Here is a 41,297-nt window from a genome sequence, read left to right on the forward strand (position 1 = left end):
TTATTTCGTGCTGGATACGTGTGGATTTAAAGGAAGGAGCCAGTATACCCGCTGGATGCGAGATATACAGTATGAAACCGGTTTGTTTAGCGAAAATTGCCGGATTTCGCGGCATCACACCTCACCAGGCGCGGCTTTTACCGCATAGAAAGATGTAAAAACTGCCCATCTGCATCAAAAGAGCAGACAAAACTCTCTTTACGGAAGGTATTACCACGCATCTCATAGCTCCCCTGAAACTGCTCGAAGCCGGTAACAGCAATTTTCTGTGCGCCAGTGTTGTAACGCTGCGCCGCCTGGGCTTTACACAATGCTTCCATATCCAGCGTGCGTGTTGGGCTCACTTTACTCTGCTGGGCTTTTTGCGTCGGTGGCGGTGTCGCTGTGCATCCCACCAGAGCGATGGCTATCATCACAGTACAGAAATACTTCATTATCATTTTTATTACCGTCTGGTTTGCTGGTCAGTCTTATTATTAAGGTTTGTGGGTAACAGAAACATTGTGCGAATCTCCTTACGCCATCACAAGATGTAGCGTAGAAAGTCGGATTTTTCCAGTGAGCCACCGCGCTGGAACTCTATTCAAACGGAAGCTGAGGAACTGATGCAGCCTAAAATTAACTGGATTGATAACCTGCGAGGGATCGCCTGTTTAATGGTAGTGATGATCCATACTACAACGTGGTACATCACCAACGCCCACAGCGTCAGCCCGCTAAACTGGGATATTGCGAATGTCCTGAATTCGGCTTCGCGCGTTAGCGTTCCCCTGTTTTTTATGATTTCAGGCTATCTTTTTTTTGGCGAGCGCTGCGCGCAACCGCGGCATTTTTTACGTATCGCCCTGTGCCTTATCTTTTACAGCGTTGTCGCCCTGGCTTACATTTCTCTTTTTACTTCGATCAACGTCGAGCTTTCGCTAAAAAATGCGCTGCAAAAACCCGTGTTTTACCACCTGTGGTTTTTCTTTGCGATTACGGTGATCTACCTGGTATCGCCATTAATCCAGGTAAAAAACGTGAGCGGCAAAATGCTCCTGATGCTGATGGTGATCATTGGTATTATTGCTAACCCAAATACTGTGCCGCAAAAAATCGGCGGCGTTGAATGGTTGCCCATCAATCTGTATATCAGCGGCGACACGTTCTACTACATTCTCTACGGTATCCTGGGCCGCGCCATTGGAATGATGGAGACGCAAAAGCCATCGCTGACGCTTATCTGCACTGCCCTGTTCATCATCGCGGTATTTGTTATTTCTCGCGGCACATTGCATGAATTACGCTGGCGCGGAAATTTTGCCGATACCTGGTATCTGTATTGCGGTCCCATGGTGTTTATTTGCGCTGTCTCACTGTTCACGGTAGTTAAAAATAAGCTGAATGCGCGGACGTTACCTGGACTGGGGCTTATCTCCCGCCACTCGTTGGGTATTTATGGTTTCCACGCGCTGATTATCCATGCGCTACGTACTAATGGTCTGGAGCTAAAACGTTGGCCGCCGTTAGACATCGTGTGGGTTTTTGCCGCGACGGTGACAGGAAGCCTGCTACTTTCCATGCTGTTACAGCGTATTGATAAACGGAAATGGGTTAGCTAAACGAATGATGGCTCCGGCCATCATTCATCATCACTGTAGGAAGCGTAAAGATCGGTTCCATATATACTGACCCCCAGCGCCACCAGACACAGTATTTTCAGCGCGCCCGCCAGCGCCAGGTTAAATACGCCGACCGCGACCATGCCGATGCCAAGTAACAGCAAAGATTTGCAACGAGAAAGCAAGCGGTCATTCCCCGTGTGTTCCTGGCGAATTAAGACTGGAAAACCGCACATGACGATTGCCGCAAAAAAATATCCCTTTTCGCTTAATGTATGACAGCCTGGCCACAGTCCCACCAGGTATACCACTGCACCGACAACTAACATTCCCAGGCCGAACATCCGTTTCCTGCGTGCAACGTGATCGTCCATCTCACTCTCCTTGTGGTTGTGTGAGACACATTAAGCGAAGAAATAGCGATGAAAAAGGCGCCTGCTCAGCAATAATATAAAAATCAGAAAACACACATACTTACTTCGATATAATTCAATAGAATTAATATTTACGGGAAATGCCTTTCAGCCAAAACCGAAAGGCATTCTGACTTATGACATCAACGGCAACAGCTGCTGATAGAGTCGACGGAAGGTTTCACGACGTTGTTGATAAACCGCATGACGCTGCGCATCAGGATAATGCGCCTGCTCCAGCGGCAACTGCGGCAATACATCGGCGAGCGGAGTCTGTTTATTCACCGCAATTTGCGCCAGACGCGCCGCGCCCAGCGCTGGCCCCACATCGCCGCCAGTACGATAATCAAGCTGTAGCCCGCTAATATCAGATAGCATCTGACGCCAGTATTCGCTGCGCGCCCCGCCGCCGATAAGCGTCACGCTGGCGGGTTTGACGCCGCAGGCGTGAACCACATCCATGCCATCCGCCAGAGCATATCCCACGCCTTCCAGTACCGCCCGCGCCAGTTCCGCCGGGCCATGCTGATGGGTTAAACCAAAGAAAACGCCTTTTGCCTGCGGATTATTGTGCGGCGTGCGCTCGCCGGACAGGTACGGCAAAAACCAGATCGAATCGGCATGCTCATCCGCCTGCTGTGCGGCGGCAATCAGCGCCGGGACGTTCTCCTGCCCGGTGAGTTTAGCCGCCCAGTCCAGACAAGAGGCGGCGCTCAACATCACAGACATTAAATGCCAGCGTTCCGGCAGCGCATGGCAAAAACTGTGTACTGCGCTCTCCGGTTTACTCAGAAAGCCATCGCTGACGGCAAAATAGACGCCCGATGTTCCAAGTGAGAGCATCGCCTGTCCGGCATCGATCATTCCTACGCCGACCGCGCCAGCCGCATTGTCGCCGCCGCCCGCCACCACAGGTACTGCTGGCATTCCCCATGCGCTGGCTACCTCTGGCAGCAACGTTCCGGTAATGTCACTACCTTCAAATAACGCTGGCATCTGCTGTCGGGTTAAATGACAGGCGTTGAGCATAACGTCGCTCCAGTCGCGCTTTTTCACGTCCAGCCACATCGTTCCCGCCGCATCCGACATATCGCTGGCAAAGACGCCCGTCATTCGCAGCCGCAGAAAATCTTTCGGCAGCAGAACTTTGTCTATCTGGCGGAAAATATCCGGTTCGTGGCGCTGCACCCAGACTAATTTGGGCGCGGTAAAACCGGGCATCATCAGATTACCAGTTATCGCACGCGACTGCGGCACCTGTTTTTCCAGCCAGGCGCACTCTTCGCTACAGCGTCCGTCATTCCATAAAATCGCTGGTCGCAGAACCTGCTGACGGCTATCAAGCAATGTCGCGCCATGCATTTGTCCGGCGATGCCCAACGCCCGGACGCCACTTAACGACTGTTGCCGACCTAAACCTTTAACCGCACGATCCGTCGCCTGCCACCACTGCTCTGGTTCCTGTTCCGACCATAAGGGATGCGGACGCGATACGGTCAGTTTTTCAGTATGCGTAGCCAGCACATCGCCCTGCTCATTCAACAGGATAGCTTTTACACCCGATGTACCAAGATCGATCCCGATATACATAGTGTGGGTTCCTTTACTGAAAGCGCCCGGCAGCGCTACGCTTACCGGGCTAATCACGACTACAGGCCGGGCTAACGCGGAGTCGCCCGGTAGATAGGGTTATTTATCAAACAGATAACGGTTAACCAGATTTTCTAACAGCTCCTGATGACCGCTTTGATGTACTGGCGCCAGATTGTGCTGCTCCGCATACTGCGCCAGTTCGCCTAAGGAGAGTTGTCCTTTCAGAATCTGCTGCCCCAGCTCGCCATTCCAGCCGGCATAGCGCTTCGCCACGCGTTTATCCAGCTCGCCGTCTTCAACCATACGCGCGGCAATTTTCAGCGACAACGCCATCGTATCCATCGCGCCGATATGACCGTAGAACAGATCGTATTTATCGGTGCTCTGGCGACGAACTTTGGCGTCGAAGTTGAGACCGCCCGTTGTGAATCCGCCCGCTTTCAGGATTTCGTACATCACCAGCGCGTTCTCTTCAACGCTAATCGGGAACTGATCGGTATCCCAGCCCAGTTGCGCATCGCCGCGGTTGGCGTCAACGGAGCCAAAAATACCCAGCGCGATAGCGGTCGCGATTTCATGGTGGAACGAATGGCCCGCCAGCGTCGCGTGGTTCGCCTCAATGTTCACTTTGATCTCTTTTTCCAGGCCGAACTGTTTGAGGAAGCCATAGACCGTTGCAACGTCATAATCATACTGATGTTTTGTCGGTTCCTGTGGTTTGGGTTCAATCAGCAGCGTGCCCTGGAAACCCATTTTATGTTTGTGCTCGACCACCATTTGCATAAAACGGCCAATCTGTTCGCGTTCCTGGCGCAGATCGGTATTCAGCAACGTTTCATAACCTTCGCGCCCGCCCCACAGCACGTAATTTTCGCCGCCCAGTTTATGCGTGGCGTTCATTGCCGTAACCACTTGCGTCGCTGCCCAGCTAAAGACTTCCGGATCCGGGTTAGTGGCGGCGCCTGCGCCATAGCGCGGGTTGGTAAAGCAGTTCGCCGTTCCCCACAGCAGTTTTACGCCGCTCTGTTCCTGTTTCGCCGCCAGCACATCCACCATCTGCGCGAAGTTGTTTTTATATTCTTTCAGCGACGCGCCTTCCGGCGACACATCCACGTCATGGAAGCAATAAAAAGGCACATTCAGTTTGTGGAAAAATTCAAACGCCACGTCCGCTTTGCGTTTCGCCAGCTCCAGCGCTTCGCCCGGTTGCTGCCACGGACGATTAAACGCGCCTACACCAAACATATCCGCGCCGTTCCAGCAGAAGGTATGCCAGTAACAGGCCGCGAAACGCAGGTGATCTTCCATACGTTTACCTAAAACCAGCTCGTCGGGATTGTAATGACGAAATGCCAGCGGGTTAGTCGATTGAGGGCCTTCATAGCGAACACGATCGAGTTGGTCAAAATAAGCCTGCATAGTGAGCTCCATAATCAGATAAGACGGCAAGTAAACGACATAACGTCATACTGGAATTTCCTGATTTATTGCTCAATTACGTTATTTCACACCGCTATTAAGAGAATCCCCAAATGTGCTCTGGCTCTCAAAAAAACGCTGAAAACCACAGAAGAAAAAAGCGATCGCGATCGAATCCTGGCAAATAAACAAAAAACCGTAATATATAGATAAGAAATGACAATTGTCATCCGCCGTTTGCTGTGATGAATTTCGCATAACGTTTCAGGCGCAAAATAATTTGTCATCATTCGCCAGACCGTTATGTCAGCCGTTTTGATAGTATCCATGAGTCCAGGTTCACTTTTGCAGGATATATCCTCATGTTTGATAAACGTCACCGCATCACTCTGTTATTTAACGCGAATAAAGCCTATGACCGTCAGGTAGTGGAGGGGGTGGGTGAATATTTACAAGCCTCGCAATCCGAATGGGATATATTTATTGAGGAAGATTTCCGTGCCCGTATCGATAACATTAAAGAGTGGTTAGGCGACGGCGTTATTGCCGATTACGATGATGACGATATCGCGCAATTATTAGCCGATGTCGACGTACCCATTGTCGGGGTCGGCGGTTCTTACCATCTTGCTGAAAATTATCCCGCCGTTCATTACATCGCCACCGATAATCATGCGCTCGTTGAAAGCGCTTTCCTGCATTTAAAAGAAAAAGGCGTTAACCGCTTCGCGTTTTACGGTTTGCCCGACTCCAGCCGCAAACATTGGGCGGCGGAACGGGAATACGCCTTTCGCCAGCTGGTCGCCGAGGAAAAATACCGCGGCGTAGTCTATCAGGGGCTGGAAACCGCGCCGGAAAACTGGCAGCACGCGCAAAATCGCCTCGCCGACTGGCTTCAGACGCTGCCGCCGCAAACCGGCATCATTGCCGTAACGGATGCCCGCGCCCGTCACGTATTGCAGGCCTGTGAACACCTGCATATTCCGGTGCCGGAAAAACTCTGCGTTATCGGTATTGATAACGAAGAGTTAACCCGTTATCTGTCGCGCGTCGCGCTTTCCTCCGTCGCGCAGGGGGCGCGGCAAATGGGTTATCAGGCGGCGAAACTGCTGCACCGTTTGCTGGCGCGCGAAGAGATGCCGTTACAGCGCATTCTGGTGCCGCCGGTGCGCGTCATTGCGCGCCGCTCGACAGACTATCGCTCCCTGACCGATCCGGCGGTTATCCAGGCGATGCACTTTATTCGTAACCATGCCTGTAAGGGCATTAAAGTCGAGCAGGTGCTGGACGCGGTTGGGATTTCACGTTCAAACCTGGAAAAACGTTTTAAGGAAGAAGTTGGCGAGACGATACATGCGCTGATCCACGCCGAAAAGCTGGAAAAAGCGCGTAGTTTGTTGATTTCTACCACGTTGGCGATAAACGAAATTTCGCAAATGTGCGGCTACCCGTCACTGCAATATTTCTATTCGGTGTTTAAAAAGGAGTACGTCACTACGCCTAAGGAGTATCGCGACCAGCATAGTGAAGCGTTGTTGTAGTTTATCCAGCCTACAGACGCCTTGTAAGCCGGATAGCGTAGCGCCATCCGGCACACAGAATTACATATGCGCGGCGATCAGACGCTGGTTGTCCTGGTACATCGCGAACAAGTAGTTGTTATAGCGCGACCCCTGGGTAGAGTAACCCTTCAGCTTATGAATCATCGCCGTGGCGGTGACTTCCTGATCCGCCTTACGCAGTTGAGCGCGCGACTTGCGGAAAGAAGAATAAGCCGGATGCGTGTTCAGGTTGGTGACATACGCGCTCACCGACTCCTCAACCGACGCGAATTGCGAGTAACCTTTCACCTTACCCGGCGTATTGGTACAACGCCCCTTCGTGCACTTCATGCCGAACAGGTTATTGTTGCTACGCGCCAGTTTAGAGGTTCCCCAGCCGCTTTCCGCCGCCGCCATCGTCGCCACCATGCTGGTTGGGATAATGTCGACGCGCTCCAGCAACGTATTCCACGGAATACGACGCGTGTTGCCGGACCAGCTCACTTTATAGCGCTTCGCGATATCTTTCATACGCGCGCGCTCAGACGGCGACCAGCGGTTCTGGTACTGTTTTGAGATCAGCCAATTACGGTCCGCGGTAATCGCGGCATTTTGGCTGGTGATGTAAGGCATAACGGTCCGGAGAAACGCTTTTTTTCTGGGGGTTCCGGAAGGGTATTTTCGCAAATCAGGAAGTGAACTGCTCTTTGCACTATTGCGAGAATACTCTTGTTTACTGCTAACCTGTTTATAACTTTTCTCGGTTATGTGGGACTTTTGACTCGTTTGCGTTGCGTGCGTCTTTGCCAGCACCTCACCCGAAAATGCGATGGTGAGTAACATAAGAATCATTGCCCCATATCGTCGCATGGGAGTCAATATCATTAGGTCTCCTGGTCGGATTGATACATTCCAACACCTTTTATTTTTCACGAAGTTAAGGTTTGAACCCCAAATTCTAGCAAAAATAGGCTTAAAAAGCACCTCAGGGAATAGTCTTAATCCGAAACTATGTCAACTATTAACGATAACAGACAGCAATAATGCCAATAAAATGTGGTGCTTATCGCAAATAGAGGCGTTTTTTTGCGCCTCGTCGCTCACCCTCGCGCCTCCTCCTGCGCGACTCTCTGCGGGGGAGGAGTTCATTCGCCTAAAAACCAGGCAAGCTGATGAATATTGCCCACAAAGGATAGCGTGATGAAACTTGCCGCCTTCGCTCTGACGCTGATACCCGGTATCGCGATCGCCTCATCATGGACCTCGCCCGGTTTTCCGACGTTCTCGACGCAGGAAACCGGACGCTTTACCAGCCATGCTGCATTAACAAAAGGTACACGCGCGTTAACGCTCCATATTGACCAGCAGTGCTGGCAGCCCTCCGGCGCCATAAAACTCAACCAGATGTTGTCGTTAAAACCCTGCGAAGGCGCGCCGCCGCAATGGCGTTTGTTTAAAGATGGCGACTATACAATAACGGTAGATACCCGCTCCGGTACGCCGACCCTGCTGTTATCGATAAAAACTGAACCTGAACGCACCGCGCAGCTCGCCTACCAGTGTCCCGTCTGGGATGGTTCGCCGCTCACGCTGGATGTTCGCCAGACCTTTCCGGAAGGGACAGTAGTGCGCGATTATTACAGTGGTCAAACCGATACCGTCCAAAACGGACAAATCACTCTGCGACCTGCCGACAGCCACGGGCTTTTATTGCTGGAACGCGCGGAAACCCATGCATCAGCGCCTTTTAACTGGCGCAACGCCACCGTTTATTTTGTGCTTACGGATCGTTTTCGCAATGGCGATCCAACCAACGACCACAGCTATGGTCGCCATAAGGATGGTATGCAAGAGATTGGCACTTTCCACGGCGGCGATTTACGCGGGTTGACGAGTCAACTGGACTATCTACAGCAATTAGGCGTGAACGCCTTGTGGATAAGCTCGCCGTTTGAACAGATCCACGGCTGGGTCGGCGGCGGAACAAAAGGCGATTTTCCTCATTACGCCTATCACGGCTATTACACTCAGGACTGGACGACGCTGGATGCCAATATGGGCAGCGAAGCCGATCTCCGCGCGCTGGTCGACGGCGCGCACCAGCGCGGCATCCGTATTTTATTTGACGTAGTAATGAATCATGCCGGTTACGCCACGCTGGCGGATATGCAGGAGTATCAGTTCGGCGCGCTCTATTTATCCGGCGCGGAACGGCAAAAAATTCTCGGCGATCGCTGGACAAACTGGCGACCCGCCGCCGGACAAAGCTGGCACAGCTTTAACGACTACATCAACTTCAGCGACAGCGCCGCCTGGGAAAAATGGTGGGGGAAAAAGTGGATTCGTACCGATATTGGCGACTACGACAGTCCGGGATTTGACGATTTAACCCTGTCGCTGGCCTTCCTGCCGGATATAAAAACGGAATCTACCACGCCTTCCGGCCTACCCGCGTTCTATGCCAACAAACCTGATACTAAAGCAAAGTTCATTGAGGGCTATACGCCACGGGATTATCTGACTCACTGGTTAAGCCAGTGGGTGCATGATTACGGCATTGACGGGTTCCGGGTCGATACTGCCAAAAATGTTGAGCTTCCTGCCTGGCAACAGCTAAAAACCCAGGCCAGCGCGGCGTTACGTGAATGGAAGCAGGCCAATCCGGACAAAGCGCTGGATGATAGCCCGTTCTGGATGACTGGCGAAGCGTGGGGCCACGGCGTCATGAAAAGTGATTATTATCGCTATGGTTTCGACGCGATGATCAATTTTGATTATCAGGAGCAGGCCGCGAAAGCGGTCGATTGCCTGGCGGAAATGGGGCCAGTCTGGCAGCAGATGGCGGATAAAATGCAGGATTTCAACGTATTAAGTTACCTCTCCTCGCATGATACCCGCCTTTTCCGTGAGGGCGGTGATAAGGCGGCGGAACTGCTGCTGCTTTCGCCAGGCGCGGTGCAGATCTTTTACGGCGATGAATCCGCTCGTCCCTTCGGCCCCACCGGCTCCGACCCGCTGCAAGGCACCCGTTCAGATATGAACTGGCAGGACGTGAGCGGAAAGTCAGCCGCAGCCGTCGCGCACTGGCAGCGTATTAGCCAGTTCCGCGCCAGACATCCCGCCATCGGCGCAGGCCAACAAACCACGCTGACGCTAAAACACGGGTACGGTTTTGTACGCCAGTACGGCGACGATACGGTGATGGTCGTCTGGGCGGGCCGCCGCTAATCGTGGCGCTACCGGTCTCCTCGCGTACCGGTAGCCCCTTCAAAATAAAAAACTAACCTGATAAAAATTTGTAGCATAAAACATCAACACTACCGCCTGACCCCCATTTGCGCCCCGCCATTTGTAGCGTTATGGTTATCCACTTTGACAGACAGTTCGATAGATCACCCGTTATGACATTTTCACTTTTCGGCGATAAATTTACCCGCCATTCAGGCATTACCCGCCTGATGGAGGATCTCAACGACGGCTTACGCACGCCAGGCGCCATCATGCTTGGCGGCGGTAACCCGGCACACATCCCTGCAATGCAGGATTATTTCCAGACGCTACTGACAGAGATGGTAGAAAGCGGCAAAGCCGCTGATGCGCTTTGTAATTATGACGGCCCCCAGGGAAAAACGGCGCTACTGAATGCACTGGCCGTACTGCTACGTGAAACGCTGGGATGGGATATCGAACCACAGAATATTGCGCTGACAAATGGCAGTCAGAGCGCGTTTTTCTACTTATTTAATCTCTTCGCCGGACGTCGCGCCGATGGCAGTACGAAAAAGGTACTATTCCCGCTTGCGCCGGAATACATCGGCTATGCGGATTCCGGTCTGGAAGACGACCTCTTCGTTTCGGCGCGCCCGAATATTGAGCTGCTGCCGGAAGGCCAGTTTAAGTATCACGTCGATTTTGAGCATCTGCACATCGGCGAAGAAACGGGGATGATTTGCGTCTCGCGCCCGACCAACCCAACCGGTAACGTTATCACCGACGAAGAGCTGATGAAGCTGGACAGACTGGCGAATCAGCACAACATCCCACTGGTGATTGATAACGCTTACGGCGTACCGTTTCCGGGCATTATCTTTAGCGAGGCGCGCCCGCTGTGGAACCCCAATATTATCCTATGCATGAGCCTCTCGAAGCTGGGGCTGCCCGGTTCCCGATGCGGGATTATCATCGCCAATGATAAGACGATTTCCGCCATTGCCAACATGAACGGCATTATCAGCCTTGCGCCCGGCGGCATGGGTCCGGCGATGATGTGCGAAATGATTAAGCGTAACGATCTGCTGCGGCTGTCGGAAACGGTTATCAAACCTTTCTACTATCAGCGCGTTCAACAGACGATCGCGATCATTCGTCGCTATTTATCCGAAGAACGCTGCCTGATTCATAAACCGGAAGGCGCAATATTTTTGTGGCTGTGGTTTAAAGATCTGCCGATAACCACCGAGCTACTCTATCAACGCTTGAAAGCGCGCGGCGTGCTGATGGTGCCGGGCCACTATTTCTTTCCCGGACTGGATAAACCCTGGCCGCACACACACCAATGTATGCGGATGAACTACGTGCCTGAACCGGATAAAATCGAGGCGGGCGTAAAAATTCTGGCAGAAGAGATAGAACGCGCCTGGCGTGAAGGCTGACGGCTATTCCGGCCATCATGCAAGCCGGAACGACATTCATAAAGGTTGAGAATAGAGGCGCTGGCGCTGCACGTGTGTTGCGTCAACGCACTGTAACGCACTGGTCGGGCAGGCTTCCACGCACGCCGGCCCCGCTTCCCGATGCCAGCAAAGATCGCATTTAATCGCCTGCGCGCCTGACGCGGACGCCACCACGGTCATCGCACCAAACGGGCAAGCCAGCATACAGCTTTTACAACCAATGCAGCGCGATGGCGTCACGAAGATATGCCCCCGATCACGGCGAATCGCCTGTACCGGGCAGACATTCGCGCACGGCGCGTCCTCACACTGATGGCAGACCGTGGCCGTGGTGAAGCTATCCTCTTTTATCACCCGGATACGCGGCACAAAGTCCGCCGTCGTCACCGCCGCGCTATTCTGCTGTTCCTGGTGCGACACCACGCAGGCGACCTCGCAGGTACGACACCCGATACACGCCGACGCATCCGCCATAATAAACCGGTTCATTGTTCTCCCCCTGCGTTAAAACGCCAGAATGCCAGAGAGCCATTCCCCGCCGCTTTGATCCCACTACGCAAACGGACAAATTTTGTCAGATGCCTGATAAAACCTGGCGAGCTGTCTTATTCGCGAATGGTAAATCCCAGCTCATTAGAGATAGCCTGTGCGGTTTCACGCAACGGTTTGAGCAGATTTTTCTCGCCGATCTGTTTTAGCCGTGACGTCGACAGTGAAATAGAAATGGCGTAAGGCACTCGATGGTGAATATCAAACACAGGCACAGCAATACAGGAAACGCCCAGTTCATTTTCTTCGCGATCCATCGCCATGCTGGTTTCACGAATTTGCGCCAGCTCATCGTACATTACTGGTAAATCGGTAATGGTATTACGAGTCAGCGGCTGGATCTGATCTTTATGGCTTTCCCAGTAAGACGCCACATAATCCGGCTGACCAAACGCCATATAAATTTTCCCCATCGCCGAGCAGTACAGCGGCATATGCTGGCCAATGTAGGCACGCGTGCGCAGCATACCGGTGGTCGGTTCCAGCTTATAAATCAGGATAGCGTGGTCATCTTCACGGCTGGAAAAATTCACCGTCTCGCCGGTGGCCAGGTTGAGCGCCTCAAGGTGCGGTGCCGCAACGTGGATGATATTCAGCGATGACAGGGCTTTTTGGCCGACGGCAATAAACTTTGTCGTCAGACGGTAGCTTCCGGCCGCCGGCGCTGGCGTCACGTATCCGCAGGATTGAAGCCCCTGCAACAACCGATGGACGGTACTCTTGTTCAACCCCGCCAGCTCCGACAGGTGCGCCAGCGGGCAACCGTTCGGGTAGTTACTCAAAATTTCTATCAACATCAGGCCACGAAACAGGCTCTGACTCCCCGCAGGCTTCTCTTTATCGTTGTTCTGGCTCATCAGAAAACTCTCTCCTTTCTTGGGCGATCAGATGGTAGCTCAAAGTGTGTTGCAGTTCACGATATCAGCATAAAAAACATAACCCAATGATTTTAATCGTTTTTAAAAACCTTCTCTGGCGTTGCCATGTCAATTTTTGATCTATATATTTGGAACTAGATTTCGCATTATGAAATTTATCGACAAAAAAACATACTAAAATTTCTAACAATCGACCAGGAGAACAGGGATGAAAGTAACTTTCGAAGAGTTAAAAGGGGCCTTCTACCGCGTCTTGCGGTCGCGGAATATTGCGGAAGATACCGCCGACGCCTGCGCGGAAATGTTCGCTCGCACCACTGAGTCCGGTGTCTATTCCCACGGCGTGAACCGCTTTCCCCGCTTCATCCAGCAACTGGATAACGGCGACATTATTCCTGATGCTAAACCGCAGCGGGTTACCAGCCTCGGCGCCATCGAACAGTGGGATGCTCAGCGCGCTATCGGCAACCTGACGGCGAAAAAGATGATGGACCGGGCCATCGAGCTGGCTTCCGATCATGGTATTGGCCTGGTGGCGTTACGTAATGCTAACCACTGGATGCGCGGCGGCAGCTACGGCTGGCAGGCGGCGGAAAAAGGCTATATCGGCATTTGCTGGACCAACTCCATCGCCGTCATGCCGCCGTGGGGCGCGAAAGAGTGCCGTATCGGTACCAATCCGCTGATCGTCGCCATCCCTTCCACGCCGATCACGATGGTAGATATGTCGATGTCTATGTTCTCCTACGGGATGTTAGAAGTTAACCGTCTGGCGGGCCGCGAACTGCCGGTGGACGGCGGTTTCGACGATAACGGTCAGTTGACCAAAGAACCGGGCGTTATCGAGAAAAATCGCCGCATTTTACCAATGGGTTACTGGAAAGGATCTGGTCTGTCGATTGTGCTGGACATGATTGCCACCCTGCTTTCCAACGGCTCTTCCGTTGCCGAAGTGACCCAGGAAAACAGCGATGAATATGGCGTTTCGCAGATTTTCATCGCCATAGAAGTGGATAAGCTGATCGATGGCGCAACCCGCGATGCCAAACTGCAGCGGATTATGGATTTCATCACCACCGCTGAACGCGCCGACGACAACGTCGCTATCCGGCTGCCAGGCCACGAATTTACCAAACTGCTGGATGACAACCGCCGTCACGGTATCACCGTTGACGACAGCGTCTGGGCTAAAATTCAGGCGCTGTAAGGAGCCACATCATGATTTTTGGACATATCGCGCAGCCTAATCCGTGCCGGCTACCGTCGGCCATAGAGCAGGCGCTCGATTTCCTGCGCAATACGGACTTTCGCACGCTTGAACCCGGCGTAGTGGAAATCGACGGCCAAAATATCTTCGCGCAGATTATCGATATGACCACCCGCGATGCTGCTGAAAATCGTCCGGAGGTTCATCGCCGCTATCTGGATATTCAGTTTCTGGCATGGGGCGAAGAGAAAATTGGGGTTGCCATTGATACCGGTAATAATCAAATCAGCGAGTCATTATTAGAACAGCGCGATATTATTTTTTATCACGACAGTGAACATGAATCATTCATTGAAATGATACCGGGAAGTTATGCCCTGTTTTTCCCGCAGGATGTTCATCGTCCAGGTTGTAATAAAAGTATTGCTACGCCGATACGGAAAATAGTCGTAAAAGTCGCCATAGACGTTTTATAAAATAGAGTTTACTGGAGCACAAAATGAAAAATAATACCGGTTATATTATCGGTGCGTACCCTTGTGCACCCTCATTTCACCAGAAGAGTGAAGAGGAAGAGACGGAATTCTGGCGGCAACTCTCTGATACTCCGGATATCCTGGGGCTGGAGCAGCCTTGTCTTGAACATCTTCACCCGCTCGGCGACGAGTGGTTATTGCGCCATACACCAGGGAACTGGCAAATCGTGGTCACCGCGATAATGGAAACCATGCGCCGCCGTAGCGAAAACGGCGGTTTTGGATTAGCGTCCAGTGACGAGGAACAGCGTAAAGCCTGCGTGGAATACTACCGTCATCTTTATCAGAAGATAAATAAACTCAATGCGAAAACCCCCGGCAAAGTCATAGCCCTTGAGCTTCATGCCGCTCCGCTGGCGGGCAATCCGAACGTAGCGCAGGCAACCGATGCCTTTGCGCGCTCATTAAAAGAGATTGCCAACTGGGACTGGTCCTGCGACCTGGTGCTTGAACACTGCGACGCGATGACCGGCCCCGCACCGCGCAAAGGATTCTTACCGTTAGTAAACGTACTGGAAACTATTGCCGACTATGACATAAGCGTCTGCATTAACTGGGCGCGCTCGGCTATTGAAGGACGGGATACCTCTCTACCGCTGATCCACACGCAGCAGGCCAAACAGGCTGGAAAACTCGGTGCGCTGATGTTCTCCGGCACGACACAAAGCGGAGAATACGGCGAATGGCAGGACCTCCATGCTCCGTTTGCACCTTTCTGTCCACAAAGCCTGATGACGGAGAAACATGTTAAAGAACTCATTACCGCCGCAGCTCCCGATCTGTTGCAGTTTACCGGTATTAAATTGTTGGAAATCAATGCCAGCGCCGATATTAATCACCGCATCAATATATTACGCGATGGTATTAACATGATGAAAAGGCCACACGCCGCTAACCTGAATTAAACATCATCACCTTAATTCTCGGCCTGCAACTCAACGTTGCGCCGACCTAATATAAACCAAACATAAGAAATTAAGTTCCACTATTCAGCATCGAAAGAAATAAGTTTCTATAACCTGATGGAGTCGTTATGAAGCGGGTACTTGAGGGCATACTTGCGGTATTAATTGCCGTACTTTCCTGCATTGTATTTATTAATGTTATTTTACGTTACGGTTTTGAGAGCAGTATTTTGTCGGTAGATGAACTATCACGTTATCTATTTGTATGGCTGACGTTTATTGGCGCCATCGTTGCATTTATGGATAACGCTCACGTTCAGGTTACTTTTGTGGTGGAAAAACTTTCGCCAGCGAATCAACGTCGACTTTCGCTGCTGACGCATTCGCTGATTTTATTGTTATGCCTCGCATTAGGCTGGGGCAGCCTGCAAAAAGCGTTGCAGGACTGGAGCGATCACTCGCCAATCCTCGGTTTACCGATCGGCCTGATGTATATCGCCTGTCTGCCCACAAGCGTTGCCATCGCGTTAATCGAGCTGCGTCGGCTTTATCACTTAATAACGCGTAACGATTCCTTTCAACAACCACAGCAAGGAGCCTAATCATGGCCGTGGTGATATTTCTCTGCTGCCTGCTCGGCGGGATCGCGATAGGTTTACCCATCGCCTGGTCGCTGCTGCTTTGCGGCGCTGCTCTGATGGCATACCTGGATATGTTTGACGTGCAGATTATGGCGCAAACCCTGGTTAACGGCGCGGACAGTTTCTCCCTGCTGGCCATTCCCTTTTTTGTTTTGGCCGGTGAAATCATGAACGCGGGCGGCCTGTCAAAGCGAATTGTCGACCTGCCGATGAAGCTGGTCGGCCATAAGCCCGGCGGCCTGGGCTACGTGGGCGTTATTGCGGCAATGATTATGGCCAGCCTTTCCGGCTCTGCGGTAGCAGATACCGCTGCGGTCGCCGCGCTGCTGGTGCCGATGATGCGCTCCGCAAACTACCCGATCAACCGCTCCGTTGGGTTAATCGCTTCCGGCGGGATCATTGCGCCAATTATTCCGCCCTCGATTCCTTTTATTATCTTCGGCGTTTCCAGCGGCTTGTCGATCAGCAAGCTGTTTATGGCCGGGATCGCACCGGGCATCATGATGGGCGCGGCGCTTATGCTCACCTGGTGGTGGCAGGCCGGGCGATTAAATCTCCCTTCTCAGCCCAAAGCAACACCGCGTGAAATCTGGCAATCATTGGTTTCAGGTATCTGGGCGCTGTTTTTACCGGTGATTATTATCGGCGGCTTCCGTTCCGGACTTTTCACGCCAACGGAGGCAGGGGCGGTTGCCGCGTTTTACGCCCTCTTTGTCGCTGTTGTTATCTATCGGGAATTAACGTTTTCCAGTCTCTACCACGTGCTGGTCAATGCCGCCAAAACGACGTCAGTCGTCATGTTTCTGGTGGCCGCGGCCCAGGTATCCGCCTGGCTGATTACGATCGCGGAATTACCCATGATGGTGTCAGATTTGCTGCAGCCGCTGGTCGACTCTCCGCGACTCTTATTTATCGTCATTATGATCTCAATTATGGTCGTCGGTATGGTGATGGATTTAACGCCAACGGTGTTAATTCTTACCCCTGTATTATTACCATTAGTTAAAGAAGCCAATATTGACCCGATTTATTTCGGCGTCATGTTCATTATTAACTGCTCTATTGGATTAATCACACCGCCCGTTGGCAACGTCCTCAACGTTATTTCCGGGGTAGCAAAATTGAAATTTGATGACGCGGTAAGAGGCGTATTCCCTTACGTTGTCGTACTGATGTCGCTGCTGGTTTTATTTATTTTTATTCCCGAGCTAATTATCACACCGCTTAAATGGATTAATTAAAGGATAATATTATGAAATTACACGTTATTGCTCGTTCATTATTGATAGCTGGTCTGACGGTTTTCAGCGTGTCGTCTCTGGCGGCGCAATCTTTACGTTTTGGTTATGAAACACCGCAATCTGACTCCCAACATATTGCCGCGAAAAAATTTAACGAACTATTAAAAGAAAAAACCAACGGCGAATTAACGCTAAAACTCTTTCCTGACAGCACATTAGGTAACGCCCAGGCAATGATCAGCGGGGTGCGCGGCGGAACTATTGATATGGAAATGTCCGGTTCGAACAATTTCACCGGCCTGGCCCCTGTATTCAACTTACTTGATGTCCCATTCCTGTTTCGCGATACCCCGCATGCGCATAAAACGCTCGACGGCAAAGTCGGCGATGAACTGAAAAAATCACTCGATTCAAAAGGGTTAAAAGTCCTCGCCTACTGGGAAAACGGCTGGCGCGACGTCACCAACTCCCGCGCGCCGGTAAAAACGCCGGGCGATTTGAAAGGCTTAAAAATCCGCACTAACAACAGCCCAATGAATATCGCGGCCTTTAAAATCTTCGGCGCGAACCCTATTCCGATGCCGTTCTCCGAAGTCTATACCGGCCTCGAAACCCGTACGATTGATGCCCAGGAACACCCTATCAACGTCGTGTGGTCAGCGAAATTCTATGAGGTACAGAAATACCTCTCCCTCACTCATCACGCCTATTCGCCTCTGCTGCTGGTGATCAATAAAGCCAAATTCGACGCTTTAAGCCCGCAGTTCCAGGAGGCACTGCTGAGTTCCGCCAAAGAAGCGGGTGACTATCAGCGCAAACTGGTCGCCGAAGATCAGCAAAAAATTATCGATGGCATGAAAGAAGCCGGAGTTGAAGTCCTGACCGATATCGACCGTAAAGCCTTTAGCGATGCGCTGGGCAGCCAGGTGCGCGATATGTTCCTGAAAGACAACCCACAGGGCGCCGACCTCCTGAAAGCCGTGGATGAGGTGCAATAAGTCATGAGCAATTACTGGCTGGGGTTAGATTGTGGTGGGAGTTGGCTAAAAGCCGGATTGTACGATGGCGCAGGCCGGGAAGTAGCGGTGCAACGCCTGCCGCTGCACGCTTTAAGCCCGCAGCCAGGCTGGGTTGAACGCGATATGACCGAACTGTGGCAACAGTGCGCCTCGGTCATCAGCAAACTGCTGGCGCACACGGGGGTGAATGGTTCACAAATCCGCGGTCTGGGTATTTCCGCTCAGGGTAAGGGCCTATTCCTGTTAGATAAAAGCGATCGGCCATTAGGTAAAGCGATACTCTCTTCCGACCGTCGCGCCATGGAAATTGTCCAGCGCTGGCAAAAAGAAGCGGTTCCGCAAAAACTCTACCCGCTGACTCGGCAAACCCTGTGGACCGGGCATCCAGTCTCCCTTTTACGCTGGGTAAAAGAAAATGAGCCGCAGCGCTACGCGCAGATAGGCTGCGTCATGATGACGCATGACTATCTGCGCTGGTGCTTAACCGGCGTGAAGGGCTGTGAAGAGAGCAACATCTCCGAGTCCAACCTCTACAACATGGCGACGGGCCAGTACGACCCGCGCCTGACCGAGTGGCTAGACATCAGTGAAATCGACAGCGCGCTGCCCCCCGTGGTGGGTTCAGCCGAAATATGCGGGGAGATCACCGCTCAGGCAGCCGCCATCACCGGTCTGACCGCGGGTACCCCCGTCGTCGGCGGCCTGTTTGACGTGGTTTCCACCGCCATTTGCGCCGGTATTGAGGATGAATCAACGCTCAATGCGGTGATGGGTACCTGGGCCGTAACCAGCGGCATCGCTCACGGCCTGCGCGACCATGAGGCCCACCCTTACGTCTATGGCCGCTACGTCAATGACGGGCAGTATATCGTTCACGAAGCCAGCCCGACCTCCTCCGGCAACCTTGAATGGTTCACCGCCCAGTGGGACGACCTCTCTTTTGACGAGATAAATCAGGCGGTCGCCAGCCTGCCGAAAGCCGGTAGCGACCTCTTTTTTCTGCCGTTTCTCTACGGCAGCAATGCCGGACTGGAGATGACCTGCGGCTTTTACGGCATGCAGGCGCTGCACACCCGCGCGCACCTGCTGCAGGCGATTTATGAAGGCGTGGTCTTCAGCCATATGACCCACCTCAACCGCATGCGTGAACGTTTTACCGACGTTTGCGCCCTGCGCGTTACCGGCGGCCCGGCCCACTCCGACGTCTGGATGCAGATGCTGGCGGACGTCAGCGGTTTACGCATTGAACTGCCGCAGGTGGAGGAGACCGGCTGCTTCGGCGCGGCGCTGGCTGCCCGCGTCGGCACTGGCGTATATCGCGATTTCCGCGAGGCCCAACGCGACCTGCAGCACCCGGTGCGCACGCTGCTGCCGGACATGACCGCACACGCCCTCTACCAGCGCAAATACCGCCAATACCAGGATTTGATTACCGCACTACAGGGCTATCACGCCCGTATTAAGGAGCACGCATTATGAGCCGACCATTACTGCAACTGGCGCTCGACCACACCAGTCTGGAAGCAGCCCAACGCGATGTCGCCCTGCTACAGGATCATGTCGATATCGTTGAGGCCGGAACCATCCTTTGTTTAACCGAAGGCCTTAGCGCGGTGAAAGCCCTGCGAGCGCAGTGCCCGGAAAAAATCATCGTCGCCGACTGGAAAGTGGCCGATGCCGGTGAAACCCTGGCGCAGCAGGCTTTTGGCGCTGGCGCCAACTGGATGACTATCATCTGCGCCGCACCGCTCGCCACGGTCGAAAAAGGCCACGCCGTCGCGCAATCCTGTGGCGGTGAAATTCAAATGGAGCTGTTCGGCAACTGGACGCTGGACGACGCCCGAGACTGGTATCGCGTCGGGGTTCGCCAGGCGATTTACCACCGCGGACGCGATGCGCAGGCCAGCGGGCAGCAGTGGGGCGAAGCGGACCTGACGCGTATGAAAGCGTTGTCCGACATCGGCCTTGAGCTGTCAATTACCGGCGGTATTACCCCGGCCGATCTGCCGCTGTTCCGCGACATTAACGTCAAGGCGTTTATCGCCGGACGCGCGCTGGCAGGTGCTGCCCATCCGGCGCAGGTCGCCGCCGAATTCCACGCCCAAATTGACGCCATTTGGGGAGAAAAGCATGCGTAATCATCCATTAGGTATTTACGAAAAAGCACTGGCGAAAGATCTCAGTTGGCCAGAGCGGTTGGTGCTGGCAAAAAGCTGCGGTTTTGATTTTGTCGAGATGTCGGTGGACGAAACGGATGAACGCCTTTCTCGCCTGGAGTGGACGCCAGCCCAACGCGCATCGCTGGTGAACGCGATGCTGGAAAGCGGCGTCGCCATCCCGTCGATGTGCCTCTCCGCCCATCGTCGATTCCCTTTTGGCAGCCGCGACGAAGCGGTACGCGAGCGGGCGCGTGAAATCATGACCAAAGCCATTCGCCTGGCGCGCGACCTGGGGATCCGCACCATCCAGCTGGCGGGTTACGACGTCTATTACGAAGAACACGACGAAGGCACCCAGCAACGTTTCGCCGAAGGGCTGGCGTGGGCGGTGGAACAGGCCGCAGCGGCGCAGGTGATGCTGGCGGTGGAGATCATGGATACCGCGTTTATGAACTCCATCAGCAAGTGGAAAAAGTGGGACGAGATGCTTTCGTCACCGTGGTTCACCGTTTATCCAGACGTCGGCAACCTCAGCGCCTGGGGGAACGACGTGACCGCCGAGCTGAAGCTGGGGATTGACCGTATCGCCGCAATTCATCTGAAAGATACGCTGCCGGTGACCGGCGATAGCCCCGGCCAGTTCCGCGACGTGCCGTTTGGCGAAGGATGCGTTGATTTTGTGGGCATTTTTAAAACGCTGCATGAGCTGAATTATCGCGGTTCATTTCTGATTGAGATGTGGACAGAGAAATCCAGTGAGCCGGTGCTGGAAATTATCCAGGCCCGCCGCTGGATTGAATCACGGATGCAGGAAGGAGGTTTCACATGTTAGAGCAACTGAAAGCCGAGGTGCTGGCGGCAAACCTGGCCCTCCCGGCGCACGGGCTGGTCACCTTTACCTGGGGCAACGTCAGCGCGGTCGATGAGACGCGCAAACTGATGGTCATCAAGCCTTCCGGCGTTGAATATGAGGTGATGACCGCCGACGATATGGTGGTGGTAGAGATCGCCAGCGGTAAGGTCGTTGAAGGCAACAAAAAACCGTCGTCCGATACCGCGACCCATCTGGCGCTCTATCGCCGCTATCCGCAGATCGGCGGGATCGTTCATACCCATTCCCGCCATGCGACGATCTGGTCGCAGGCCGGGCTCGATCTGCCCGCCTGGGGCACCACCCACGCCGACTATTTCTATGGCGCGATCCCCTGTACCCGACTGATGACCGTTGAGGAAATTAACGGCGAGTACGAGTATCAGACCGGCGAGGTGATTATTAAAACCTTTGAAGAGCGCGGTCTGGATCCGGCGCAAATCCCGGCGGTATTGGTTCATTCGCACGGCCCGTTTGCCTGGGGTAAAAATGCCGCCGATGCCGTCCACAACGCCGTGGTGCTTGAGGAGTGCGCCTATATGGGGCTGTTCTCGCGCCAGCTGGCCCCGCAGTTGCCGGATATGCAGCCTGAACTGCTCGATAAACACTATCTGCGTAAACACGGCGCGAATGCCTATTACGGGCAGTAATGCCGGCAGCCACAGCCTGTGTCAGATGGCGACTGCGCCTTATCCGACCTACAAGATTTGCAATATCAATACGTTGTGATGAACTCTTGTGGGCCCGATAAGCAAAGCGCCATCGGGCATTCAGTTTGCAACCGTTTTGTCAGAGGGCCAAAGATTATACTCAAGAATTAACGTGTTCCTTACTGTAGCGCCGCTTCCAGGCGGTAGGCGTCAGGCCGGTGTGCTTGCGGAAGATCTGGCGAAAGTAACCAACATCATTAAAACCGCACCGCTCCGCCACCTCTTTTAACGAACGCGCGTCGCTAATCAGCAACTTTTCCGCCTCGCGCACCCGCTGGCGGTGGATGGCCTCCGTTAGCGTAAGGTGAAATACCCGCCGATAAACGCGTCCCAGATAATCCACATTGCAATGCAGTTCTTTCGCCAGAACTGAGCTGGAAAGCGGCAGGTGATAGTGCGTTCGAATCAGCTGCTGTACTTTCCAGGCCAGCGACACGCCAGCGGCCTCGGCGTTTTCATTCTGCCGGGCGTCAACGGTGAGCTGCTGCAAAATCAGCAGCACGATGAACTCCAGCGCCGGGCTGCGCTGGTGCTTTTCCTGCTCGTTCATAAACTGGCGAAAAAGCGCAATCAGCGCCTGCGGATCGGCAACCTGGGTATGCTGCGGCACGGAAAGATGCGTCAGCCAGCGCGGGTCGCTGTCCGGCGCTTTGACCTCAAAATGGAGCCAGTAAAATTTAAGATCGGCGGGAAACTCCTCAACGCCAATATGACGGCGATGCGGCCAAAGCAACAGGCTTTCCCCGGCTTCGACACAGAAAACACATTCTTCTTCCTGAATTTTCAGGCAGCCTTTTTCCACAAATATAATTTCCCACGATTGCAGACGCCTGGCAGGATGACGCCCAATGCCGCGAGAAATAAATAATCCGCCGTTTTGGACTTTAATCGGTAATGTTATGGATAATTCGAGCATTAATATGTCATTTCCCGCTCATTCAGCACCGTATTTCATATTAGCTTTTGATTATTAACTAAAAATAGTCATTTCACTCGATCCATCTCACATTTTTAAATACGGGTCGGAATCGTCATCTTTTTTTACTCTTTTATCGCCTTGTCGCTCACCGCTATCCGGGCAAAATGAATCAGGTCATAACGCGAAAATAAAAATTACTGCCATAAAATACCCCGTCAGCGAGGAATATCTATGACCTCTACAGCCTTAAGGAGCACGAAATGAACGTACTGGAAGTCGATCTGCATAAACTGACGGTCAGCGATCCGTTCCTCGGACAGTATCAACAACTGGTTCGCGATGTGGTTATTCCTTACCAGTGGGATGCGTTAAACGATCGTATTCCAGAGGCTGAACCCAGCCATGCCATTGAAAATTTCCGCATTGCCGCAGGCCAGCAGACGGGCGACTTTTACGGCATGGTCTTTCAGGACAGCGACGTGGCGAAATGGCTGGAAGCGGTTGCCTGGTCACTGTGCCAGAAACCCGATCCCGCGCTTGAGAAAACCGCCGATGAGGTGATTGAACTGGTGGCCGCCGCGCAGTGTGACGATGGCTATCTCAATACGTACTTTACGGCAAAAGCCCCGCAAGAACGCTGGAGCAACCTGGCGGAGTGCCACGAGCTTTATTGCGCCGGGCACCTGATTGAAGCGGGCGTCGCCTTCTTTCAGGCCACCGGCAAGCGTCGGCTGCTAGACGTCGTTTGTCGCCTGGCCGATCATATCGACAGCACTTTCGGCCCTGGCGAAAATCAGCTGCACGGCTATCCGGGCCACCCGGAAATTGAGCTGGCGCTGATGCGTCTGTATGAGGTAACAGAGCAGCCGCGCTATATGATGCTGGCAAGCTACTTTATCGGACAGCGCGGCACCCAACCGCACTTCTACGACGAAGAGTACGAAAAACGCGGCCAAACCTCTTACTGGCATACCTACGGCCCGGCGTGGATGGTCAAAGACAAAGCCTACAGCCAGGCGCATCTGCCAATTTCACAGCAGCAGACGGCCATTGGCCACGCGGTACGTTTTGTCTATCTGATGACTGGCGTGGCGCATCTCGCTCGCCTGAGCAACGATGAAGGCAAACGCCAGGACTGCCTGCGCCTGTGGAAAAATATGGCGCAGCGTCAGCTGTATATCACCGGCGGGATTGGCTCGCAGAGCAGCGGCGAAGCCTTTAGCAGCGATTACGATTTACCGAATGATTCGGTCTATGCGGAAAGCTGCGCTTCAATCGGCCTGATGATGTTCGCCCGCCGGATGCTGGAAATGGAAGCCGATAGCCAGTACGCCGACGTGATGGAGCGCGCGCTGTACAACACCGTCCTCGGCGGTATGGCGCTCGACGGCAAGCATTTCTTCTACGTCAACCCGCTGGAAGTGCATCCAAAATCGTTAAAATTCAACCATATTTACGATCACGTTAAGCCCATTCGCCAGCGCTGGTTTGGCTGCGCCTGCTGCCCGCCGAACATCGCCCGCGTGCTCACCTCCCTTGGTCACTACATCTACACGCCGCGTGCGGATGCGCTGTACATCAATATGTACGTGGGTAACAGCATGGAAATACCGGTTGAAAATGGCGCGCTCAAACTGCGGATTGGCGGGAACTACCCGTGGCATGAGCAGGTGAAGATCGCCATCGACTCTGTGCAGCCGGTACGTCACACGCTGGCGCTACGTCTGCCGGACTGGTGCCCTGAGGCAAAAGTGACGCTCAACGGGCTGGAAGTGGAGCAGGATATTCGCAAAGGTTATCTGCATATCCGTCGAACCTGGCAGGAGGGCGATACGATAACCCTGACGCTGCCGATGCCGGTTCGCCGCGTGTATGGCAATCCGCTGGCGCGTCACGTCGCCGGTAAGGTCGCCATTCAGCGCGGGCCGTTGGTCTATTGCCTTGAGCAGGCCGATAACGGCGAAGAACTGCATAATCTGTGGCTACCGAAAGAGAGTGAATTCCGGGTCTTTGAGGGCAAAGGGCTTTTTGCGCATAAGATGCTGATTCAGGCTGAAGGCGAGAAGCAAAGTGCCCCAGATGCGCAGCATCAGGCGTTGTGGCACTACGATAACGCGCCGTCATCGCGCCAGCCGCAGACGCTAACGTTCATTCCGTGGTTTAGCTGGGCCAACCGTGGCGAGGGCGAAATGCGGATTTGGGTCAACGAGCGGTAATACTGTGCCGGATGGCGGCTGCGCCTTATCCGGCCTACAAGATTTGCAATATCAGTATATTGCGATGAATTTTTGTAGGCCTGATAAGCGAAGCGCCATCAGACATTACCACCAGGCTAATATCAACGCGGTAGGCCCGATAAGCGAAGTGCCATCGGGCATTACCACCAAGCTAATATCAACGCGGTAGGCCCGATAAGCGAAGCGCCATCGGGCATTACCGTCAGGCTGATATCAATGCGGTAGGCCCGATAAGCGCAGCGCCATCGGGCATTACCACCAGGCTGATATCAATGCGGTAGGCCCGATAAGCGAAGCGCCATCGGGCATTACCACCAGGCTGATATCAATGCGGTAGGCCCGATAAGCGCAGCGCCATCGGGCATTACCACCAGGCTGATATCAATGCGGTAGGCCCGATAAGCGAAGCGCCATCGGGCATTACCACCAGGCTGATATCAATGCGGTAGGCCCGATAAGCGCAGCGCCATCGGGCATTACCTCTTGCGTCAGAACAGCCCCAGCGGCTTATCGGAATAGCTCACCAGCAGACACTTGGTTTGCTGGTAGTGTTCCAGCATCATCTTATGCGTTTCGCGCCCGATGCCAGACTGCTTATAGCCGCCAAACGCCGCGTGTGCCGGATAGGCGTGATAGCAGTTGGTCCATACGCGCCCGGCCTGAATGCCGCGCCCCATCTTATAGGCCAGATTGCCGTTGCGGCTCCAGACGCCGGCGCCGAGGCCATACTGCGTATCGTTAGCGATTTCCAGCGCCTCCTCCATGGTTTTAAAGGTGGTTACCGCCAGCACCGGGCCAAAGATCTCCTCCTGAAAGACGCGCATATTATTCTTACCAAACAGAATGGTAGGCTCAAGGTAATAGCCCTCTTTAAGTTCGCCATCCAGCTCCTTGCGTCGCCCACCGGTCAGAATATCGGCCCCCTCTTTTTTACCGATATCGATATAATTGAGGATAGTCTCAAGCTGGCCGTGGGAGACCTGCGCCCCCATCTGTGTACCGCTATCTAGCGGGTTCCCGCTGCGAATGCTCTCTACCCGGCGAATAGCGCGCTCCATAAAGCGCTCATAGATGGACTCCTGGACCAGCGCACGGCTTGGACAGGTACACACCTCGCCCTGGTTAAAGGCAAACAGGGCAAATCCCTCCAGCGCTTTATCAAAGAACGCATCTTCCTCATCCATCACGTCGGCGAAGAAGATATTGGGCGACTTGCCGCCTAACTCCAGCGTCACTGGAATAATATTCTGCGTGGCGTACTGCATGATCTGTTGACCCACTTCCGTCGAACCGGTAAACGCCACCTTCGCGATACGTTTCGAGGTCGCCAGATATTCGCCGATCTCGCCGCCCGCGCCGTTCACGACGTTGACGACGCCCGGCGGTAACAGATCGCCAATGACTTCCATTAACAGCAGAACGGAAAGCGGCGTCAGGCGTGCCGGTTTAAGCACCACGCAGTTACCCGCCGCCAGCGCTGGCGCCATTTTCCAGCTTGCCATCAACAACGGAAAGTTCCACGGGATTATCTGCCCCACGACGCCAAGCGGTTCGTGAAAATGGTAGGCCACGGTTTCGCTATCAACTTCGCTGATCCCGCCCTCCTGCGCACGTATACAGGAGGCGAAATAGCGGAAATGATCGATCGCCAGCGGTACGTCGGCGGCGCTGGTTTCACGAATCGGTTTACCGTTATCCCAGGTTTCCGCTGTCGCCAACAGTTCGAGGTTTTGTTCCATCCGATCGGCGATCTTAAACAAGATAGCGGCACGGTCTTGTACTGACGTATGCGCCCACTTATCTTTCGCCTTATGCGCGGCGTCGAGCGCTAAATCGATATCTTTTTTACCGGAGGAAGCGACTTCACATAGCGGCTGGCCGGTCACTGGCGTCAGGTTTTGATAATATTCGCCGTCGGCGGGCGCAACCCAGTCACCGCCAATAAAATTGTCATAGCGGGCTTTTAACTTCAGTGGGTACCCGTATTCACCTGGCTGAATACGTGTTGAAGGGGGATTGTTCGTCATGACCAACTCCTTATTGTAAAGGTACTCCACAAGGGTAGACGGTACTGGTGAATTTTTCGCCAATGGTTTTCCGCTTTACGACAGCAATCACGAATTACTTTCCTTTACGTTTCTCCGTCTGGTTTTAGCCATACTAAACAGGTGCCTGTTTAACGTACGGAGAACACTATGCAGCAATATATCGGTATTGATGTGGGAGGAACTCACGTCAAATATGGCGTGATTAACAGTGACGGCGAAGAATTAACCCATCATCAATTCGATACGCCAGAGGACGCCTCCACGTTTACCCGCAAATGGCAGGATGTGGTGGCGCGTTGCCAACAGGACTATGACATTGCGGCAATCGGGGTCAGTTTCCCCGGCCATATTAATCCCCATAACGGTCATGCGGCAAAAGCGGGCGCGCTGGCTTATCTGGATGACGTCAACCTGATGGAGTTGTTCAGCGGGCTGACCGATCTGCCGCTGGTCGTGGAGAACGACGCGAACTGCGCGGCGCTGGGCGAAATGTGGCGAGGCGCCGGGCAGCATTATGACAATCTGGTCTGTATCACCATTGGAACAGGCATTGGTGGCGGTATTATCGTCGGACGAGAACTGTATCGCGGCGCACATTTCCATGCCGGTGAATTCGGCGTCATGCCGGTCGGGAATAATGGCGAAAGTATGCACAAAATCGCGTCAACCAGCGGATTAATGGCGTCGTGCCGCCAGGCGCTGGCGCTGCCTGCCGAAGAGATGCCGCCTGCGGATGTGATCTTCGAACGAATGGCGACCGATGTTCATCTGCGTGAGGCGGTCAATGACTGGGCGCGTTATCTGTCACGCGGCGTTTACAGCGTAATCTCTATGTTTGATCCGGGCGTGGTGCTGATCGGCGGAGGAATAAGCGAACAGGAAAAGCTCTACCCGCTCCTGACGCGGCATCTTGAAACGTTTGAAATGTGGGAGGCGCTCCAGGTGCCGATTCAGCCCTGCCAACTGGGAAATCAGGCGGGCAGGCTGGGCGCCGTCTGGCTGGCGCAGCAAAAGCTCGATCGAAGCTAACGTGTTACGCCTTATCCGGCCTGCATCGTCTACGCAGGCCCGGTAAGCGTCCGCGCCACCGGGCAAAGGCGTTACATCGCCGCGCGATAAATTTCCACAATCTCGTCGTGAGTCGCCTGAATCGGGTTCGTCAGACCACAGGCATCTTTAAGAGCATTAGTCGCCAAAACCGGGATATCTTCTTCCTTCACGTTTAGCTCGCGCAGTCCCGCCGGAATGTTGACTTTCTGCGACAGTTGGCGAATGGCCGCCACACACGCCTGCGCGCCTTCCGCCTCGCTCATACCTGATACATCGACGCCCATCGCCGCAGCGCAATCACGCAGGCGAGCCGCCGCTACCTGGCTGTTGAATACCTGCACATGCGGCAGCAGAACCGCGTTACATACGCCGTGCGGTAGGTTGTAGAAACCGCCAAGTTGATGCGCCATAGCATGAACGTAGCCCAGCGACGCATTGTTAAACGCCATTCCCGCCAGGAACTGAGCATAAGCCATCGCTTCACGCGCCTGGACATTGCTCCCCTCTTCAACCGCAACAACCAGATTTTCCGCAATCATCGTTACCGCTTTCAGCGCGCAGGCATCGGTAATAGGCGTTGCCGCAACGGAAACATAAGCTTCAATCGCGTGGGTTAACGCATCCATACCGGTTGCCGCCGTCAGGGATTTCGGCATACCAACCATTAAAGAGGAGTCGTTGACAGAGAGCAGCGGCGTAACGTGTTTATCGACGATAGCCATTTTAATATGACGTTCTTCGTCGGTGATGATACAAAAACGGGTCATTTCAGACGCGGTGCCGGCGGTCGTATTAATCGCAATCATCGGCAACTGCGGTTTCGCGGAGCGGTCAACGCCTTCATAGTCACGAATATCGCCGCCATTCGCCGCCACCAGAGCGATACCTTTCGCACAGTCGTGCGGGGAACCGCCGCCCAGCGAGATAACGCTGTCGCAGCCATTTTCTTTCAGAAGCTTCAACCCAGCTGCCACATTGCTGGTGGTAGGGTTAGGCTGCGTACCATCATAAATCACGCTAAAAATATCACGTTCCTGTAGCGCTTTTTGAATATCACCCGCCATCCCTAATTTTGTCAGCATAGCATCCGTAACAATTAATGTACGGCGAAAACCATATTCCGCCATCGTATTCATTGCGTTCTTTAATGAATCGGCACCAATTACATTCACGGAAGGAATAAAAAACGTTGAAGCTGCCATTATACTGTCCTTAATTACCAGAATAAGGTGCGAAGAATACGGGTGAAATTATCCTAATAATATGATCACGATGACTATTTTAAGAAGTCAGAAAAATAAAAAGCACATTAGGTTAATTTCCTGATGTGCTTTTATAAATCAACTCAATAATTGTATTGATTCATTTCTGATTTAATTTAACCATTTCATTCTTTTTGCGGAAATAATAACGCATCACGTAATAAATGATCATTCCCACGACGTCGTGTAAATCCAATCCGGTCAAAATATTCAAGGATCTGAATGGCCAGTTTCCGCCCTACATTCAGCCTGTCGCGAAAATCCGCCGCACACGTTGATCCTCTCTCTTGATCCAGCTCGCGGATCATATTGGCGAAAGCGACAATCCGATCGTTACGATAGTACCGATCTTTTACGATCGCGGTAATGATGCCTTGCTGTGCCGCCTGCCGCAGCACCAGCCGCATCAATTGTTCCTCCGTTCCGGTCTCTTTCGCCAGATCGCGTACCCACCAGGGCTCATCGCCAAATAGCGGTTCGACTTTTTGCCAGACGGCCTGCTGCTCATCGCTAAATCCCGCTTTATGATCCGGCAGATGCAACCAACCGTGATGGCTATGAATCAGGCCGTCATCGCGCATCCGCTCGATCAGCATCAGGACCAGCGCTTCATCTTCCATTGGCAGGGCCATGCGGCGTAAACGCTCGCGTCCCGGCCCCGGTTCATCGCGGTGCTGTTCGTGGTAGGTCGCCAGCGTATCAAGAATCTTACGCTGCCAGCGGGCGGCGACGGGCGCACTTAACAGATTGTCTCCGGCCTGGATAAAACCATGTTGCTCAATAAGCTGACGCATACCGAGAGGATTAAGCTGACGCGCCCAACCGAAATCCGGCAGGTTGACGGCGCCGCGTTCCAGATGAATGGCCAACGCCGCGCTATCGTCCTGCGCGTCGGCAAGCGTTGAAAGCCAGTGCAAATAATCTGGTTTACGTTTACCGCGACGCGGCGCCTTAAGCGTCACCACGCGTGCGCCGGCAAGGGTGGCACGTGCGGAAATATCACGCAGCACCAGTCTGTCATTATCGGCCAGCCACAACGGCGTATCGAAGATCAGCTCGGCCAGCCCGCCTTCCAGCAAAGAGACGCGACCGGTCACATGGCTGGCGGCATGGTGAATATGTAGCGGCTGCCATTGGGAAAGCGGCGCATGAAGCGCCAGAGAAACGATCACCCGGGAAAAAGCTTCCCCCACCGGCGCATCGGAAAGCAGCCAGTCGCCGCGGTTAAGCTGTTCCTTCTCCGCATCGCCCGCAATATTGAGAGCAATACGTTGCCCGGCGTGCGCATGGTCGGTAGGCTGATTTTGTGCGTGCAGGCTACGCACCCGCATCGGTTTATTTACTCCGGTTAACCACAGCGTATCACCTACCTTCACCTCTCCGCTCAGCGCCGTTCCGGTCACCACCAGTCCCGCCCCTTTCACCGTAAACGCACGGTCGATAGCCAGACGGAAGCGATGCTGCGCGGCGTGCAAACGTGCAGGAAGCTGCTGTAAATGAGCGCGAAGTTCTGCAATACCGCGTCCTTCATTGGCAGCGGTGACAAATAAAACGGTATCGGCGAAGCCATAGTTGTCGAGCGCCGCCAGTACCTCTTCTCGTACTTCACCGATACGCGCCTCGTCCACGCGATCGGCTTTGGTCAGCGCGACGGTGAGCTGGAGATTGCCCGTCAGTTGCAGGATCTGTAAATGCTCGCGCGTTTGCGCCATAACGCCGTCATCACAGGCGACCACCAGCAAAGCGTGATCGATACCGCCTACGCCCGCCAGCATGTTAGAGAGGAATTTTTCATGCCCAGGCACATCGATAAAGCCCAGCACACGACCATCCGGCTGCGGCCAATAGGCGTAGCCCAGATCGATAGTCATCCCGCGTTTTTTCTCTTCCGGCAGGCGATCGGCATTGACTCCGGTAATCGCCTGGAGCAACGTCGTTTTACCGTGGTCTACGTGTCCGGCAGTTGCAATAATCATTTCAGCATCATCTCCATAAACCGGCTTTCGTCTTCAAGACAGCGCATATCCAGCCATAAACGGCCATCATAAATTCGGCCAATGACCGGTACAGGCAGCGTGCGCCAGCGAGCCGCCAGCGCCTCCAGCCGACTACCGCGCCCGTCGTGCGGGGTAAATGTCATGGCGGCGCTGGGGAGGCGGTCTACCGGTAATGAACCGCTGCCGATTTGCGACAGGCAGGGTTTAACCTCCAGCGCAAATTCATCGCCGTAACGTGCCACCAGCCGCGCCTGTAACCGCTGCGCTTGTTCGCGAATCGACGCTTCACTGCGGGTTAACAGACGCAGGGTGGGTAATTTCTCCGCCAACGCTTCCGGGTGCAGATACAGACGTAACGTTGCCTCCAGCGCCGCCAGCGTCATTTTATCCGCGCGCAGAGCGCGTTTCAGCGGATGGCTTTGCAGTTGGGCAATCATCGCTTTTTTGCCGACGATGATCCCGGCCTGCGGCCCGCCCAGCAACTTATCGCCGGAGAAGCTTACCAGGCTGACGCCTGCGGCAATGAGCTGCTGCGGCATCGGCTCTTTGGGTAAGCCATATTGACTTAAATCCACCAGTGAACCGCTGCCCAGATCCGCCACCAACGGAATATCCAGCTCTCGCCCGATTTCCGCCAGTTCCGCTTCCTCTACCGTTTTGGTAAAGCCCTCAATGCTGTAATTACTGGTATGCACCTTCATCAACAGCCCGGTATTTTCATTTACCGCCTGACGGTAATCTTTCGCGTGCGTCCGGTTGGTGGTGCCCACTTCATGCAGCGTACAGCCCGCCTGACGCATAACATCCGGAATACGAAACGCGCCGCCGATTTCGACCAGCTCGCCACGCGAAACCACCACCTCTTTGCCGCTGGCGGTCGCCGCCAGCATCAGCAATACCGCCCCCGCATTGTTATTGACGATACAGGCGTCCTCCGCCCCGGTGATACGGCATAACAGCGTCGCCAGCGCCCGGTCGCGATGCCCCCGCCCGGCGCCATCCAAATCGTATTCCAGCGTCACCGGCGCGCGCATCGCCTGCGTTACCGCCTCAATCGCTTCTTGCGCCTGCAATGCGCGGCCAAGGTTGGTGTGCAGCACCGTCCCCGTCAGGTTAATCACCGGGCGCAGCGCGCTTTGCGCCGCATTTTCCAGCCGGAGTTTCGCCTCTTGCGCCCAGTCTGCGTACCAGTCGGGAAGTGTTTGCGTATTCCGGATGACGTCGCGCGCGTCGTCAAGCATCCGCCTAAGCAGATCAACCACCTGGGTATGGCCATACCGATCGCGCAGAGAAAGAAAAGCGCTATCGTGCAATAAGCGATCGATAGCAGGAAGCTGGCTGTAGAGTGTACGCGTTTCGCTTGTCATGAAAATGCCTGGCTGTTGGTGGCCCTCTCCTGGCGGGAGAGGGATATCGACATAAGGGGGATTGTAACGTGAGTTTGCTCAGGCGGACATAATGCGCGTCAAGCCTTTGGCGCTTCGGTGCGGGCAAAGCTTTCGCGTTGAAAAAGCGTTTCGACCAGTTTGACCAGGTGGGGGCGGCTAACACACCAGCCGGGCGCGACCCGGCGGAAGTTGAGATAGCCTACCGCACAGGCAATCGCGATAGTCGCCAGATTGACCGTATCCGTTTTTAGCGTCCCGTCGCTCAGATAACTTTCGAGCATATCCAGGCTGCGGTTGATTTTTTCCCGCTGGCGCAGCAGTTCCGTTTCCGATTGTTGCGCCGCCGGACGCGCCTGTTCGCGTACAGAAACCAACGCTGCATCCATAATGCCGTCAGCCAACGCTTCAAGCTGGCGAACTTTAAGCGCTGCCATCGGGTCACGCGGGAGCATCGCTGGCGCGATATCCAGCAACTCAATATATTCCGCGATGATCGGCGAATCGAACCAGTACTCGCCTTTCTCCGTCACCAGCGCTGGCACCTTACCCAGAGGGTTGTATTGCGCCACGCCGTTATCCGCCTCGTAGGGTAGTTCATTAATAAATTCGAAGGTAATGCCTTTTTCGAGCAGCAGAACAGAGATTTTGCGCACAAAAGGGCTGGTGTAGCTACCGATGAGTTTCATGCCGTGTCCTTTTTGCCAACCAGTAAAAATCATAGTATGGCTCAAATAAGACGAAAGGAGACGCAAAAGGAGGTTGCTGAATGACATAACGTGAGTGAGCTCGCGACAAAATGTTTGCCGGATCGTATTGGCGTTACCCGGGCTTAAAATTTCTTGTGAAGAGGATCACAAAAATTCAACAAAGCACCAAAATAAAAATGTGAAATATCTCACATAACATGGTCTTTTAAGGGCTAAAAATTAGATTCGTTGTTTTTTTACACAGCCACTTTGTGATCAATATCACATCAATTACCTCTCTACCCCCTATATTAATGTGACACAAATCACATAAATTGTCCCTGTCTGGACAGTTGAACGATTCAGTGCCAGATTGCGCAGTATCTACACTACAGGGTCCGGCTACCTCTGCCGCTACATTAACAAACCTCGGGCTTTCAGCCTGCGCGACAGCAACATAAGAAGGGGTGTTTTTATGTCATCCGATATTAAGATCAAAGTGCAAAGCTTTGGTCGATTCCTCAGCAATATGGTGATGCCTAATATCGGCGCGTTTATCGCGTGGGGTATTATCACCGCATTATTTATTCCAACAGGGTGGTTGCCTAACGAAACGCTGGCGAAACTGGTTGGTCCGATGATCACCTACCTGCTGCCGCTGCTCATCGGTTATACCGGCGGTCGTCTGGTTGGCGGCGAACGCGGCGGCGTAGTGGGCGCTATCACTACCATGGGCGTTATTGTCGGCGCGGATATGCCGATGTTCCTCGGCTCAATGATCGCCGGTCCATTAGGCGGCTACTGCATTAAGAAATTCGACAGTTGGGTAGACGGTAAGATCAAATCCGGTTTTGAGATGCTGGTGAACAACTTCTCCGCTGGCATCATCGGTATGATCCTCGCCATCCTGGCGTTCCTCGGTATTGGTCCGGCGGTTGAAGTCCTGTCCAAAATTCTGGCGGCGGGCGTTAACTTCATGGTGGCGCACGATATGCTGCCGCTGGCGTCCATTTTTGTTGAACCGGCGAAAATCCTGTTCCTCAACAACGCCATCAACCACGGTATCTTCTCGCCGCTGGGTATTCAGCAGTCTCATGAGATGGGTAAATCCATCTTCTTCCTGATTGAAGCTAACCCGGGTCCAGGGATGGGCGTCCTGCTGGCGTACATGTTCTTCGGTCGCGGCAGCGCTAAACAGTCTGCGGGCGGCGCGGCAATTATCCACTTCCTGGGCGGTATCCATGAGATCTACTTCCCGTACGTGCTGATGAACCCACGCCTGATTCTGGCGGTGATTCTCGGCGGTATGACCGGCGTATTCACCCTGACCATCCTGAACGGCGGTTTGGTCTCTCCGGCATCTCCAGGTTCCATTCTGGCGGTACTGGCGATGACGCCAAAAGGCGCTTACTTCGCTAACATCGCTGCCATCGTGGCGGCAATGGCGGTCTCCTTCGTGGTGTCTGCAATTCTGCTGAAAACCAGCAAAGTGAAAGAAGAAGATGACATTGAAGCGGCCACCCGTCGTATGCAGGACATGAAAGCGGAATCTAAAGGCGCCTCTCCGCTGGCGGCTGGCGACGTGACTAACGACCTGAGCCATGTGCGTAAAATCATCGTGGCTTGCGATGCCGGTATGGGTTCCAGCGCGATGGGCGCAGGGGTACTGCGTAAGAAAGTACAGGATGCGGGCCTGAGCCAGATCTCCGTCACCAACAGCGCCATTAACAATCTGCCGCCGGATGTGGATCTGGTCATTACTCACCGCGACCTGACCGAGCGCGCAATGCGTCAGGTACCGCAGGCGCAGCATATTTCGCTGACCAACTTCCTGGATAGCGGCCTGTACACCAGCCTGACCGAACGTCTGGTTGCCGCACAGCGCCACAATACTAATGAAGAGAAAGTACGCGACCATCTGAAAGACAGCTTTGAGGAGGGTGATAACAACCTGTTCAAACTGGGTGCGGAGAATATCTTCCTCGGACGTAAAGCGGCCACGAAAGAAGAGGCGATTCGCTTTGCCGGTGAACAGCTGGTGAAAGGCGGCTATGTTGAGCCGGAATACGTCGAGGCGATGCTGGACCGCGAAAAGCTGACGCCGACTTACCTCGGTGAATCCATCGCAGTACCGCACGGTACAGTAGAAGCGAAAGATCGCGTGCTGAAAACCGGCGTGGTGTTCTGCCAGTATCCGGAAGGCGTACGCTTCGGTGAAGAAGAAGACGATATTGCCCGTCTGGTTATTGGTATCGCCGCACGTAACAATGAGCACATCCAGGTCATCACCAGCCTGACTAACGCGCTGGATGATGAATCCGTGATCGAACGTCTGGCGCACACCACCAGCGTGGATGAAGTGCTGGAACTGCTGGCAGGTAAAAAAGCTTAACAGTTAAGTATCCCCAAAATAGTTCGAGCTGCAGGAAGGGCGGCAACGCAGTGAATCCCCAGGAGCGTACATAAGTACGTGACTGGGGTGAGCGAGGAGAGCCAACGCATCTGCAGTTCGAAATATGAAGGCGATATCCTCTCCCTTGTGGAGAGGGTTAGGTTGAGGGGAAATCTATGCAGTCCCTCACCCCAGCCCTCTCGGGTAAAAACATTAATGAAGGTTAATACTATGAAAGCATTACATTTTGGCGCAGGTAATATCGGTCGTGGCTTTATAGGCAAACTGCTGGCTGACGCGGGGATACAACTGACGTTTGCGGATGTAAATCAGGTCGTACTCGATGCCCTGAATGCCCGTCATAGCTATCAGGTTCATGTTGTGGGTGAAAATGAGCAGGTTGATACCGTTTCCGGCGTCAACGCTGTCAGCAGCATCGGCGATGATGTTGTCGACCTGATTGCCCACGTTGATTTAATCACTACTGCCGTGGGTCCGGTTGTGCTTGAGCGTATCGCTCCGGCCATCGCTAAAGGGCTGGTAAAACGTAAGGCGCAGGGCGTGGATGCCCCGCTGAATATCATCGCCTGTGAAAATATGGTGCGCGGCACCACACAGCTCAAAGGTCATGTGATGAACGCGCTGGCGGATGGCGATAAAGCCTGGGTTGAACAGCACGTCGGTTTTGTGGATTCCGCCGTTGACCGTATTGTGCCGCCATCTGCTTCTGCAACCAACGATCCGCTGGAAGTGACGGTAGAAACCTTCAGCGAGTGGATCGTCGATAAAACCCAGTTCAAAGGCGCGTTGCCGACCATTCCGGGGATGGAGTTAACGGATAACCTGATGGCATTTGTCGAACGTAAACTCTTCACGCTGAACACAGGTCATGCTATAACCGCGTACCTCGGCAAATTAGCCGGTCATCAAACCATTCGCGACGCCATTCTCGATGAGAGTATTCGCGCGGTGGTGAAAGGCGCGATGGAAGAAAGCGGCGCGGTGCTGATCAAACGCTACGGTTTTGATGCCGACAAACATGCGGCATACATTCAGAAAATCCTCGGTCGTTTTGAAAACCCGTATCTGAAAGATGATGTTGAGCGCGTTGGACGTCAGCCGCTACGCAAACTCAGCGCGGGCGACCGTCTGATCAAACCGCTGCTGGGCACCCTGGAATATGGTCTGCCGCATGTGAATCTGGTCAAAGGGATCGCGGCGGCGATGCATTTCCGCAGTGAAGAAGATCCGCAGGCACAGGAACTGGCCGCGCTGATTGACGAAAAAGGTCCACAGGCCGCTCTGGCGCAAATTTCCGGGCTGGATGCCAATAGCGATGTGGTGGCGGAGGCGGTTAACGCTTATAACGCGACCAAATGACGCAGAACCCGGCGCAGGTTAGCCTGCGCCCAAATAACAGATTGTCAGATATGCAGGCAATAATGGAACAAACCCAGGCCTTTGAAAATCGTGTGCTTGAGCGTCTGAATGCTGGCAAAACCGTACGGAGCTTCCTGATTACTGCCGTCGAGTTATTGACCGAGGCGGTGAATATTCTGGTGCTCCAGGTGTTTCGCAAAGACGACTATGCGGTGAAATACGCTGTGGAACCGTTGCTGGACGGCGACGGACCGCTGGGCGATCTTTCGGTACGTCTGAAACTTATCTATGGCCTGGGCGTACTCAGCCGCACCGAATATGAAGATGCGGAGCTGTTAATGGCGCTGCGCGAAGAGCTGAATCACGACGGCAATGAATACGCCTTTACCGACGATGAAATCCTCGGGCCGTTTGGCGAACTGCACTGCGTCATGGCGCTGCCGCCGCCGCCGCATTTTGATACGTCCGACGCGGCGCTCTACGCCATGCAAATTCAGCGCTACCAGCAGGCGGTGCGTTCGACGATGGTTCTCTCCCTGACCGAGCTGATTTCTAAAATCAGCTTAAAAAAGGCCTTTCAAAAGTAAATCCCGCCGTTAACCTCTTTCTTCTTCTTTTGGTCGGTACAGCCGCCGGTAATATTCCAGACGCTGCAAATAAATGGGCGCGCTCTCCGACGGCACTTCGGAAGGAACATAATCACGCGGCGGCGTTTTATTCAAGTATTCACGGAACGCCTGGCTGGACGCCATAAAATCGACGGCTTTATCAATAAGAAGTGGTACGTTCTCACCTATTTTTGCCATGATAGATCCTCCATGTGTGACCCGCGTCTGACTCCCGCGGTCGCTTATTTGAGTTTAGGATCACTTTAGCGTTGTCATTGAGGAAAATGTGCTTAATCGCTTTTCTTGCCGGCAAAAAAGGCGCTTCATCTTTTCTTTCGAAAAAAAGATTTTATTCTCAAAGAGATAACTAAATAATTAGCGGTGTAATACTTGCCATAATTGATTATCTTTACGTCATAAGTTGTGAAGAATCACTCACTGCGCGCATACTATAGGGTATCTATCCCATTTCTATCAGAAGCTATCCCATGAAAGAAGTTGAAAAAAACGAAATTAAACGCCTGAGCGATCGTCTTGACGCTATTCGCCACCAGCAGGCAGGTCTTTCTCTGGTTGAATCCGCCGATAAATACGCGGAGCTGGAAAAAGAAAAAGAGACGCTGGAAGCAGAAATTATCCGTCTGCGCGAAGTACACAGCCAGAAACTGAGTAAAGAAGCGCAGAAGCTGATGAACCTGCCGTTTCGCCGCGCGATCACTAAAAAAGAGCAGGCCGATATGGGCAAACTCAAAAAAAGCGTACGCGGCCTGATCGTGGTGCACCCGATGACGGCGCTGGGCCGGGAAATGGGGCTCAAAGAGATGACAGGCTTCGCGAAGAGCGAGTTCTAAACACTTCCGCATCACAGGCTCTCAAGGTACCTGTCGTTCGACGGGGCCTTGAGAGCATCGGGCTATATTCCGAATTTTTATCCAGACGTATTTACACCGCTTATATACGAGTTCATTTTTAACGGTAATCTCGATTTTTCAGGAATATAAATACCACTATCAGGCCTATTTGTATTTATACAATGAATTTTTTCATCGACTGTTCTCATGACCCGCAGAATATAATTGACCCACTAAATTAAATAACATTATTATCTACAAGGTAATGCATCTATACATAAATATCATGATTATATTTTTATAAGGTATTGCCATGGGTAATTGATAATGAATTTCGGGCATTTATACAAATTCATAGAGACAATGAATATTTTCGTTGTAATCATACATTAATTGATTATCGACAATGCCGTAACCCCGCAGAGCGGTGAGTTAGCTGTATAAATAATAGTTTAACTATTTATATCATATAAATTATAAACAAGGATATTTTATATGCACAAAAATGGAAAATTTATTCCCCTGCTTGTTTTGGGATTCACATTTTTTTTATCTGGTTGTGATTACTTCGCAGATAAGCACCTTGTTGAAGAACTGAAAAAACAACAAAAAGAACAAGAAGCAAAGATAAATTTGCTAGAAAAACAACAAGCTACAGTTATCAACACGACTCAAAAGGTCGCCGAAGTCGTTGGTCGCATTGAACGCAAACAACGGCTATTCGACTACACAGAACTGGATCCATCACAAACGCGCTATTTTATTATTAACAACGGCAATATCGGATTAGCCGGGCGTATTCTATCTATTGAGCCAATAGATGATGGAAGTGTTATTCATCTTGATTTAGTTAACTTACTCAGCATTCCCGTATCAAACCTTGCGTTTAATATGACATGGGGTACGAAAAAACCTTCCGAGGCAAAAGATCTGCCTCGCTGGAAACAACTCCTGCTTAACACGAAAATGGATTCGACAATCGAACTTTTACCGGGAACATGGACAAACGTCACGCTAACATTAAAAGGCGTATCGCCCAATAATCTTAAGTATCTAAAAATAGGTATTAACATGGAGAATGTCATATTCGACAGCATACAACCTATTAATGATACGAAAAAGAAGCCAAAAAAATAATAGCCATTGATACAACTATTTTAGAAAAGGAAAGCACTTATCCATGAACAGAATATTTAAAGTCCTCTGGAATGCCGCTACGGGAACATTTATTGTCACCAGCGAAACCGCAAAAAGCCGCGGCAAAAAAAGCGGCCGCAGAAAGCTGGCGGTTTCCGCACTCATCGGTCTTAGCAGTATTATGGCCTCTGCAGATGCGCTGGCCAACGCAGGAAACGATACTGGCGACGGCGTTACTCCAACGGGTACCCAGACTGGAGGAAAAGGGTGGATTGCAATTGGTACCGATGCCACAGCCAATACTTACACCAACGTTGATGGCGCAAGCGCCGCGATGGGTTATAAAGCCTCTGCGATGGGGAAATGGAGTACCGCCATTGGTTCATACAGCCAGTCCACCGGCGACTCTTCGCTAGCGCTTGGCGTAAAATCGACTTCAGCCGGTGACCGGGCTATTGCGATGGGAGCCTCATCATCCGCTGCTGGAAATTTTGCTATGGCAATGGGGGTTCTCTCCAGTGCCAGCGGAGAGAACTCCGTAGCACTGGGTTATAAATCTGTCGCGAGCGGAGCAACTTCCTCTGCATTAGGTTATCAAGCCACTGCGAGCGGCGACGGCAGCGCTGCATTTGGTAATGGCGCAAAAGCGATAGGCACCAACTCAGTTGCCCTTGGCTCGGGCTCTATCGCCCAGGAAGATAATTCCATCGCCGTGGGTAACAGCACCACTCAGCGGCAGATCACCTACGTTGCTAAAGGCGACATTAATGCCAACAGTACCGATGCCGTTACAGGTGCGCAAATTTACTCTTTAAGTCAATCCGTCGCCGACCGACTCGGCGGAGGGGCTTCCGTTAATAGTGATGGTACAGTGAATGCGCCCCTCTACGAGGTAGGCACAGGCATCTACAATAACGTAGGCAGTGCATTAAGCGCACTTAACACTTCTATCACTAACACAGGGGCCTCTGTCGCAGGATTAGCCGAAGACGCGCTGTTGTGGGATGGCAACACAAGCGCATTCAGCGCTAACCACAGCGGAAGCGACAGCAAGATTACCAATCTGGCGGCAGGCACCCTGGCCGCAGACAGCACCGACGCCGTTAACGGCTCACAGCTGTTTGATACGAATGCAAAAGTGGATCAGAACACCGCTGACATCACTACCAATACCGACAGCATTAACCAGAACACAACCGATATCGCCGCCAATACGGCCAGCATTAATCAGAACACCACTGATATCGCCACCAACACCACCAGTATCAACAGTCTGAGCAACTCCGTTACCACGCTCACCGACGATGCCCTGTTGTGGGATGGCAACACAAGCGCATTCAGCGCTAACCACAGCGGAAGCGACAGCAAGATTACCAATCTGGCGGC

The 41,297-nt window shown here is 53.1% G+C and carries 35 protein-coding genes and 1 pseudogene; 22 read left to right on the top strand and 14 right to left on the bottom strand.

The window, feature by feature from the left end; all coding sequences use genetic code 11:
- Positions 1–137: 137 nt before the first annotated feature.
- Complete coding sequence (locus NAZ64_RS10375) at positions 138–440, bottom strand: YsaB family lipoprotein (RefSeq protein ID WP_000605592.1); 303 nt, start codon at positions 438–440, stop codon at positions 138–140.
- 165 nt (positions 441–605) lie between these two features.
- Here NAZ64_RS10375 and NAZ64_RS10380 point away from each other — a divergent pair, with 165 nt between their 5' ends.
- Positions 606–1,601: an acyltransferase gene (locus NAZ64_RS10380; protein ID WP_079897576.1), complete on the top strand. Its 996-nt coding sequence runs from the start codon at positions 606–608 to the stop codon at positions 1,599–1,601.
- A 20-nt stretch (positions 1,602–1,621) separates the two neighbouring features.
- On the opposite strand, the gene NAZ64_RS10385 is transcribed toward NAZ64_RS10380, so the two are convergent.
- The 3 genes from NAZ64_RS10385 to xylA all read right to left on the bottom strand — a co-directional run bounded on the left by NAZ64_RS10385 (position 1,622) and on the right by xylA (position 5,026).
- Positions 1,622–1,975 carry a YiaA/YiaB family protein gene (locus tag NAZ64_RS10385; RefSeq protein ID WP_001635944.1) on the bottom strand — a complete coding sequence of 118 codons (354 nt, stop codon included), beginning with the start codon at positions 1,973–1,975 and terminating at the stop codon, positions 1,622–1,624.
- A 174-nt stretch (positions 1,976–2,149) separates the two neighbouring features.
- Positions 2,150–3,604 (bottom strand): xylulokinase, encoded by a 1,455-nt coding sequence (xylB, locus tag NAZ64_RS10390; protein WP_000275320.1) that lies wholly within the window; start codon positions 3,602–3,604, stop codon positions 2,150–2,152.
- Positions 3,605–3,703: 99 nt separating this feature from the next.
- The gene (xylA, locus tag NAZ64_RS10395) at positions 3,704–5,026 is read right to left on the bottom strand and encodes a xylose isomerase (protein WP_001149561.1); all 1,323 of its coding nucleotides are present in this window, start codon (positions 5,024–5,026) and stop codon (positions 3,704–3,706) included.
- Positions 5,027–5,388: 362 nt separating this feature from the next.
- Here xylA and xylR point away from each other — a divergent pair, with 362 nt between their 5' ends.
- Positions 5,389–6,567, top strand: a complete 1,179-nt coding sequence (xylR, locus tag NAZ64_RS10400; protein WP_000459824.1) for a D-xylose utilization transcriptional activator XylR — start codon at positions 5,389–5,391, stop codon at positions 6,565–6,567.
- Between the two features lie 60 nt (positions 6,568–6,627).
- Here the strand turns inward: xylR and NAZ64_RS10405 are convergent, their stop codons facing one another.
- Positions 6,628–7,452, bottom strand: a complete 825-nt coding sequence (locus NAZ64_RS10405) for a protein bax (protein WP_079961896.1) — start codon at positions 7,450–7,452, stop codon at positions 6,628–6,630.
- Between the two features lie 315 nt (positions 7,453–7,767).
- On the opposite strand from NAZ64_RS10405, the gene NAZ64_RS10410 reads away from it, so the two are divergent.
- Both NAZ64_RS10410 and avtA read left to right on the top strand, forming a co-directional pair.
- Positions 7,768–9,795 (top strand): alpha-amylase, encoded by a 2,028-nt coding sequence (locus NAZ64_RS10410; RefSeq protein ID WP_183058131.1) that lies wholly within the window; start codon positions 7,768–7,770, stop codon positions 9,793–9,795.
- A gap of 173 nt (positions 9,796–9,968) precedes the next feature.
- On the top strand, positions 9,969–11,219 hold the full coding sequence (gene avtA, locus NAZ64_RS10415) for a valine--pyruvate transaminase (RefSeq protein WP_000144383.1): 1,251 nt from the start codon (positions 9,969–9,971) through the stop codon (positions 11,217–11,219).
- 36 nt (positions 11,220–11,255) lie between these two features.
- Here avtA and NAZ64_RS10420 read toward each other — a convergent pair whose 3' ends face one another.
- Both NAZ64_RS10420 and yiaJ read right to left on the bottom strand, forming a co-directional pair.
- The gene (locus tag NAZ64_RS10420; RefSeq protein ID WP_220569567.1) at positions 11,256–11,729 is read right to left on the bottom strand and encodes a 4Fe-4S dicluster domain-containing protein; all 474 of its coding nucleotides are present in this window, start codon (positions 11,727–11,729) and stop codon (positions 11,256–11,258) included.
- Positions 11,730–11,845: 116 nt separating this feature from the next.
- Positions 11,846–12,646 carry an IclR family transcriptional regulator YiaJ gene (gene yiaJ, locus NAZ64_RS10425; protein ID WP_220569566.1) on the bottom strand — a complete coding sequence of 267 codons (801 nt, stop codon included), beginning with the start codon at positions 12,644–12,646 and terminating at the stop codon, positions 11,846–11,848.
- 229 nt (positions 12,647–12,875) lie between these two features.
- Between yiaJ and yiaK the strand changes: the two genes are divergently transcribed.
- The 10 genes from yiaK (at position 12,876) to araD (ending at position 21,896) form a co-directional block, all read left to right on the top strand.
- On the top strand, positions 12,876–13,874 hold the full coding sequence (gene yiaK / locus NAZ64_RS10430; protein ID WP_000869009.1) for a 3-dehydro-L-gulonate 2-dehydrogenase: 999 nt from the start codon (positions 12,876–12,878) through the stop codon (positions 13,872–13,874).
- Positions 13,875–13,885: 11 nt separating this feature from the next.
- The gene (locus NAZ64_RS10435; RefSeq protein WP_000576105.1) at positions 13,886–14,350 is read left to right on the top strand and encodes a YhcH/YjgK/YiaL family protein; all 465 of its coding nucleotides are present in this window, start codon (positions 13,886–13,888) and stop codon (positions 14,348–14,350) included.
- Between the two features lie 23 nt (positions 14,351–14,373).
- Complete coding sequence (locus NAZ64_RS10440) at positions 14,374–15,315, top strand: DUF4862 family protein (protein WP_220569565.1); 942 nt, start codon at positions 14,374–14,376, stop codon at positions 15,313–15,315.
- Positions 15,316–15,443: 128 nt separating this feature from the next.
- Positions 15,444–15,917 (top strand): 2,3-diketo-L-gulonate TRAP transporter small permease YiaM, encoded by a 474-nt coding sequence (gene yiaM, locus NAZ64_RS10445; protein WP_000832316.1) that lies wholly within the window; start codon positions 15,444–15,446, stop codon positions 15,915–15,917.
- Between the two features lie 2 nt (positions 15,918–15,919).
- On the top strand, positions 15,920–17,197 hold the full coding sequence (gene yiaN, locus NAZ64_RS10450) for a 2,3-diketo-L-gulonate TRAP transporter large permease YiaN (protein ID WP_000301822.1): 1,278 nt from the start codon (positions 15,920–15,922) through the stop codon (positions 17,195–17,197).
- Between the two features lie 11 nt (positions 17,198–17,208).
- Positions 17,209–18,195: a 2,3-diketo-L-gulonate TRAP transporter substrate-binding protein YiaO gene (gene yiaO, locus NAZ64_RS10455; protein ID WP_483640928.1), complete on the top strand. Its 987-nt coding sequence runs from the start codon at positions 17,209–17,211 to the stop codon at positions 18,193–18,195.
- A 3-nt stretch (positions 18,196–18,198) separates the two neighbouring features.
- Entirely contained in the window at positions 18,199–19,695 is a 1,497-nt protein-coding gene (locus NAZ64_RS10460) for an FGGY-family carbohydrate kinase (RefSeq protein ID WP_220569563.1), read from the top strand.
- Positions 19,692–20,354 (top strand): 3-keto-L-gulonate-6-phosphate decarboxylase UlaD, encoded by a 663-nt coding sequence (gene ulaD / locus NAZ64_RS10465; protein ID WP_064047371.1) that lies wholly within the window; start codon positions 19,692–19,694, stop codon positions 20,352–20,354. The genes NAZ64_RS10460 and ulaD overlap by 4 nt, the downstream gene beginning before the upstream one ends.
- Entirely contained in the window at positions 20,347–21,207 is an 861-nt protein-coding gene (locus NAZ64_RS10470) for an L-ribulose-5-phosphate 3-epimerase (RefSeq protein ID WP_001244030.1), read from the top strand. Before ulaD ends, NAZ64_RS10470 begins: the two co-directional genes overlap by 8 nt.
- Positions 21,201–21,896 carry an L-ribulose-5-phosphate 4-epimerase gene (araD, locus tag NAZ64_RS10475; protein ID WP_000893174.1) on the top strand — a complete coding sequence of 232 codons (696 nt, stop codon included), beginning with the start codon at positions 21,201–21,203 and terminating at the stop codon, positions 21,894–21,896. The genes NAZ64_RS10470 and araD overlap by 7 nt, the downstream gene beginning before the upstream one ends.
- A 160-nt stretch (positions 21,897–22,056) precedes the next feature.
- Here the strand turns inward: araD and NAZ64_RS10480 are convergent, their stop codons facing one another.
- A complete protein-coding gene (locus NAZ64_RS10480) occupies positions 22,057–22,872 on the bottom strand; it encodes an AraC family transcriptional regulator (protein WP_000891808.1) in 816 nt (271 codons plus the stop codon).
- Positions 22,873–23,135: 263 nt separating this feature from the next.
- On the opposite strand from NAZ64_RS10480, the gene NAZ64_RS10485 reads away from it, so the two are divergent.
- A complete protein-coding gene (locus tag NAZ64_RS10485; protein WP_220569561.1) occupies positions 23,136–25,091 on the top strand; it encodes a glycoside hydrolase family 127 protein in 1,956 nt (651 codons plus the stop codon).
- A 509-nt stretch (positions 25,092–25,600) separates the two neighbouring features.
- On the opposite strand, the gene aldB is transcribed toward NAZ64_RS10485, so the two are convergent.
- Positions 25,601–27,139 carry an aldehyde dehydrogenase AldB gene (gene aldB, locus NAZ64_RS10490; protein WP_000183988.1) on the bottom strand — a complete coding sequence of 513 codons (1,539 nt, stop codon included), beginning with the start codon at positions 27,137–27,139 and terminating at the stop codon, positions 25,601–25,603.
- A gap of 168 nt (positions 27,140–27,307) precedes the next feature.
- Here aldB and NAZ64_RS10495 point away from each other — a divergent pair, with 168 nt between their 5' ends.
- Positions 27,308–28,189, top strand: coding sequence for an ROK family protein (locus NAZ64_RS10495; RefSeq protein ID WP_001188271.1), 882 nt, complete (start codon positions 27,308–27,310; stop codon positions 28,187–28,189).
- Positions 28,190–28,260: 71 nt separating this feature from the next.
- Here the strand turns inward: NAZ64_RS10495 and yiaY are convergent, their stop codons facing one another.
- The 4 genes from yiaY to NAZ64_RS10515 form a co-directional block, all read right to left on the bottom strand.
- Complete coding sequence (gene yiaY, locus NAZ64_RS10500) at positions 28,261–29,412, bottom strand: L-threonine dehydrogenase (RefSeq protein ID WP_061377055.1); 1,152 nt, start codon at positions 29,410–29,412, stop codon at positions 28,261–28,263.
- Positions 29,413–29,597: 185 nt separating this feature from the next.
- The gene (gene selB, locus NAZ64_RS10505; RefSeq protein WP_000582384.1) at positions 29,598–31,448 is read right to left on the bottom strand and encodes a selenocysteine-specific translation elongation factor; all 1,851 of its coding nucleotides are present in this window, start codon (positions 31,446–31,448) and stop codon (positions 29,598–29,600) included.
- Positions 31,445–32,836, bottom strand: a complete 1,392-nt coding sequence (gene selA, locus NAZ64_RS10510) for an L-seryl-tRNA(Sec) selenium transferase (protein WP_220569560.1) — start codon at positions 32,834–32,836, stop codon at positions 31,445–31,447. The genes selB and selA overlap by 4 nt, the downstream gene beginning before the upstream one ends.
- Positions 32,837–32,934: 98 nt before the next feature.
- Positions 32,935–33,543 carry a glutathione S-transferase gene (locus tag NAZ64_RS10515; RefSeq protein ID WP_000766681.1) on the bottom strand — a complete coding sequence of 203 codons (609 nt, stop codon included), beginning with the start codon at positions 33,541–33,543 and terminating at the stop codon, positions 32,935–32,937.
- A 475-nt stretch (positions 33,544–34,018) separates the two neighbouring features.
- Here NAZ64_RS10515 and mtlA point away from each other — a divergent pair, with 475 nt between their 5' ends.
- The 3 genes from mtlA (at position 34,019) to mtlR (ending at position 37,902) form a co-directional block, all read left to right on the top strand.
- Positions 34,019–35,935: a PTS mannitol transporter subunit IICBA gene (gene mtlA / locus NAZ64_RS10520; RefSeq protein WP_220569559.1), complete on the top strand. Its 1,917-nt coding sequence runs from the start codon at positions 34,019–34,021 to the stop codon at positions 35,933–35,935.
- A 231-nt stretch (positions 35,936–36,166) separates the two neighbouring features.
- Entirely contained in the window at positions 36,167–37,315 is a 1,149-nt protein-coding gene (gene mtlD, locus NAZ64_RS10525) for a mannitol-1-phosphate 5-dehydrogenase (RefSeq protein WP_076727390.1), read from the top strand.
- The gene (gene mtlR, locus NAZ64_RS10530) at positions 37,312–37,902 is read left to right on the top strand and encodes a mannitol operon repressor MtlR (protein ID WP_000193201.1); all 591 of its coding nucleotides are present in this window, start codon (positions 37,312–37,314) and stop codon (positions 37,900–37,902) included. The genes mtlD and mtlR overlap by 4 nt, the downstream gene beginning before the upstream one ends.
- Positions 37,903–37,911: 9 nt before the next feature.
- Here the strand turns inward: mtlR and NAZ64_RS10535 are convergent, their stop codons facing one another.
- Positions 37,912–38,121 (bottom strand): hypothetical protein, encoded by a 210-nt coding sequence (locus NAZ64_RS10535; protein WP_001062558.1) that lies wholly within the window; start codon positions 38,119–38,121, stop codon positions 37,912–37,914.
- A 290-nt stretch (positions 38,122–38,411) separates the two neighbouring features.
- Between NAZ64_RS10535 and NAZ64_RS10540 the strand changes: the two genes are divergently transcribed.
- From NAZ64_RS10540 to sadA, 3 genes and pseudogenes are all read left to right on the top strand, one after another.
- A complete protein-coding gene (locus NAZ64_RS10540; protein WP_000665687.1) occupies positions 38,412–38,774 on the top strand; it encodes a YibL family ribosome-associated protein in 363 nt (120 codons plus the stop codon).
- Between the two features lie 495 nt (positions 38,775–39,269).
- Entirely contained in the window at positions 39,270–39,911 is a 642-nt protein-coding gene (locus tag NAZ64_RS10545; RefSeq protein WP_483640929.1) for a SadB/YajI family lipoprotein, read from the top strand.
- 43 nt (positions 39,912–39,954) lie between these two features.
- Positions 39,955–41,297: pseudogene (sadA, locus tag NAZ64_RS10550) on the top strand (trimeric autotransporter adhesin SadA); the annotation flags it as partial.

Source organism: Salmonella sp. A1325, from assembly GCF_056991255.1.

What these genes read in the sequence shown, in the direction of transcription:
- NAZ64_RS10540 (WP_000665687.1), top strand. Translation starts at nt 38,412, where the DNA reads ATGAAAGAAGTTGAAAAAAACGAAATTAAACGCCTGAGCGATCGTCTT.
- yiaO (WP_483640928.1), top strand. Translation starts at nt 17,209, where the DNA reads ATGAAATTACACGTTATTGCTCGTTCATTATTGATAGCTGGTCTGACG.
- NAZ64_RS10545 (WP_483640929.1), top strand. Translation starts at nt 39,270, where the DNA reads ATGCACAAAAATGGAAAATTTATTCCCCTGCTTGTTTTGGGATTCACA.
- NAZ64_RS10440 (WP_220569565.1), top strand. Translation starts at nt 14,374, where the DNA reads ATGAAAAATAATACCGGTTATATTATCGGTGCGTACCCTTGTGCACCC.
- aldB (WP_000183988.1), bottom strand. Translation starts at nt 27,139, where the DNA reads ATGACGAACAATCCCCCTTCAACACGTATTCAGCCAGGTGAATACGGG.
- NAZ64_RS10410 (WP_183058131.1), top strand. Translation starts at nt 7,768, where the DNA reads ATGAAACTTGCCGCCTTCGCTCTGACGCTGATACCCGGTATCGCGATC.
- NAZ64_RS10375 (WP_000605592.1), bottom strand. Translation starts at nt 440, where the DNA reads ATGATAATGAAGTATTTCTGTACTGTGATGATAGCCATCGCTCTGGTG.
- mtlD (WP_076727390.1), top strand. Translation starts at nt 36,167, where the DNA reads ATGAAAGCATTACATTTTGGCGCAGGTAATATCGGTCGTGGCTTTATA.
- avtA (WP_000144383.1), top strand. Translation starts at nt 9,969, where the DNA reads ATGACATTTTCACTTTTCGGCGATAAATTTACCCGCCATTCAGGCATT.
- ulaD (WP_064047371.1), top strand. Translation starts at nt 19,692, where the DNA reads ATGAGCCGACCATTACTGCAACTGGCGCTCGACCACACCAGTCTGGAA.
- NAZ64_RS10480 (WP_000891808.1), bottom strand. Translation starts at nt 22,872, where the DNA reads ATGCTCGAATTATCCATAACATTACCGATTAAAGTCCAAAACGGCGGA.
- NAZ64_RS10380 (WP_079897576.1), top strand. Translation starts at nt 606, where the DNA reads ATGCAGCCTAAAATTAACTGGATTGATAACCTGCGAGGGATCGCCTGT.
- NAZ64_RS10515 (WP_000766681.1), bottom strand. Translation starts at nt 33,543, where the DNA reads ATGAAACTCATCGGTAGCTACACCAGCCCTTTTGTGCGCAAAATCTCT.
- xylB (WP_000275320.1), bottom strand. Translation starts at nt 3,604, where the DNA reads ATGTATATCGGGATCGATCTTGGTACATCGGGTGTAAAAGCTATCCTG.
- yiaM (WP_000832316.1), top strand. Translation starts at nt 15,444, where the DNA reads ATGAAGCGGGTACTTGAGGGCATACTTGCGGTATTAATTGCCGTACTT.
- NAZ64_RS10470 (WP_001244030.1), top strand. Translation starts at nt 20,347, where the DNA reads ATGCGTAATCATCCATTAGGTATTTACGAAAAAGCACTGGCGAAAGAT.
- xylR (WP_000459824.1), top strand. Translation starts at nt 5,389, where the DNA reads ATGTTTGATAAACGTCACCGCATCACTCTGTTATTTAACGCGAATAAA.
- selB (WP_000582384.1), bottom strand. Translation starts at nt 31,448, where the DNA reads ATGATTATTGCAACTGCCGGACACGTAGACCACGGTAAAACGACGTTG.
- NAZ64_RS10420 (WP_220569567.1), bottom strand. Translation starts at nt 11,729, where the DNA reads ATGAACCGGTTTATTATGGCGGATGCGTCGGCGTGTATCGGGTGTCGT.
- mtlR (WP_000193201.1), top strand. Translation starts at nt 37,312, where the DNA reads ATGACGCAGAACCCGGCGCAGGTTAGCCTGCGCCCAAATAACAGATTG.
- NAZ64_RS10535 (WP_001062558.1), bottom strand. Translation starts at nt 38,121, where the DNA reads ATGGCAAAAATAGGTGAGAACGTACCACTTCTTATTGATAAAGCCGTC.
- selA (WP_220569560.1), bottom strand. Translation starts at nt 32,836, where the DNA reads ATGACAAGCGAAACGCGTACACTCTACAGCCAGCTTCCTGCTATCGAT.
- yiaJ (WP_220569566.1), bottom strand. Translation starts at nt 12,646, where the DNA reads ATGAGCCAGAACAACGATAAAGAGAAGCCTGCGGGGAGTCAGAGCCTG.
- NAZ64_RS10385 (WP_001635944.1), bottom strand. Translation starts at nt 1,975, where the DNA reads ATGGACGATCACGTTGCACGCAGGAAACGGATGTTCGGCCTGGGAATG.
- xylA (WP_001149561.1), bottom strand. Translation starts at nt 5,026, where the DNA reads ATGCAGGCTTATTTTGACCAACTCGATCGTGTTCGCTATGAAGGCCCT.
- yiaY (WP_061377055.1), bottom strand. Translation starts at nt 29,412, where the DNA reads ATGGCAGCTTCAACGTTTTTTATTCCTTCCGTGAATGTAATTGGTGCC.
- yiaK (WP_000869009.1), top strand. Translation starts at nt 12,876, where the DNA reads ATGAAAGTAACTTTCGAAGAGTTAAAAGGGGCCTTCTACCGCGTCTTG.
- NAZ64_RS10405 (WP_079961896.1), bottom strand. Translation starts at nt 7,452, where the DNA reads ATGATATTGACTCCCATGCGACGATATGGGGCAATGATTCTTATGTTA.
- yiaN (WP_000301822.1), top strand. Translation starts at nt 15,920, where the DNA reads ATGGCCGTGGTGATATTTCTCTGCTGCCTGCTCGGCGGGATCGCGATA.
- NAZ64_RS10460 (WP_220569563.1), top strand. Translation starts at nt 18,199, where the DNA reads ATGAGCAATTACTGGCTGGGGTTAGATTGTGGTGGGAGTTGGCTAAAA.
- NAZ64_RS10485 (WP_220569561.1), top strand. Translation starts at nt 23,136, where the DNA reads ATGAACGTACTGGAAGTCGATCTGCATAAACTGACGGTCAGCGATCCG.
- NAZ64_RS10435 (WP_000576105.1), top strand. Translation starts at nt 13,886, where the DNA reads ATGATTTTTGGACATATCGCGCAGCCTAATCCGTGCCGGCTACCGTCG.
- mtlA (WP_220569559.1), top strand. Translation starts at nt 34,019, where the DNA reads ATGTCATCCGATATTAAGATCAAAGTGCAAAGCTTTGGTCGATTCCTC.
- araD (WP_000893174.1), top strand. Translation starts at nt 21,201, where the DNA reads ATGTTAGAGCAACTGAAAGCCGAGGTGCTGGCGGCAAACCTGGCCCTC.
- NAZ64_RS10495 (WP_001188271.1), top strand. Translation starts at nt 27,308, where the DNA reads ATGCAGCAATATATCGGTATTGATGTGGGAGGAACTCACGTCAAATAT.